This window comes from Hymenobacter psychrotolerans DSM 18569 (assembly GCF_900142395.1).
Lineage (GTDB): Bacteria > Bacteroidota > Bacteroidia > Cytophagales > Hymenobacteraceae > Hymenobacter > Hymenobacter psychrotolerans.
The window spans coordinates 115,344-173,014 of record NZ_FRAS01000004.1; the positions used below are offsets into that span (position 1 = coordinate 115,344).

Consider the following 57,671-nt stretch of genomic DNA (forward strand, 5'->3'; position numbering starts at 1 on the left):
GAGAGCTATCTGCCGGCCTCGGAGGTGCGCTACGGCATCCTGCCCAATAAGCTGGGTGAGGAAATCGGCTTCCGTACCGGCGACAAAATCGTGAAAATCAACGGCCGGCCCTTCACCGAGTTCAACGACGTGTACGACCCCGAGGTGATGATGGGCTCTAACTCCTATTACACTGTGGAGCGCCAGGGCCAGTTGGTAGATGTGCCGGTGCCGGCCAACTTCATCGACCGGCTTTCGGAGCAGGGACAGCAGCGGTTTGTGTTGCCGCGCAACCCGTTTGCCGTGAAATCGGTGAATGCCGGCAGCCCCGCCGAAAAAGGCGGCCTGCTGCCCGACGACCGGATTGTGCAGCTCAACGCAAAGAAGGTAGAGTTCTTCCCGGAGTTTCAGAATGAGTTGCTGGCCAATGCCGGCAAACCCGTGAAACTGGTGGTGGAGCGCGGCGGCGAGCTGAAAACGCTGGCCATTACCGTGGACGATGACGGCAAGCTGGGCTTCTTCCCCAAGTCGTTGCTGCGCGAGTCGGTGCGCCATTATTCCTTCGCGCAGTCCATTCCGGTTGGCACGAGCAAGGCCTTCGGCGTCATCACCAACCAGATTACGGCTTTCGGCAAGATATTCAAAGGCGAGGCTTCCTTCCGCAAATCAGTAGGCGGCCCGCTGGAAATAGCCCAGCAATACGGCCCTACCTGGGACTGGGTGTGGTTCTGGACCATGACCGGCTTGCTCTCGATGGTGCTGGCCTTCATGAACCTGCTGCCCATTCCGGCTCTAGATGGTGGCCACGTGGTATTCCTGCTCTACGAAATGATAGCCGGCCGCAAACCCTCCGACAAATTCCTGGAGAATGCGCAGAAAGTGGGCATGATGCTGCTGCTTTCCTTGATGGCGTTTGTGATAATCATCAACCCGCTGCTTAAGAAGCTCGGGATATAAGCTTAGCATTACAAAGCGCGGCTGCGGCCTGCCCTGGAGCAGGATGCAGCCGCGCTTATTGTTTTTTCGGAACTTGCCGTTCGAATCCCCTCTTTCTCCCTTACCATGAGTACTCTCCTGGATGAGCAAAAAGCGCAACTGTTTCAGCACACGGAACAGCTGCTTCACCAGCAAGGCTTTACTATCAGCAACCAGGACCAGACGCGGCCCTGGGGTGGTTTTTTCGTGATTGACGAAACCCAGGCGCAGGCTTTTGCCGATGCGTATTTCGACAATATGTCGGTGGACGAGCTGCGCATTTCGGGGAAGCTGAGTCCGAAAATTCTGCTGGTAGCCCCCGAAAAGCGTCTTTCCTGGCAGTACCATCACCGCCGCGCCGAAATCTGGCGCGTGGTGCAGGGGCCGGTGGGCGTCGTGACCAGCCCTACTGATGAGGAAGCAGAAGTGAAAACCTATCAGCCCGGCGAGCTGATTACGCTGCAGCAGGGTGAGCGGCACCGCCTCGTGGGCCTTGGTGGCTGGGGCGTGCTGGCCGAAATCTGGCAGCATACGGACGCCGCCAACCCATCCGATGAAGACGACATTGTGCGCGTGCAGGACGACTTCGGCCGGTAGTCTACACAGCTAAGACTTGGTACAGGCACAAAAAAGCCCTGACCGCAAAGTCAGGGCTTTTTTGTGAGAGTTAGTCAGCTACGCCAATGCCTTGCGCAGTGCCTCTAGCAAGGTAGCAACACCAGCCTCTTCGCCAGCGGTGCCCAGGTGCACGCGCAAGGTGCGGCGGTTGTAATCGTGCAGGGCCTGCAGGTCGCCGGCGGCCTGGGCGTTCTGGAACGTGCCGAATGTGTAGGGACGGCCGGGCAGCGGCAGGTCCTGCGCATGGTCGGTGGTGAGCTGCAGGAACAGGCCGGTGTCGGGGCCGCCCTTGTGGTACTGGCCGGTGGAATGCAGGAAGCGCGGACCGTAGCCGGAGGCCGTGGCAATGTGCTTCTGCTGCTGCACCAAGGCCCGGAGCTCATCTAGTTCCTGGTTGACAGCCGGCGTTTCCTGCAGATAAGCCTGAATGCAGAGGAAGTCGCCGGCTTTGGCCTGCCCGAAGAAATTACGCAGCACCTCCGTCGCATCGGCGCCCGAAACGCTGGTATAGTAGTCGAGGCCGTTTTCCTGCAGCACGGGGCTGCTGGTTTGGGGCAGCGCACCTTTCTCTACCACCACCTTCATCAACTGGTCGGTGGCGGTTTTGGCGGCCTGTACGTTGGGCTGGTCGAACGGATTAATTTCGAGCACAGCACTGGCCACGGCCGTGGCTACTTCCCAGCGGAAAAACTCCTGGCCCAGGTCCAGCGCATCGCGCAGCAGAATCGTGACAACGGGGTGCCCGGCGGCCTGCAGGGCGGCTACTTTCGCGCGGTTATCGGCATCGGGCTGGCTTTCGTAGCCTACATACACGAACACCCGGTCCTGGCCGTACACCTGCGGGCTGTTCAGCGGGTCGCCGGCCAGCGGCAGGATGCCTTTGCCTTCTTTGCCGGTGCTTTCGGCCACCAGCTGCTCCAGCCACAGGCCAAAGTCGCTGAGGCCGGCAGGTACCACCAGCGTCAGCTTGTCGCGGCCCTGCTGGGCCAGCACACCCAGCGCCACGCCCAGCTCCAGGCCAGGATTCTGCGCTACTTCGCCTTCGGAGCCGGTGGCGCGCATCATGCCAATGGCGCGCTCCAGCAAGGTTTTGATGTCGATGCCGTACAGCGCGGCCGGTACTAGGCCAAAGTAGGAGAGGGCCGAGAAGCGGCCGCCCACTTCGGCAAAGTTCAGGAAGATGCGGCGGTAACCTTCGGCCGTGGCCTGCGTCACGAACTTGGAGCCCGGGTCAGTAATAGCCACGAAGTTCTCACCGGCCTTGTCGCCTTTCAGCTCTTTCAGGCGGGCGTAGAAATAGTCACCGAAGGCCAGTGGCTCGGCCGTAGTGCCCGATTTGCTGGCTACGACAAACAGCGTTTCGGCCAGCGGTACCGATGCCTCTACCTCGCGCACAGTGGCCGGGTTGGTGGTATCCAGCACCGAAAGCGGCAAGCCATCCGCGGCTTTCTCAAAGGCCTGTTTAAACACAATCGGGGTCATGGTGCTGCCGCCCATCCCCATTACCACTACGTGCTGAAAGCCGGCGGCCTTCACTTCGCGGGCAAATTCCTCGATTTCAGGAACACGCGGCAGCATGGTTTCGGCCACGCGGAGCCAGCCCATGAAGCTGCGTAGGCTCTGCTGAGCGGTTGCGTCCTGCACCCACAGGTCGGCTTGCTTCTGCCAGAAGCCGGCGGTGAAGTTTTTGGCGTTGAATTCCTGTAGCTTGGCGTCAACGGCGGACTGGTAGGAGACCAGCTGCATGGTCATGTCCGGAATGGAGGTAGTTGCTTCAGAAGCCATAGAATACTGGTGAAAAGGTGTGTCAGGAAACGGGCGCCCGGAGCACTGGCCACAGCACGGGGCCGAGGCCAGTACGCAAAAAGGCGCGCGGCAAAGGTAAAGAAGCAGACTACTTTTGTGGCAGGCCCGGTGGAAGGGCCCGGTTTGGGGTTCGGGAATCTTCTGCGCACACGCGGCCTTATAGCTGCTGACCAGTATGAAGGCCTAAGCGCGGCACTGCTGCGTAACGGCACGATTATCGTTTCGGCCTGGACTTCTCTTACGCATTGCTTTATGTTTCGCAAGACGCTTCTGCTTTCCTTTCTGCTGCTGGCCTCGCTCGTAGCGTGGGCGCACGCCTACCACGCCAGCATCATGGATGTGCGCTACAACCCGGCCAAACAGCAGCTGGAAGTAGCCCTGAAAGTATTTACCGACGACTTCGAGAAGGCGCTGTCTGAGGGCCAGCCCACGGCCATCAGCCTCGACCAGTCGCCGAAGCCGCTCGTGACGCAGCTGACCACGGCCCTGCTGCGCCGCTCCCTGGTGTTCAGCACCAAGCCTGGCGAAACGCTGCCGCTGCAGTTTTTGGGCATGCAGAAGGAGCGCGACGCCCATTGGCTGTACTGCACCCTGAAAGTGGCGCGGCCCCTTACCGGCTTCTCGCTGCGCAACTCGCTGCTCTCCGACATCTTCTCCGACCAGATGAATATCGTGAACGTGGAGGCTGGCGGCAAAAAGCAAAGCCAGCTCTTCCGCGACGGAGAAGAAACTCAGAAACTGAGCTGGTAAATTGACGGGCGACCCAATGCAAAAGCGCCTGCTACTTGTGGTAGCAGGCGCTTTTTGGTGAACTAGCCCCGGCTGGCAGCTTATTTCCAGTCGGCCCCGCCGGCGTCTTTCTTCTCGTCGTCGGGCTTGATGAGGCGGAACTCTACGCGGCGGTTGGTTTTGGCGTCTTCCGGCGTTACTTCCTCCTTCAGCGGCTTGGTAGAGCCATAGCCGAAGCTCTCAATGCGGTTGGGCTTGAGCTTGCCCTTGGTTTCAATGTACTTGCGGATAGCCTCGGCCCGGTCCTGCGAAAGCCGCTCGTTGAAGTCCGGGTCGCCCTTGGAATCGGTGTGGCCCGTGATGCTGAGCCGGAACGTCGGGTGGTCGACCATGAACAGCGCAATCCGGTCCAGAATAGGCTGCATGGAGGTCCGGATGTGCGACTTGTCCTGGTCGAACTCGATATTCTGGAAAATGAGCGGCAGGCCGTAGTCGATGGAGTTGGTCATGAGCTTCATCACCGTGTCGCCCTTCAGCTCAAACTTCTTTTCCACGCTGAAGAAGTCCGGGCTCTGAATGATCATGACGTAGTGCGAGCCGTCAATCAAGTCAAAGTCGAACGAGCCGTCGGGGCGCAGGTACTTGGCCGCCACCTCGATGCCGTTGTCGGTATCCACGATGGTGACGATGCCCCCCAGCGGCTTCTGGCTCACGGAGTCCACGAGTGTGCCTTCTACGTGCGTGGTGGCCAGGGGCTGGGCTTCCATGGGCAGCGGGAACGAGTAGAGGTCCAGGTTTTTCATGTCCTTTTCCTCGGAGCGCGCATAATACAGGTCCTTCGATTCGGCATCGATGGTGAAATAGTACTCCGAGCCCTTGCCATTCACCAGCGGCCCGATGTTCTTGGGCTCCTGCCAGCGGCCCTGCACGCGGTAGGTTTTGTAGATGTCGAAGTCGCCGTAGTTGAGCAGCTGCCCGCGTGAGCTGAAATACAGTACGTTGTAGAGCGGGTGGAAAAAGGGGCTCACCTCACTTTCGCGCGTGTTCACCACCGGGCCCATGTTTTCGGCCTTGGCCCACTGCCCGTTTTTGCCGCGGTAGGTGTACCAGATATCCGACAGGCCGAAGCCGCCGAGCCGGTCAGAAGCGAAGTACAGCGTGTCCTCGTTGCGCGAAAGAGTCGGCTGCGAGTCCCAGGCCGAGGAATTTACCTGCGTACCCAGGCTCTTGGGCACCGACCACTGGCCGTCCTGAAACGTGGACGTGAACAGGTCGCAGTTGCCGTGGCAGCTGGGGCACTCGCAGCGGGCGAAATAGATGGTTTTGCCGTCGCGGGTGAAGCAGGCCGAGCCTTCGTTATAGGGCGAGTTGATGGGCTTGGGCAGCGGCTCGGCGTCGGTCCACAGGTCGCCGTCCTTGCGCGACACGTACAGGTCTTCGTCTACTACCTGCTTGATGCCGCCGCGCACTTTGCGCTTCGACGAGAACAGCAGCATGCTGGCATCGGGGTTCAACGTGGGACCATAATCCTCAGCCTGGGAATTGATGGCGTCGCCCATAGTGGTCAACACACCCTTCGGCGGCCGGAACGCCACAATATTTTTGCGGTACTCCACCAGCTCGTAATACACCTTGAGCGGCACGTAGAGGTCGGCGGTTTTTTGCTCCAGAGAGTCGTAGTAGAGCTGAATTTTCCTGACGTCCTGGCGGTGGTGCTTCAGGGCAAGGCGGTAGTAGGCCTTGGCGCGCTCCTCGTTGCCGGCCTTCTCCCAGAGCTGCGCCAGCCGCCACAGCATCGGCGTGTTCTTGTAGAAATTCTCGATGCCGAACTTGCCCACGTAGGCATCCAGCAAGGCCCGGGCCTGGTTCCAGTTCCTGCGCTTCTCGGCCTTCTGAATGGCTTTCAACTCCTTCTTATTCTGATAGAATGCCACCCGGTTGATATTCGGGAACGTAGGCGTGGCGTCGGGGCGCAGGCGCAGCTGGCGCACGGAGCGGGTAGTAAGCTTGCGCTGGCGCAGCGGCGCGCCGGGCTTTTGCTGGGCCCGCAGAACCAGTGGAAGCAGGACCAGTAGGAGCAGGAATAATGAACGTAACGAGGAAAGCATAGCGCACTAGAACACCGAAGCCGGCCGGGGCGGCACGGGACGTCAAAAATAGGAATTTTCAGGTATCCGCGGCTATATGGAGGCGGCCTGCCGGAGTGGCCGGCTGCTGTGCCTCCCTGACCGATACCCGCGGCCGAAGGTTGCAACGGAGCGAGGTGGCACGGCGCTTGTCAAACCCCTATCTTCGGAAGTGCGCCCGGTTCGGGCCGGGCTGTTGGCCGCGAGTCTGTCATTCTGGCACCGACTTCCGCTTTTTCGCCCTGCTCCTCGTATATGCCTTCTATCCCTGCTGCCTTTTCTGCGCCCTTCCTGCTGATGACCGACGATTCTGCCGAAGTAGTATCCATTGTAGCCACCGACCCCGACCAGCCCCTCGACCCAAACGATGCGCCCGAGACGCTGCCGCTGCTGCCAGTGCGCAACACGGTGCTGTTTCCGGGAGTGGTGCTGCCCGTCACGGTGACGCGCAAGAAAAGCATCCGGCTGGTGCGCAAAGCCTACCGCGGCAACAAGATTGTGGGCGTGGTGGCGCAGAAAAACAACCAGCACGACGACCCCTCCCTCGCCGACCTCTACCAGGTAGGCACGATGGCCAAGATTCTGAAGCTGCTGGTGCTGCCCGACGGCAACACCACCATCATCATTCAGGGCCAGTCGCGCTTCCAGATTGAAGAGGCGCTGCAGCATACGCCCTACCTCACGGCCCGCGTGAGCTATGCCCCGGAGGTGTTTCCCAACAAAAACTCCAAGGAAACCAAAGCCCTGGTGGCCTCGCTGAAAGATGCGGCCGTCAGAATGCTCAAGCTGAACCCCGAAATTCCGCAGGAAGCCCAGGTAGCCCTCGACAACATCGAGTCGCCCTCGTTCCTGACGCATTTCCTCAGCTCCAACATCAATGTGGAAGTAGGACAGAAGCAGAAGCTGCTCGAAATCAACGATGGGGTAGAGCGCGGCACCATGCTGCTGGAGCTGATGCTGAAGGAGATTCAGCACCTCGAAATTAAGCACGAAATCCACAACAAGGTCCACACCGACATCGACCAGCAGCAGCGCGACTATTTCCTGCGTCAGCAGATAAAAGTGCTGCAGGACGAGCTGGGCGGCGGCGACAGTCCGGACCAGGACATCGACAAGTTCCGGCAGCGGGCCAAGCAGAAGCAGTGGCCGGAGGCCGTGGCGCAGCACTTTGCCAAAGAGCTGGACAAGCTGAGCCGCGTGAACCCGCAGGCTGCCGAGTACCCGCTCAGCGTGAATTACGTGGAGTTTCTGCTGGATTTGCCGTGGGCCGAGTACACCAAGGACAACTTCAACCTGAAGCGCACCAAGAAAATCCTGGACGCCGACCACTACGGCATGGAAAAGGTAAAGGAGCGCATCATCGAGTACCTGGCCGTGCTCAAGCTGAAGCAGGACCTGAAAGCTCCGATTCTGTGCCTCTACGGGCCTCCCGGCGTGGGTAAAACCAGCCTGGGCCGCTCCATTGCGAAGGCGCTGGGCCGCAAATACGTGCGCATGAGCCTGGGCGGCGTGCGCGACGAAGCCGAAATCCGGGGGCACCGCAAAACCTACGTGGGCGCCATGCCGGGCCGCATCATCGCCCAGATCAAGAAAGCCGGCGCCTCCAACCCGGTCATCGTGCTCGACGAAATCGACAAGCTGGCTTCTGATTTCCGCGGCGACCCATCGTCGGCGCTGCTGGAGGTGCTGGACCCCGAGCAGAACTCCACCTTCACCGACAACTACCTGGAGGTAGAGTACGACCTGAGCAAGGTGCTGTTCATTGCCACCGCCAACTCGCTTGATACCATTCAGCCCGCCCTGCGCGACCGGATGGAAATCATTGACCTGACGGGCTACACGCTGGAAGAGAAAACCCAGATTGCCAAAAAGCACCTCTGGCCCAAGCTCCTCACCGACCACGGCCTGAGCCTCAAGGACGTGACCATCACGACGCCGGCCCTGCAGCGCGTGATTGACGACTACACCCGGGAAAGCGGCGTGCGCAGCCTGGAGCGCAAGCTCGGGGGCGTGGTGCGCAACATTGCCAAGAGCAAGGCGATGAAGGAGGAATACCCCGCCGCGCTGGAGCCCAAGGACATCACGCGCATCCTCGGGGCCGCCATTTTCGACCGGGACCAGTACCAGGACAACGAAACCGCCGGCGTAGTAACGGGCCTGGCCTGGACCAGCGTGGGCGGCGATATTCTGTTCATCGAAAGCCTGCTGAGCCGTGGCCGGGGCAAGCTCACGCTGTCGGGCCAGCTCGGCGACGTGATGAAGGAATCGGCCATTACGGCCCTGAGCTACCTGCGCAGCCGCGCCGACGAGCTGGACATCGACTACCGCCTCTTCGATCAGTACGACCTGCACATTCACTTCCCCGAAGGTGCCGTGCCCAAGGATGGCCCCAGCGCCGGCATTGCCATCTTCACCAGCATTGCGTCGGTGTTTACGCAGCGCAAAATCCGCAGCCACCTGGCCATGACCGGCGAAATCACGCTACGGGGCAAGGTGCTGCCGGTGGGCGGCATCAAGGAGAAGATTCTGGCCGCCAAGCGAGCCGGGGTGAAGGATGTGATTCTGTGCCAGAAAAACCGCAAGGACATCGAGGAAATCCAGCCAGAGTACATCAAGGACCTCACCATTCACTATGCCGACCGGGTAGATGACGTGCTGCGCGTGGCCCTGCTCGATGAGAAAGTGGCGCACCCCATGAAGCTGGTGGTGCGCGATGAAGCGCCCCTGGCCCCCGTGCCCAGCGTGGAAGTGCAGTAGGGCCTGCCACCGGTGGCAGCTGGCTCAGGTAGCGCCCGCGCCCATCCGCCACCGGTGGCGGACGGGTTTGGGCGAGCTGGGAGCCATCCGCCACCGGTGGCGGGTAGGTTCAGGAGCTCCCGCAGTGTATGGGCACCTGTGCCGGGCCCGTTCAGGCGCGCCGGGAAGCACCCGGCACCGGTGCCGGGTGGGTACGCGCGCAGCGAGCTGCCTGCACAATAAAACGCAGTTTCCGGCGTCTTATGCCCGCAACTACCTGCCAAACGCTGTATCTTAGTCCCCTATGCTTCGACTGTTACACTGCCGTACTATTGCCGCCGTATCTATTGCTCTGGGCTTAGGGGCTGCCCCGTCGGCTGTAGCCCAGATTGGCGGGCAGCAGGCGTTTTCGTTTCTGAATCTGCCGCCGGGCGCGAAAGTGGCCGGGCTGGGTGGTGTCAACGTCTCGGCCCGCAACTCCGACCCGACCATGATGCTCAGCAACCCCGCGCTGCTGAACGCCGACATGGAGGGCCGCCTCGCCCTCACCTTCGTCGATTATCTGGCCGACATCAAGCAGAGCACGGCCGCTTACGCCTTTAAGCCCAAGCAGGAAGACGCCAAAAACCGCCTCGGCATCTCGCTCACCTATCTCAACTATGGCGAGTTCGACCAGTACGACGCGGCCCAGAACCTGCTAGGTAAGTTCTCGGTGAATGAATACGCGGCCGGCCTCACCTATACCTACGTGCAGGGCCCGTTTACGCTGGGCGGCACCGGCCGGCTGGCGGTATCGGGCATCAGCGGCAACCATTCGGTGGGGCTGCTGGCCGATGTGGGCGCTTTGTTCAAGCACCCCGAGCAGGACTTTACGATTGGCCTGGCCGTGAAAAACGCGGGCTACCAGCTAAAGCCCTATGCCGGCGCCAGCCGGGAACCCATGCCGCTGGACGTGCAGATCGGGGCGACCATCAAGCCGGAGCACATGCCGTTGCGCTTCTCCATCACGGCCCACCATCTGCAGCAGCTCGACATCGTGTACCTCGACCCCAACCAGCGCGGCCAGCTCGATGAGAACGGGGACCCCATTGTGAAGAAAAAGACCCTCGGCGACAAGATTGCGCGGCATTTTGCGGTGGGCGGCGAGCTGCTGCTGGGCCAGAACCTGAGCGTGAACGTCGGCTACAACCACCTGCAGCGCCGCGAGCTGCGCCTGGAAAACACCGCCGGCGGCGCGGGTATTTCCTTCGGGGTCATGCTACGCATCAGCCAGTTTCAGCTTGATTACACGCACGCCGGTATGCATGCCAGCGGCGGCGCCAACTACTTCACCGTGGCGCGCAACCTCAACACGCTCTTTGTAAAAAAGCAGTAGCCGGCCCTCACGCGCCTGGCCTCTGCGAAAGCCGCCGTACCCATGCAGCCGAGCGGTGCTGCATGGCCTTTTGCTGCCTAACCTTTGTGGGGCCGCCGCAGTACCTTGGCTATCTTTATTTCCCTTGCCTCATGCTCGATTCCAAGACGTTTCTCACCCCGGCCCAGATTGTGGCCGAACTCGATAAGTACATCATCGGCCAGCACGACGCCAAGCGCCACGTGGCCATTGCGCTGCGCAACCGCTGGCGCCGCCTGCACGCCCCGCTGGAGATGCAGCGCGAAATTGTGCCCAACAACATCCTGATGATTGGCTCGACGGGCGTGGGCAAAACCGAAATTGCCCGCCGCCTCGCCGCCATTGCCGATGCCCCCTTCACCAAAGTAGAGGCCTCCAAATTCACGGAAGTAGGCTACGTGGGCCGCGACGTGGAAAGCATGGTGCGCGACTTGGTGGAGCAGTCCGTGAACCAGGTGAAGCAGCGCCGCAAGGAAGAGGTGAAAACCCAGGCCGCGCAGGCCGTAGAGGATCTGATCCTGGACGCCCTGATTCCGCCCGTGAGTGGTGGCGCCGGCCTGAAGTCCACGGCCGGCTTCAGCTCCAGCCCCGACAGCAGCGTCATGCCCGAGTCGGACTACGAGCTGAACGAACGCACGCGCGACAAATTCCGGGAGAAAATCCGCAGCGGCGAGCTGGACGAGCGCAAAATTGAGATTAAGGTGCAGCAGGGCTCCCCCGGCATTGGGCTGGTCGGTGGCGCGCCCGGCATGGACGAAGCCTCCATGGCCGGCCTGCAGGATATGCTGGGCTCGATGATGCCCAAGAAGACCCGCAAGCGCAAAGTCACCATTGCCGAGGCCCGCAAAATCCTGCTCGACGAAGAGGCCGCCAAGCTCATCGACATGGATGAGGTAAAGGATGAGGCCATCCGCAACGCCGAAAACGCCGGTATCATCTTCATCGACGAAATTGACAAGGTGGCCAGCCGCAGCGGCAAAGGCGGCGGTGGCCCCGATGTGAGCCGCGAAGGTGTGCAGCGCGACCTGCTGCCCATCGTGGAGGGTTCGGCGGTGAGCACCAAGTACGGCATCATCAACACCGACCACATTCTGTTCATTGCGGCCGGGGCCTTCCACGTCGCCAAACCCTCCGACCTGATTCCGGAGCTGCAGGGCCGCTTCCCGATTCGGGTAGAGCTGCAGAGCCTCACCAAGGACGACTTCTTCCGCATCCTGAAGGACCCCAAAAACGCCCTCACCAAGCAGTACGAAGCCCTGCTGCAGGCCGAGGACGTGGCCCTCAGCTTCGATGATACGGCGCTGGAACGGCTGGCCGAAATTGCGTTTGAGGTGAATTCGGAGGTGGAGAACATCGGGGCACGCCGCCTGCACACGGTCATGAGCCGCCTGCTGAACGATATTCTGTTCGATGTGCCCGACCTGATTGGCCCCAATGCGCAGATTCTCATTACGCGCGAGCTGGTGGATGAGCGGCTGCAGGGCATGATTCGCAACCCGGATTTGAGCCAGTACATTCTGTAGCTTATAAAGCCTGGGCAAGACAGAGTCATCTGTCCTCGATAACGCAAAAAGAAGCGGCGCAGGCCGCTTCTTTTTGCGTTATACCGTATCCATTCGGGAAGTATCTCCCCCAATTCTCTCTTCTGCTTATGCATTACTACATCATCACCGGAGCCAGCCGCGGACTGGGAAAAGCGCTGGCTGAAGGCCTGCTGCGTCAGCCCGGCACCAGCGTGCTGGGTGTGTCGCGCCATGCTACCATCGAGCACGAGCGGTACCAGCACCAGCCCCTCGACCTGTCAGATATGCTGGCCGTGCAAAACAACCTGTTCAAGGTATTTCCTGCCCGGCCCGACGCTGCCAGCATCACGCTCATCAACAATGCCGGTGTGCTGGGCGAAATCGGCTACGTTGGCGCCCTGCCGAATGAGCATTTCGAGTTCGTCTTCGATGTGAATGTTATTGCTCCGGCCATGCTTATGAACACCTTCCTGAGTGCCTACGGCAGCCAGACAGGTATTCCACGCACTGTTCTCAACATCAGCAGCGGAGCTGCCCAGCGCCCCGTTGATGGGTGGGCTGCCTACTGTGCTTCCAAAGCGGCCCTCAATGCGCTGTCGGCTACAACTCAAAAAGAGCAGGAGCTTCGTGGCTCCGGTATCCGAATCCGCAGCCTCGCGCCCGGTGTGCTGGATACAGCCATGCAGGAACACATTCGCACCGCCGCCGCTCAGGATTTCAGCGACATTGAGCGGTTTGCCAGCCTCAAGCAGCATGGCCAGCTAGTAGAGCCGGAGCACGCCGCCAATAAGATTATTGCGTGGCTGCAGCAGCCAGCGCCGGCAGGAGAGGATGTTGTGTTGCGGGTAACCGACTTGGAATAAAAAAGAAACCCCGGCCAATTTGGCCAGGGTTTCTTTTTTACCGGGAGAGAATATTAGGGTTGAACCCGAACACGCACCGGGAGTGGAACGATGGTAGAGCCATCCTCCAGTGTCAAGCGGAAGTAAAACTGAATATCCGTTGGCGTAGCGGTAGCACTTGGTACCGGCAAAGTGCCAGGGCCACCAGTGGTAGCTGGAGGACCAGCGGGACCAAAGTTAGCAGGAGTGCCTTGGGAATTGCGGTAAGCTAGGTAGTCAGCCAGCGTTGTGGTGAACGTGATGCTGTTAGAACCATTGCCTACAATTGGCGTCACAGTACGCGTGCCATTCACAATGCGTGAATTCAGAGCGGTAATAGCAGCCGTACTATTGAGGTTGGTCAGGGTGATGGTTGCGAAAGGACCGGTGGCCACTTTCGAAATCTCCCGGATTGCACCAGCACTGGCAGGAATCTCCATTGTAATGGTGATGTTGCCACCGCCAGCCACAGAGGTGTTAACTACCGGATACCGCTCAAATGCATCAGCATTCGTTACCGTTACGGGGATAGCAGCAATGCTATCCTCTACCGGACCTAGGTTGTCGCCATAGTCCTTCTCGCATGAGAAAGCTCCGAATGAGAGCAAAGCCAGTGCGTAGATTTTGAAAATATTTCTTTTCATGAGAAGCAAAAGTTGAAGGGGGGGAATCAGGAATGCAACAGACTAATCGATATCCCACCAAACGCGCACATTCGTACCGGGTACCGGATTTGGTGCATTGTTGGCGTTACCCGATAGCTCGGAAGCGGGGTAAACGAAACGCACAGGAATAGCTGACGGATCGTCGCCTTGTGCATTTTGAGCTAGTGCCAGACGGGGGAAACTAGTACGACGGTAGTCGTTGTAGGCTTCGTAGCCGTTTCCAACCCACGCAATCCACTTTTGCGTTATGATTTTGTTTAGCTTCTGCTGCGTGCTACCTGTCAGGTTGGCTACTGAAGGATTAGCTGCGAAGTAAGCTGTTACTGCGGCGTCTGCTACACCAGCTTTAGTCATCGAAGCACGGATGGCCTGCTGATACAGCGTCTGAGGATCACCAGCGGTACCTAGAGTCAGAGCCGACTCAGCCCGGATAAACAGAGTTTGGAAGTTGGTCAGCAGACGTACGGGCGCCTCACCAGAAGTGCCAGTCAGGTACACGCCATACTTGGAACGGTTACCAGCCGTACGGCTCGGAGCGGCAATGTTATTGCCGTTTTGGAAACCCGTGAACGTCAGGAAAGCCGGAGTTGGCACACCATTCACCAAGGGGCCAGGCAGCGTCGTCAGCGTACCAGTAGTATTGACGGTAGCAGTTGGCGTAGGGGTAGTGGTGAAGAAGAAAGGCAGACGTGGGTCGTTCTTAGTACGCATGCTATCCAGCAGACGCTGGCTCAGCATTTGGTCATCTAAGCGGTTTACGTTGTTGAAGCTATAGATGGGGTTCTGGTTACCAACGTTAGTACCGAAAGCTACTTGGAAGTCATCAGAGTTGCTGGAAATATAGCTCGCCGAATTAGCCAACACTTGGTCAATGATGGTTTTTGCCAGAGCCGGCTCACGACGGCTGACAGTGTTAGCCAGCTTGAGCAACAAAGTGTTGCCCATTTTCTTCCATTTAGTCAGGTCACCGGCGTAAACTGGGTCATTAGCAGCCGTTGGAGCCAAGGCGCTGGTTTTGTCGAGGTCAGCTAAGCCTTCCTTCACCAGATCGAACAGGCTCTGAATGCCTTGTGCCTCGTTGCCTTTGTAGATGTCCTCCTGCTTGTCGAAGCGAGGCTGGAGGTTGTCCAAGCCAAGTAGTGCCTGTGAGTAAGGAATGTCACCCCATAGGTCCGTGACCATGGCGAAGTTGTACGCCTTCAGTAGCTTACCAATACCAGCAAAAGCCGGGCTGTTGGTCTGGTTAGCTATGCGGATCATTTCCTGAGCATTCTCCAAGGCACCGGCATACTGCTCGAACTGCCACTGGTTGTCGAGGCCACCCCGGATGTTGTACACATCATAGGCTAATGCTTGGTTTGCAGTACCAGCAATGTGCTGTACCAGCAACGAGGTGATACGGTTGATTTCGTTGCTGTTGGAGAAAGCAGTCGTGACTACCGTGCTAGTGAACAGTACTGATGCAGGTACTGACGTAGGGTTGTTCGGGCTGTCGTTGACGTCGAGAAAGTTATCCGTGCTGCAACCAGAACTGCTCATAGCAACTGCTGCTGCGAGCGAGAGGCCTAAAAACTTATTGTATTTCATTTCAAAGAAGGAAAGCAAGAATTACAGACTGAAGCGAATGTTAACACCGTAGTTACGGGCATTAGGCGCGCTTTGCAGCTCCAGACCCCGAATGTTGCCAGCACCCTGAGTGTTTACTTCTGGGTCGAAAGGAGCATTGGGAGCATAGTAGTAAAGGTTACGGCCTGACAAGGAGATACTCGCTTGGCCGAAGGGGGTGCGCTCCAGCCACTTTGTCGGCAGCGTGTAGCCCACTGAGAGTTCGCGCAGACGGTAAGCAGTAGCGTCATACACGTTCAGGTCGCTTTGCAGGCCGAAGGATGCCCAATAGCTCTGTGCGTCTACCTGAACATCATTCGGACGGAATGTGGGTTGGCCATCTGAGCCTACGCCTGTCTGAATAACACCCGGAATCACCCGTGGAGCCTGCCGGTCTTTACCGGTTTCTTCCAACGAGCCGTTGCCCTTGAAAGTGCCCGTCGTGAACGAAATAACATCGCCACCTACCACAGCATCAACGAGTACCGAAGCGGAGAAGCCTTTGTAGCTAAACGTGTTGGTGATACCACCCTGCCAGTCGCGGTTCGGATCAGCAATAACTTGGTTGGTCAGTTCCGGCGCAAACAAGCCAGTTGCACCATTAATGATGTACTGACCGTAATACGGGCTGTTTACGTCCGTTACAGTGGGCTTCTTGTTGCCGCGGATTACGCCATACGCTCTGTCCACTACATAGGAAGGAATCGTGCCTGTGAAGGCGTTGCCATTGATGGCAGATTCCGTCACCCCTTCCGAAATGGATTTCACTACGTTGCGGATACGGGTGTAGTTAGCCGAAATATCCCAACGGAAGTCGTTGGTCATTACGGGCGTAATATTCACCAACGCTTCTACCCCTGTGTTTTCCATGCGGGCGATGTTGGTCAGACGGCTTAGGAAGCCGCTTGAGGGTGCCGTGGAAACTGGGATGATCTGGCTTTCGCTGATGGTCTTGAACACGGTCACGTCTAAGTTGACACGACGCTGGAAGAACGATAGTTCAGTACCTGCCTCGTAAGAAAGCGTGAATTCAGGCTTCAGGATATTGCCACCACCTAGGGTATTGCTGATGTCAAAACCAGCATAGGAGCCGAAGGGGAAGTTAAGGTTAGCTACGTTGTTGCCCTGAGATCCTACTGAGTATGTGGTCAGCAGGGAGTAGGGGTTAGCGTCCCGGCCTACCCGGGCAATGTTGCCACGGATTTTACCTTCTGTCAGGATACCGTCAGGTAGCTTGAAGGCGTCGGTGAATACGAAGCTAAGCGTAGCCGATGGGTAAAGGAAAGTGTTGTTCTCCTTCGGCAGAGTTGACGACTGGTCAGCGCGTGCAGTAAGTTCGAGGAACAGATACTTGTTGTAGTCCAGTGTCAGCTGACCGTAGTAGCCCAACAGACGACGCTCAGTTTTCTGCTCGTAAGTACCGTTTGAGAAGACCGTAGCGTTGGAAATGTTGTAGAAGTTAGGCAGTACAAGGTTGTCGCCTTGCGCACCTACCTCCTGATACCGGCGCTGGTTGATGTTCTGGCCCAACAGCAGGTTAGCTCCGATGCCTTCTGCAAACAGGTTTTCCTTTTTCAGCGTTACCAGCAGGTCACCGTTAAGTTCGCCACGGAAGGTAGTTTGCTCGATAACCTGGCCTGAAGGGGCGCGCTGAGCACCAATGTCGTATACCTGCTTACGACGGTCAGTGTAGGTGTCATAACCAGCCCGGTACGTTACGTTCAACCATGGCGTGATGTCATAGGCCAAGCTGGCAACGTTAATGAAGCGGTTGACATTGGACGTCGTGTAGTTACGGCGTAGGCTCCATAGCGGGCTTTCACCACCTGCGATGAATACGTTGCGACCCGCAGCATCGATGTAGGGCAAGCCTTGCAGGTTGTAGCTACGAGGAACCAAGTTCAGACGTCCGAACGGAGAACCACCATTGCCCTGCTGTGGCCCTAGTTGGTTGGTCTGAATAAAGTTTACAGACCCGGTGGCACGCAACTTGTTGAGAAGCTTGGTGCCGCCTCCGAGCTGAATGCTGGTACGCTTCAGCTCGGAATTCTCTGTTACCCCCTCTTGGTCGGTGTTATTGATATTCAGCGACAGGTTCTGGTCGGCGTTGCCACCTGCAATGTTCACGCCATTTTGCAGAATGCGCCCCGTCCGGAAGAAGTCGTTGATGTTGTCTTCGTAGGCACGATAATCCTGAACGGTTCCGTTAAGGTTAGTCAGGCCGTTGTAAATCGTAGGAGCGGTGCCGAAACGCGGGCCCCAAGAGTTGGTGCTGCCCGTATTAATATCGCCGCCAGTCAGCACGTTAGCACCGCTTGTGCCTTGTCCATAGTCGTTTTGCAACTTAGGCAGGCCATATACTTTCTGCTGCGAGAAACCGGATGTCACCGTTACTTCCAGCTTCTTATTAACCGACTGACCAGCCTTGGTCGTGATAACAATAGCACCGGAAGAGGCACGCGAACCGTACAAAGCAGCAGCAGCTGGCCCTTTCAGGATGTTGATGCTGGCAATGTTCTCCGGGTCAATATCCAGCGCGCGGTTTGGGTTCTGAGAGCCGGTAAGCGTGTTGGCAGTACGGTCCAGGTCATTGCTGATCGGAATACCGTCAACTACGAACAGAGGTTGGTTGTTGCCCTGCAGCGAAGTAATACCGCGCAGGTTAATGTTGGTAGAAGCACCAGCAAGACCGCTCGAGGCAGTGATGTTTACACCCGCAACCTTACCCTGCAGAGCGCTCAGAACGTTAGGCTCTGATTTCTGCGAGAGTTGGTCTGCTTTGATTTGCTGCGTAGCGTAACCGAGCGAACGAGTATCACGCTCAATACCGAGTGCTGTTACTACTACTTCGCTGAGTTGCTTGGAGTCACCAGCCAGACCAATGTTGATCTGGTCTTCGGTTCCAACAGCACGCTCCACGGTAGTATAACCGATAGAGCTGAAAACCAGCGTACTGTTAGGAAGTACGTTGTTCAGAGTGTAAGTACCGTCCGAGTTAGTGGAAATACCGTTAGTAGTTCCTTTCACCAGTACCGTCACACCCGGCAGTCCCTCGCCGTTCTGACGATCTGTGACCCGCCCGGAAATATTCCGGCTTTGGGCTGACACCTCCTGCAAAGCGGAGGCCATGAGCAAAGTGCCCACGAGTATAGTTTTGTGCATGAAAAAGGGAATGAAAAAATGTGGGAAAATTCAGGTGAAATCCATCTCGCAAGTCAAATAATCACACCCAACAGGCGAGTTTGATGTTGCGAAAGCCGAATCTACAACCTGATTTGAGAATCCTCAAAAAAAACGTCTGAATAGTGATTGTAAATAATGCAAGCACGTCATTAAAAAAAGCTGATGTTTTTTAATACTGGCTGGGCTGCAACCGAAATTTTGTGACTTAAGACTGTCCCTGCTACTGGCAACAATACAAAAGCCCCGGCCAGAAGCCGGGGCTTTATAGATGCTCAGATTGTAAGATTCTGTTTACGGATTAACCCGGGTTTTTTCAAATAAGTCGGGTAGGGGGCTCGGAACGCTGGTGTTGGTGTTAGTTTCGCTTTGCGGATACAGGAAGCGCTGCGGTAGTCTGGGAGCTGTAGTGCTTTTCAGCTCCAGGCCCAGGGCATTGTTTGTGCGGCGTGCATCCGTGTAGGGCTCAATCTGGCCAATGAAGGTCACGTACCGCTCGTTCAGCACCTCGCGGAGCATATTGTCGCTTGTGCCGCCACCGGGAATATCAGCAAGGGTATACGCATCGTATTTGCCACCGGGGAATCGTTGGCGCAACGCTTGCCGATGCGCATTCAGCGCGGCTAGGGCACTAGTAAGGTTGTTCTGACGCGCGTATACTTCGGCCAGAATCAGCTGGTTTTCAGAATACGTCAGCAGGGGGAAGTCTTCGGCCGGGTCGGTCAGGCCCGAGATGAACGGCAGCGTATACTCATCGGGATTAGACGAGGCAGACGGACCGAAGAAGTAATTGAAACGCTCAGTTTCGTCGGTTTTGGCATTGTTGCGGTTGCCGGGCAGCGTAGGACGCGCAGGGTCAAGCTGCCGAGCTGCCCGCGAGCCATAGGCAGCCAAGTCGCCACCCCGCTCACTCTGGAACTGGTAGTAGAAGTTTTCGGCACCATCTACCTCGCGGTGAGGCATCAGCCAGTCGTTGGCTGGAGTGCTAATGCCCTGCAACGCCATCAGCCGGGCCGAATCGAACTTCTGTACGTGCAGGTAGTAGCGGGCCCGTAGCGTATAGGCAGCCTGTCTCCATTTTGTGGGGTTGCCGCTGTAGAAAATGTCGCGGTTGCCGGCGCCGCCGCCCTGCGTGAGACGAGCAATGCCGGATTTCAACTGCAGCTGCAAGTCGGCGTAAACCTGGTCTTGAGGGTCGTATACGGGATTAGGGAAGTTCAACCGGTCACCAGCCTGGCGGAACGGAATATCGCCGAACAGGCTGGTTGTGGTGCCCATGGTGTGCGCTTCCAGAATCTGGAAAATACCCGACAGCAGCGGGTTGTTTTCTTCCAGTGCCCGGGCCGCAGCAATCCGGCTCTGAGTCAACACATCCAAATAGATAGTAGACCACAGGTTGGAAAAGTCAGAGGTGGTGACAATGTAGCGGTTGACAGAAAGGTACTGCCGGTCGATGCCGGTGAACTGGTTGCTCCACATGGAAGCAATGCGTGCCGGCTCACCTTCGTGTACAAGGGCATCACCAAGCTGTACTCCCTGCAGCATGTTCAGCGCATCAACTGTGGCAGGGGAGTTAGGGCTGATGTCCAGGTCTTTCACAAAGTCCTGGCAGGCTCCCATTGTCAGGCCCAAAGCTGCCAACGGAAGGGTAATACGCTTAAATATGTTTTTCATTGAAACGGAAGCGAGAGATTAGTAGGTGAGCTTCAGACCGATCAGGAAAGACCGGGTACCTGGGTTGTTGAAATATTCCAGGCCACGGCCTGGGCTCTGGCCAGTAAGGTTCGTTTCCGGGTCTACGCCTTTGAACTCTTTCGTCCATAGCACCAGGTTACGACCAGTCAGCGTTACTTCCAGGTTGCTGAGCTTGGTGAAGTTGCGGAAGCCTTCGGTGTTCAGGTTGTAGCCCAGCGTGAGTTCCCGCAGGCGCATCCAGGTAGCGTCCTGAATATTCTGCTCTGCGGCCCCGTTGAAGCCACCGCCGATAGTGGTGTACCACGCTTCGTTTAGCGCTACCGGGCCCGCTCCAAAGTCACCGAGACGGCCACGGAACGTGTAGGTGCCATCGGCATTAGCGGTTACCGTAGACGCAATAGTATAGACAGTATTAGGGTCACCGTTTATTACCAGTGTTCTAGTGTTGGCCGCCTCATCCGGTTGCAAAGTCGTTTCTACAGCAGTGTGTTTCGATACGCCAAAGGAGCGTAGAACACCCTCGGTACCAGCCCAGATGTCGCCGCCCTGCTGCCGGTCAACCAGTGCGTATAGGCGCAGGCCTTTCCAGCTGAGCGTGGTGTTCAGACCCATTTTCCAGTCTGGGTTAGGGTCGCCGATGGCACCTTGCTCACGTGCTACCGTAGGGAAACCGTTGATATCAAGGGCCAGATTGCCGGCCTCGTCGCGGTTCCAGCGGGTGCCCCAAATAGTGCTGAAAGGACGGTCTTTGGCAACAACTGCCAGCGTATTAACGAAGCCGTTCAGCCCGATGAACTCAGCACCGGCTACATCCAGCACCATGTTTCGGTTGCGAGTCCAGTTGCCGCCCACGTTCCAGGTGAAGTCACCTAGCTTAAGAATGTCGGCGTTCAGGTCAAGCTCAATACCCCGGTTGCGAATCTTGGCGGCGTTAGCCCACTCGTTGCTGTAGCCCGAAGAAGGCGACGTAGGACGCAGGATAATAACGTCGGTGTTGAGGTTGCGGTAGTAGGTCGCACCGAGCGAAATACGGTCCTGCAGGAAACGCAGGTCAGCGCCAACTTCCACTTCCTCTTTCTGCTCGGGGCGCAGCTGCGAGTTGCCGCGCAGCGAGGACCGGTTGAACGAGCCGTTGAAGGCGCTGGCCAACGCCGAAACACCGAACCCGTCGCCGCTGCCGGACACGCCGTACACGTCCCGGACTACATAGATAGGTGGCTCCAGACCAACACGGCCGTAGGCAGCGCGGATCTTACCGAAGCTCAGAATCTTGTTTTCGGAGAGAATAGGCAGCTTCGTGAACTGCCACGCCAGATCCACCGAAGGGTAGAAGAAGCGGTTTTTCGTGTCCCGGCCAAACGTAGAGGAGTTTTCCAGACGGCCCGAGGCGTTCAGGAACAGCTGCTCATTGTATACCAGGTTGACGGTAGCATACCCCGCCGAGTTACGGCGCTTAGACTCGTAGTCGAAGGCCTGGGTGTTTTCGGAGGTAGCGTTGCCGAAGAAGCTTTGGTCCCGCACGTCCAGTAGGAAACGGCCGTACGTAGCGCCATAGTTGTATTCAATCCGCTGGTTCAGGTTCATGCCTACCAGCAGCGTGCCGCTGAGTTTTTCACTGAACGAGTGGCTGGCCCGGGCGAATACGTCGCCGTTCAGCTGGTTTTCCGAGTATGCTTCTTCTGTGGCAGAGCCGAGGCCCGCATTTTCAGCTGAGTTGATGGGGAACAGGTCCCGGCGCTCTTCCGCGTAGAAGTCGGCTCCGAAACGGGCCGTAATGCTCAGCCAGGGGAGTGGATCGAGCCCCAGTTCCGTGGAGCCGATGAAGCGGTCTACGCTGTTAGGCGCTTTCTGCTCGTTCATCGTCCAGAGCGCATTGTTATACAACGGGTTCTGGCTTTGTCCGATTTCGTTCCGGTAAGAACGCTGCCGGTTTACGCCCACCTCGCCAGTCGGGCTGAAGTACGTACCGATGTAACCCGACTGGTCGAAGTCAGGAGAAGTACGCAGCAGGCCCAGGTACAGGCCGCTGGTATTGGAACCCTGCTGAATACGGTTCGACGTGACGCGGCTGTACGTAGAATTACCCGCCAGGCGTACCACTTTATTGAACCGGCGCTCCGCATTCACGCGGGCCGTAGAGCGGCGGTAATCGGAGTTGTTACGGATGATACCTTTCTGGTTGAGGTCAGAAAGGCTTACATACACGTTGCTTTCCCGGTTGCCAGCGCTCAGGCTGAGGTTGTTTTCCAGGAAGCTGCCCGTATGGAAAATGTCATCAAAGTTCTTCTGCAGGAAGGTCTCGCGGCTGTTTTTGCGCAGAACCGGCTGGTAGCGAGTACCGTTTTTAGCTACAAAATAGCCTTGGTTGTTGCTGAACACGTCTGCTTCGCCACTGCGCGTAGAAATCTTGTCGCCCCAGCTATTGGCATTGTCTGACAGTCCCTGCGCTGCTGCGCCGCGCGAACCACGCCCGTAGGTGTCCTGCAGATCGTGCTTGTACGAGATACGGTCTATCGAATACGTAACGCCATACGTTACGCTCAGCTTACCAGCCTCGGTGCTGCCGCGTTTCGTCGTGATTACGATTACCCCGTTGGAGGCGCGTGAGCCCCAGAGTGCCGCTGCCGCAGCGCCCTTCAGAATCTGCACCGACGCAATGTCGTTGGGGTTGATGTCATTCAGGCGCGACTGTTGGGCTACCCCGGCCGTGTACGTGCCTTGTGAGCCTACCCCGGCCGACGTGTTGAACATGGGCACCCCGTCAATTACAATCAGCGGCTGCGTTTCACCGTTGATGGTGTTCTGCCCGCGAATCTGAATATAGGAGCCAGCACCAGGGTCACCGTTGGAGCGGGTAATGGAAATACCAGATGCTTTACCCGACAAGCCGTTGATGACGCTGGTTTCGCCGGACTGCGCCACAGCGGCGCCGGTTACGCGCGAAGTGGCAGTGCCCAGCTCATCCTTGTTCTCTTTGATACCCAGTGCCGATACAACTACTTCGCTCAATTGCTTGGCGTCTGTTTCCAGTGCCACGTTAATCACGCTGCCGCTGATGGGGCGCTCTACCGTGGAATAGCCCACAAAGCTAAACGAGAGGATTGTAGCCGAAGCAGGTACGTCCAGCGTGAAGGCACCGTCAGCATTCGTCGACGTGCCAATTGTAGTCCCCTTTGCCAGCACCGTTACGCCAGGAAGTCCCTGGCCATTAGCCCGGTCCGTAATCTTGCCGGAAATGGTTCTGTTCTGCGCGTCAGCCTGTTGCACTACAGCTGTAAGCGCCAGAGGGACCAGCAGTAAAAGTTTATTCATGTGGTGGAAAAATAGGTGAGTAGAAAAAACCGGGCGGAAAATACTCAAATTGCATGAAGGCGGAAACTTAAAGTGCTCAGCTTGGCAAAAAGAGTTAGCACCCAGATTCCGAAACCTCTATATTAGGAAGAGCCTATTGCTATTTAGTTATGTGTTTTATTAGTATATTGTAATGGGTTTATATTGAAAATTTGTTAGCGAGAAGGACTCTTTCAGAGTTTTTTCGCTACGTTTGGCGCTAACGTTTTCCGTTCACTCAAATTCACTCACCAAACACAGCTACATGAGAAAGATTCTCCTGAGTGCGCTTTTGGCTTCGCCTATCCTGATGCAGCAGGTGGCGGCGCAAAATCGCGAGATTACAGGACGAGTTACCGACTCGTCCAATGGACAAGGACTGCCCGGAGTTACGGTGCTGGTGAAAGGCACATCAGTAGGGGCATCCACCAACGCTGACGGGTCATTCTCGCTAAGCGCGCCGGCATCGGCTTCCACACTGGTATTCAGCTTTATTGGCTATCGGACTATAGAGCAGCCAATCGGCAGCTCTAACTCAATCAACGTAGCACTGGCCGTTGACTCCAAGCAGCTGAGCGAAGTAGTAGTAACTGCACTGGGTCAGGAGCGTACGCGCAACTCGCTTCCCTTTGCTGCCACGCAGGTAGAAGGAGAGCAGATTACGGTTGCCCGTAACCCTAACTTCATCAATGGTCTGTCGGGTAAAGTAGCAGGTCTGAACGTTCGCCAGAGCAACACGCTGGGCGGTTCGAGCAACGTAGTTATCCGGGGTACCAAATCCATCACCGGCAACAACCAAGCGCTGTTCGTTGTGGATGGCGTGCCGATCAGCAATGCCAACACCAACACCACCGGCCAGCAGACTGGCGGCGGTGGCTATGACTATGGCAACGCTGCAGCCGACGTTAACCCGGACGACATTGCGTCTATGACGGTACTGAAAGGTGCCGCGGCTACCGCCCTCTATGGCGAGCGTGCATCTAACGGGGTAATCCTGATTACGACCAAAAAAGGCCGCAAAGGACTGGGTGTTACCATCAACGCTGGTATCACCGGTGGCCGTATTGACAAGAGCACCTTCATCAAGTATCAGAAGGAGTATGGTGCTGGCTACGGCCCGTATTTCGATGAGGCTGACATCAACGGCGACGGTGTTCCGGACAACCTGGTGCAGCTGAGCGCTGACGCTTCGGTTGGCCCGCGCTTCGATCCTAACCTGCAGGTGTATCAGTGGAATGCTTTCGTTCCTGGTACCTCCAACTTCGGCAAAGCAACTCCCTGGGTAGCTGCTGCTAACGACCCCTCAGACTTCTTCGAGACGGCCGTAACGCTGAACAACAGCATCAACGTGGACGGTGGCAACGACAATGGCTACTTCAAACTGGGCTACAACAGTGTCCGTGATAAGGGGGTGCTGCCAAACAGCCAGGTTAACAAGAACATTGTCAACTTCGCAGGCTCACTGAACCTGACCCCGCGCCTGACGGCCAGTGCTTCGGTAAACTTCTCGCAAGTGTCCGGCAAAGGCCGTTATGGTACTGGCTACAGCGGTGCTACCAGCGAAAACCTGATGACCAACTTCCGCCAGTGGTGGCAGACCAACGTGGACATCAAGCAGCAGGAAGAAGCTTACAACTACCAGAACCAGAACGCCAGCTGGAACCTGAAAAGCCCAACCTCATCTGCTGCTCAATACTGGAACAACCCCTACTTCTCCCGCGCCAAGAGCTACGAAACGGACTCACGTTACCGCACGTTCGGCAACGTAGCCGCTACTTACAAGGTGACGGATTGGTTCAACGTGTTGGGCCGCGTGACGCTTGATACATACGACGAACTGCAGGAAGAGCGGTATGCGTTCAGCTCTGTAGGTGTGCCCAGCTATGGCCGTTACAACCGTAACGCCCGTGAGGCCAACTTCGACCTGATTGGTAACTTCTCCGCCAACATCAGCAGCGACCTGAACTTTAAGGGTTTGATCGGTGCTAACCTGCGTCGTGAAAGCTCCACTTCGGTACGTGCCGTTACGAACGGTGGCCTTGTGATTCCGGAACTGTACACCCTGTCTAACAGTGTGTCAGCCATAAATCCGCCGGTAGAATCGGAACTTCGTCGCGCAGTCGATGGTTTGTTCGCCAGTGCTACATTCGGCTACAAAGACATGGTGTTCCTGGACCTGACTGCTAGAAGAGATAAGTCTTCGACGCTGCCGGAAAACAACAACGCATTCTTCTATCCTTCGGCAGCATTGGGCTTTGTCTTCTCCGAGATGGTGAAGGAAACTGCTCCGTGGTTGTCGTACGGTAAAATTCGCGGTAACTACGCCGAAGTAGGACAAGGTGCTCCTATCTATAGCGTGTCTGACGCGTTTGACAAGCCCACGGCTTTTGGCTCAGTGGCTCTGTTCTCCGTTCCGAACACTAAAAACAACCTGGACCTGAAGCCCGAGCGTACCAAGAGTGGTGAGCTAGGCCTCGAAATGGCTTTCCTGCAGACCCGCCTTGGTTTCGAGGCTACAGTCTATCAGTCGAACTCCATTGACCAGATCATTCCGGTAAACGTTTCTACTGCCTCTGGCTATAGCTTCCGCTATGTGAACTCCGGTAACGTACGTAACCGAGGCCTCGAACTCTCGGGTTTCGTGTCTCCGGTTAGAAACGACAACGTAACCTGGACAATCAACGCTAACTGGACGAAAAACAAAAACCAGGTAATGTCTCTCTTCGAGGGCACGGATAACTTGGTAATTGCTTCTTACCAGGGTGGTGTTACGTCCAACGCTACAGTTGGTAAGCCCTTCGGCAGCATCCGCGGTTCAAACTTCGTGTATCTGAATGGTCAGAAAGTAGTTGGCGAAGACGGCTACTACGTACGGAGCGCTACTGCTAACGAGGAAATTGCTAACCCCAACCCCGACTGGACGGCTGGTATCTCCAACACCGTTTCATACAAAGGGTTGTCGCTGTACTTCCTGGTTGATATCCGTCAGGGTGGCCAAGTATTCTCGCTTGACCGCTCCTACGGTCTGGACACAGGTCTGAGCCCCGAAACTGCTGGTCTGAATGATTTGGGTAACCCTTCCCGTAACACAATTGCTGACGGCGGGGGTATCATCTTCCCAGGCGTGCAGGCTGATGGTTCGCCGAACACGGTACGTGCCGAAAACAGCGGTTTGTACCTGAACGACGACGGTGAGTATGAAGTAAGCGGCTCCACCGCTTATGGCACCACGTTCAACCCGGCTGCTGCTTTCGTATATGACGCCAGCTTTGTAAAGCTGCGCGAAGTATCGCTGACTTATTCGTTCCCCAAGTCGTTGGTGTCCAAAGTTGGTGGCGTTAAAGGAGTAGATTTCTCCATCGTAGGCCGTAACCTCTGGATCATTAACAAAGAACTGCCTTACGCTGACCCAGAGGATGCTGTAAGCTCCGGCAACTTTGGCCAAGGCTATTCTACGGGTTCTTATCCCGCTGTCCGCACCCTGGGTGCCAACCTCCGCCTTAGCTTCTAATTACACATGAAAAACCTGCTTATTGCCGGTGCGTCGGCCCTGCTGCTGACAACCTCCTGCGTAGATTCGCTGGATGACGACTATAACGTTGATCCTAAAAGCCCTACTACTGCACTTGCGTCAGGCTTCATCGCCAACGCTGAGCGCAACTTGGTTCGTACTGTTGTCAGCACGAACGTAAACATCAACCCCTTCCGCTTCTACGTGCAGTATTGGGCTGCTACCGACTATCCAACGGAAAGCCGGTACGACCTCAATACCCGTAACATTCCTACCAACTTCTGGAACCCGCTGTACCGCGACGTTATTCGGGATTTGCGCGAAGCAAAGTCGACGATCAACGCGGACATCAACCTGACTGCGGCCGCGAAAGCCAACCAACTGGCAGTTGCGGAGGTTCTGGAAATCTACACCTGGAGTGTTCTGGTGGAGACCTTCGGTAACATCCCGTACAGCCAGGCACTGGACTTCGCTAATTCGCGTCCTAAGTATGATGACCAGGCGGCCATCTACTCAGACCTGATTACCCGTCTGGATGTAGCCCTGGCACAATTTGTGCCTGCTACCGCTACCGGTTTGGGCGGCAATGACCTGATCAACGGTGGTAACACTGCCCTGTGGATCAAGTTCGCCAACGCCATGAAGCTGCGTATGGCTCTCACCATTGCTGATGTAGATCCTGCGAAAGCGAAAACTTTGGCTGAATCTACGGCAGGCAAGCTGCCGGCTTCCAACGCCGACGTGATTGACTTGGCTTTCAATGGCACGTTCCCGAACACCAACCCTCTGTACGAGGATCTAGTAAGAAGCGACCGGACGGACTTCGTTGGTACAAGCTTCTTCGTTGATCGTCTGAAAGGAACGGCTGGTCCGGTAATGGGCGCCGTTGTTGATCCGCGTCTCAACGATTACTTCAACCCCGTTACATCGACGACCCTGCCTGCAGGAACCTTCGCTGGTGGCAACTACGGTGCTACCAACAGCAAGACTACCAACTCGCAGCCCGGTGCCAAGCTGCGCGTGCAGACCTTGCCCGGTGTGCTGATGTCCTATGCTCAGGTTGAGTTCATGATTGCCGAAGCTGTGGCTCGTGGCTATGGCAGCTTCACGGGCAGCGTTGCTTCTCACTACGATGCAGCCATTACGGCTTCTATCCTGGAGTGGGGTGGTACTACTGCTGAGGCAACGGCTTATCTGGCTCAGCCAGGAGTAGCTTATGCAACGGCCGCTGGCGACTACAAGCAGAAAATCGGCTACCAGAAGTGGATTGCACTTTACAACCAGCCGACGGAAGCTTGGAAAGAATGGAGAAGACTCGACTCTCCAACCTTGGTTGCTCCTTCTTCTGCTAGATCTGCTATTCCAGTGCGTCTGCTTTACCCTGTGGTTGAGCAGAACATCAACGGAGCTAACTACAGCGAAGCTGCCGCCGCCATTGGTGGTGACGTAGTAACTACGAAACTGTTCTGGGATAAATTCTAACATCCTGGTTCCATAAAAAAGAGGCTGTCGAAGAATCGACAGCCTCTTTTTTTGTGCCTTACTCAAGCAAGCAGAGCGAGCAGCTTACTAATTCTGCATCAAATAGCCTTTGATATACTCATCCAGGTCTCCATCCAGCACATTCTGCACGTCAGTGCGCTCAATACCGGTGCGAAGGTCCTTGATGAGCTTGTAGGGATGCAGCACGTAGTTGCGGATCTGCGAGCCGAAGTCGATGCGCTTCTTCCCGGCTTCCACTACGTCACGGGCCGCGTTGCGCTTGTCCATCTCAATCTGGTAGAGGCGCGACTTGAGCATGCGTAGCGCGTGCTCTTTGTTCATGAGCTGGCTCCGCTCGATCTGAACGGCAATGACGATGCCAGATGGAGCGTGCGTGAGCCGGACCGCCGTTTCGACCTTGTTGACGTTCTGCCCGCCGGCACCACCTGCCCGAAATGTGTCCCAGCTGATATCAGCCGGGTTGATTTCGATTTTGATGGTGTCATCGATGACCGGGTAAGCAAACACAGAAGCAAACGAAGTATGACGCCGGCCACTGCTGTCGAACGGCGACATGCGCACCAGCCGATGCACCCCGATTTCACTTTTCAGGTAGCCATACGCAAACTGGCCGTCTATTTCCAGCGAAGCCGATTTGATGCCGGCGCCCTCGCCGGGCTGGTAGCTGACCTGCCGCACGCTGAAGCCGTGCTTTTCGCCCCACATGATGTACATGCGCATGAGCATTTCGGCCCAGTCCTGGCTTTCGGTGCCACCCGCGCCGGGGTTTATTTCAACGATGGCGGAAAGCTGGTCTTCCTCGGCAGAAAGCATGCGCTTGAACTCAAGCTGCTCCACCGCCTGCTGCGCTGCCTCAAACTCCTGCTGCATCTCCGCTTCGGTGGCTTCGCCTTCGCGGTAGAAGTCGAAAAGGACCTCTACGTTGCTCACAGCCTGTTCTACGGACTCGTAGTCGTCGGTCCAGACCTTCACGGTCTTGATTTCACGGAGTACAGCTTCTGCTTTTTTGGAGTCGTCCCAGAAGCCGGGAGCCGTAGTTTGCGCTTCGGTTTCTACTACCTGGGCTTTGCGGCTATCGTAGTCAAAGATACCTCCTCAGGGCCTCTGCGCGGCCCTTCAATTCCTTCACCTGGTCGTGGGTCATTAGGAAAGGTTAATGGGTGAGTGTTGAAAATGAAACAACCAAAGGTCGGGAAAAGAAAGCAGCCGGCCCTGTACAGGGCCGGCTGCTTTCTTTTCTGATTACCGAGGGCTTATACGGCAATCATCCAGTTGTGGGTGTCCGGCGCCTGACCGGTACGGATGGCGTGCAGGGCGGCACTTACGCGCAGCGAGAAGGCATCCTCGCCGGGCTGGGGCAGTTCGTGGTCCTGGCCCTGGTAGCCGATAACTGAAATGGGCGCAATAGTGGCGGCCGTACCAACCCCGAAAGCTTCCTGCAGGCGGCCTTCGGCCAGTGCCTGCATTACTTCTACGGCCGATACTTTGCGCTCTTCCACGCTCATGCCCCAGTCGCGGGCCAGTTGCAGCACACTGCGGCGCGTGATGCCATCGAGAATGGAGCTGCTGAGCGCTGGCGTTACCAACCGGCCGTCTATAATAAAGATGGCGTTCATTGTGCCCGATTCCTCTACGTAGCGGTGCTCCGAAGCATCGGTCCAGATGAGTTGGTTGTAGCCTTCCTGCTGCGCCAGCTTGGTGGGGTACATAGCCGCGCCATAGTTGCCCGCGTTCTTGGCGTAGCCGGCGCCGCCTTCTACGGAGCGTACATACTTCTCTTCGAAGCGCACCCGCAGCGGCTTGCTGTAGTACAGACCCACCGGGCAGGTGAAAATGAGCAGCCGATACTCGTTGGAAGGCCGCACACCGATGAAGCCATCAGTGGCGAACATCAGCGGCCGGATATACAGCGCGCTGCCCGGCGTGTTGGGCACCCAGTCCGCATCAAGACGGATGAGCTGGGTGAGCCCCTGCATAAACAGCTCTTCCGGAACCTGCGGCATGCACATACGCTCGGCCGAGGCATTGAGGCGGTGCAGGTTGTCGTAGGGGCGGAACAGTGTGATTTCGCCTTCCGCGTTTTTGTAGGCCTTCATGCCTTCAAAAATGGCCTGCCCGTAGTGAAGCGCCGAATTGGCCGGGCTCACCGATATATCACCGTAAGGCAGAAGCTGGGCATCCTGCCACTCGCCGTCGCGGTAGTCTACCACGAACATATGGTCGGAGAATATCTTACCGAACTCGATATGTTCGGGGTCCAGCTGTTGCAGGCGCGAAGCCGAAGTACGCTGGGTCCGGATGGTTAAGGTGTCGAGCATAGAAACGGGAAAAAAGGGGAGATGGGAATTGGGAGGGGTAAGCGGAGCGAGTTACTTCAATGAGAACGGCGTAGGCCAGTTCAGGGACACAGGAAAGCAGACCGAAACCTACATGCGTGGTTGCCAGGATACTTCTTCTGCCCCGAGGTCGTGGCCCATTTGCCGGCTTAGCACAAACAGGTAATCCGAGAGACGGTTTAAATACATGACGACTAGGTCAGCCACGAATGAGTCTTCGCGGAGCGCAATGACCAGCCGCTCGGCGCGGCGGCACACGCAGCGCGCCACGTGCGCAAACGACACCGACTGGTGCCCGCCGGGCAGAATAAACACGCGCAGCTCGGGCAGAACGGCGTTCATACTATCCATTTCGGTTTCCAGCAGTGTCACGTCGGCTTCGTGCAGGTCCGGAATCTTCATCTTCGACTTTTCCGGATCTGAGGCCAATGTGGCGCCAATCGTGAACAGGCGGTCCTGAATTTCCTTGAGCAGGTCGCGGCGGGGCGCATTCACGTCCTGGTCGCGCAGGAGGCCGATGTAGGAGTTCAACTCATCCACGGTGCCATAGCAGTCGATGCGTAGGCTGGACTTGGGGACGCGCGTACCTCCAATCAGGGAAGTAAGGCCTTTGTCGCCGGTTTTGGTATATATTTTCATAGAAAGCAAAGCAGACAACAGGCCGGAAACAGAACGTCATCTGCGCCGCCGGGCGGACAGTCGCCGCTTGGTTGTCGTGGCGAAGGTACCACATCAAGCAAAACAGAGACGCCGGGCCAAGTGCCGCAGATGACGCGTAGGAAGCAGACAGCAAAGCTGCCGAAATTACTTGGTGGCCTGCTCGTGGTGCGTGGCTATGTCAGTGTTTTCGAGGTCCGACTCCACGAGGCCGTCACGCAGGCGCACAATGCGGTGCGCGTAGCGGGCAATGTCCTCTTCGTGCGTCACCATGATGATGGTGTTGCCTTTCACGTAGAGCGCCTCAAACAGGTCCATGATTTCGTGGCTGGTCTTGGTGTCGAGGTTACCCGTTGGTTCGTCGGCCAGAATGATGCTGGGGTCGTTGACGAGGGCCCGGGCAATGGCGACGCGCTGGCGCTGCCCGCCCGACAGCTCGTTGGGCCGGTGCTTGGCCCGGGTTTCGAGTCCCACGCTGCGGAGTGCCTGCATGGCCTTTTCCTCGCGGTCAGACTTGCTGTAGCCCGCGTAAATGAGGGGCAGGGCCACATTATCGAGAGAGGTGGCCCGGGGAAGCAGGTTGAAGGTCTGAAAAACGAAGCCGATTTCCTTGTTGCGCACATCGGCCAGCTGGTTGTCGGTCATGCGGCTCACGTCCTTGCCGTTGAGGACGTAGCGGCCACCGGTGGGCGTGTCGAGGCACCCGACGATGTTCATGAGCGTAGACTTGCCGGAGCCCGACGGGCCCATGAAGGCTACATACTCGCCGCGCTGGATGGTGATTGTAACCGAGCGGAGCGCATGGATTTCCTCGGTGCCCATCCGATACATCTTTGAGATGTCGTGGGTGTCGATAACGGGGTTCAGCATAGCCGGGCCGGGTTAGTTCCAGGGGGCGGCCGCCGCAGCCTGAGCGGCACGGCGGGCGTCGTACAGTGTACGAAAGGTAGTGTATTCGGCTGGGGAAAGCAACGGGCGCAATTTGTCCAGCGACGCCGTGGCATACTCACTCAACCCGGCTGGTATGGCGGCCAGCGCGTAAGCTTTCAACAACGGAACAGACGCCGGGCTGACCTCCAAGGCTGCTTGCAGCACGCCATACGCGCCCAGATAATCCTGCTGCCGCGCATAGAAGTCGGCGGCGGCCAGCATGCCGGGCTCCAGGAACGGAGCTTCCTGCCGAAGGCGGCGGTAGAGCTGCTCGGCTTGCTTGGATTGTCGCAGGTTATCGGCCAGCGCGGCCCGGAAATACAGGCGGTAGGGCTGGTCGGCGGGAGCAAAGTAGCCCGATTCGGTTAGCTGGCGCAGCTCAGCGGTGTTTTTCTCCCGCAACAGCAGGTTGCCGCGCTCGATGTTCCAGGCGGAAGCTTCGTCCTGGCGCTGGGTAGCCTTGGGGGCCAGACGCGCCAGCAGTTGCTTTGCCGCACTGAGCTGGCCGCTCCGTATGCTGTGCGACACTTGGGCCAGGCCAGCCACTTGGCGGGCCACAGTGTTCCTGATAATTTCGGCGGCGGCTGATAGCTCCTGAGCCGGCAGCTCATGGCCACGCAACGTCAGGAACTGGGCTTTGTCGGCGTCGGGAGCGGCGGCGTACTGCTGCGGATATTCCAGCGCCAATACCCGCTGGAGCGCCCGGACCGGGCGTTGCACTGCCGTATCCGGATCTGCCAATAAGGCGGCTACCGCAGCGCGGGCCGAGTCGGTCTGCTGATTCAGGGCCAGCGCGTAGGCTCGGTTCAGGCGGGCTTCCGGGTAGCCGGGGCCAGTACGAGCTGCCGTGCCGAAATTAGTAGCGGCCGCACCGGGAGCGTGCAGTTCCAGCAGCCACAAGGCGGCCATATTCTGGTAGTAAGCAGCGCTGGCGGTGTTGCCAGCCATCAGCGGAGCCAGCGTAGTGCGAGCCGCCATTGAGGAGCCGCCATAGTGCTGTGTAAGGGCCCGCAAAAAGGTGAGCTGCTCGAAATAAGCCTCATTGCTGGGCCGCTGTACCAGCTTGGTAAGAGCCGGCAAGTAGGTAGTGTCGTGGGTGGCAGCGCGCTGCAGCGCCGCGTGGTAGAGGCGCGCAAACTCCGGCACGGTCAGGTTAGCGGCAGTATCAGGGGCGGGCAGCTTCGGCTGGGCTGTGTTGAGGGCAGGAGCCTGCTGGGCCAGTAGCAGCACATTGCTCTGCCAGGCCGCATCCTGGTTATCCGGCGAATCCTGAATCAACTGCTGGGCCGCAGCAACCTGCCCGTTCTGCAGCAGAAAAGCCAGCCGGTTGGTTTGCAGTACGGCATTGCCCGGATCGGCGGCTTCGGCTCGGTTGAGGTACCAGTTCACCGAGTCGGAGAGGGTGGAGCGGGAGTAGAGATGGGCGAGGTCGTTGTTGAGGCGGGCGCTGGTCGGGGTGCTTTTCAGGCCTTCCCGCAATGCAGCCAGCCGGTCGAAAAAGTCGGTCGGTTCGTTGTAGAGCGAGGCCAGGCGCAGGGAAATCTTTTCGGAAGGCCGCCGGCTCAGCGCCCGCCGCAGGATATTGATTTCGTTCTGGCGCTGCAGCCGGAAACGGTACAGCGCCGCGCGGCCCAGGCTGGCTTTGTGGTTGTGCTCGTCGAGAATGTCGCTTTCGGCGTAGTAGCGCTCGGCCAGCAGGGCCAGGCCTTCCCGCTCAGGCTCCAGCTCGCTTTGCAGGCGGGTCAGGTCGCCGAGGTTGTTGTAGTAGCCGGCCTGCACCTGGTATACGGTCTGGATGTTGTGGCGCAGCTCCACCGCTATTATCACCCCGATTCCTATCACGTACACGATGAAAAACGGCAGGCGACGCGGCGCATACACCACCCGATATACCCGCAGCCGCTGCCGGATGAGGGGCGCGAAATTGAGCAGGATGTACAGCAGATACGCCAGCCCGCCGGCAAACAGCGCCCAAGCCGTGAAGTGGCGGGCCGCCAGCAGCAGCGGGTCGTTGGCGGTGGCAAAGGCATAGCCGACAAAGGCCGCTGCCAGCAGCACCAGCACCAGATACAGGTAAGCAGCACCCGGCTTGTAAGGCAGCCAGTCGCCGTAGGAAGCTTCGCGCCGCTGCAGCCCCAGCCACCCAATGGCCACGGCAGGCAGCAGCAGCACCAGCGGGTCGAGGTGCAGGCCGGGCAGTAGCAGCAGGTCACCGTCGTTCCACAGGTACAGGCCCAGCGTGCCCAGATACAGCAGGCTCGCCAGCACAAACGGCAGCAGCCCGAACCGGCTGCCCGGGTTTTCAGCCTGCGTATTGAACCACAGCAGTCCGTTGATATTCTCCACGGCCACCCATAGCACCAGCAGCGCCGTGATAACTGCGCCCCCGTTAGTAGTGAAGCTGGCCAGATGCAGCGCCGTGGCTTCCAGCGGCAGTTCTGAGCGGTACAGCAATAGCGCGCTCAGGCCCGCTACCAGCACCAGAAAAACCGCTAGCCGGGTGCCCAGCGGCGTGTTTTCCCGGAAGGCGTGGAAGCCATAAGCCGGCAGTACCAGTACCACCAGCATCAGAATCAGGAAGTACTGCTCCTGCGAGTTGAAAATGCCCAGCAAATCGGCATTCAGCGACATAAGCAGGAAAATCAGCCCGGCCATGCCCGCTACAAAACCTATGCGCGGCAGCGTGCTGACCACCGCCAGGAAGTAGACCAGCGCCCCGGCCAGCAGCAGCAACAGCGCGTAAGCTGCCTCCGGCCGCACGTAGGGCCCAACTAGGTCGTGGGTTTGGGTGAGCAGGTAGCCATTTACGCGTACCGGCAGGGCCGCCAGCCCCACCCGCACCTGCGTCAGGATAGTCGGGACGGGCTTGAGCTGTGCCACCGCCTGCACGGGCAGGGCTGCGTCGTCGCCGGTGAAATAGTGGTAGACGGCCAGCAGCACGGCCAGTGCCGTGAGCAGGAAAAGGCCCAGCCACAGCGGGCTGCGCCACAGGGTGGGGCGGGGGGCAGGAAGAGAAGCAGGCACTTGCGGCTATTCCAGTACTTTCGGTACGCGGAAATAATCGGAGTCTTTGCGCGGGGCATTGCGCAGGCCGTCCTGGTGGCTCACCGTGTTCTGCGGCTCATCGGAGCGCAGCACGTTGATTTCGTGCGACAGATGCACCAGCGGCTCTACGTCCGTCGTGTCGAGCTGGCGCAGCTGGTCTACCCAGTCCAGAATTTTATTCAGCTCGCCGAGCATCTGCTGCTCTTTGGATTCGTCGAGTTCGAGGCGGGAAAGATGGGCCAGTTGGCGAAGGGTGGCTATGTCGGTGCTCACAGAGGACGTAGAAAAGGTATGTAAGTTAGGAGTTGGAGGCGGCCAGCTCGGATTCTTTTTCCGTAGCGGCGGCCGTAGGAGGCGTAGCGGCCGGAACCGGCCGGCGCCAGGAGCTGCGTTCCGGAATGCCCTTGGCCTCGGGCCGGAAGCCGCTGGCAATAATGTCGTAGACGCGCTGGCGCAGCGCCGGGGCATCGGCGGCCGTAAGGCCGGTGGTCAGAATTGGTTCGTGCAGGGTGATGGCCAGCGGCGAGTAGCGCACCCGCAAGCCGTCAACATCGGGCATGAAGCGGTGGTTCAGCGGCATGGTGATGGGCACGATGGGCACGCCCGTGGCTATGGCCAGCTGGAAGGCCCCATCCTTAAACTCGCCCATTTCTTCGCCGGGCTTCTTGGAAATCGAGCCCTCCGGGAAGATAACAACCGAGCGGCCGGCTTCCAGCGTGCGGCGTGCCTGCACCATGGCCCGGCCCCGGCTGATGGCGTTTTCCCGGTCGACGGTAATATAGGCCCGCCCGAAAATCGGGCCCCAGACCGGCACCCGGGCCAGGGAGCTTTTGCCCATGATATTGAGCCAGCCCGGAATGGTACGAAACAGCAGCGGAATGTCGATGTAGGAGCTGTGGTTGGCCACGTACAGGCAGGGCTGGCCGGCGGGCAGCGGGTTTTTCTTCACCGTTTCCACGGGCATGCCCCACATGAAAATGAACAGCTTGCTCCAGTAGCGGTTCAGGGCATGCAGGTAGCGGTGCCACTGTGGCTTCTTGCTCAGAGCCAGTTGCAGCGGGTACGTCACCACGAAAGGCATGACGAACCAGAACGTGGCCCACGTGGTGTAAAGCCGATGACCGATGTAGCGCAGAAGGTACCGCATGGGTACAAAGGTAAAAATTCAAAAGGGGAAGTGGCAGCAAAGACAGGCAGCCGCTCATCGAAAGGCCGTTTGCAGGCTCCGCAACCTCGCCGTGCCGCCCGGAGGCGGCTGCTTATTTCAAGCGGGCCGCCAGCACTTTTTCCGCTTTCAGCAGGCCCGCTACGCTCACGGCGTCCGTAATCCGGTTGTCCATCACCAGTTGCACGGCTTCGGCCAGAGGCAGCTTCCAGAGGCGCAGGTCCTCTGTTTCCTCAGGCTCTACGTCGCCGTGTTCCAGCTCTTCGGCCAGAAACACGAAGCCTTCTTCGTCGGTCACGGAATTTGAGGTGTGCAGGCGCGCAATGTTGGTCCAGCGGCGGGCCAGCAGGCCGGTTTCCTCGCGCAGTTCCCGTTGCGCCGATTCCAGAATGTCCAGCTCTACCGGCCCGCCGCCCATCGGAATTTCCCAGCTGTACTCACTGAGCGGGTAGCGGTACTGGCCCACCAGCCACGTATTGCCCTCCGCGTCCACGGGCACAATGCCCAGGGCCTTGTTTTTCATGGTCACGACGCCGTAGATGCCCCGCCCGCCGCCGGGGTTGAGCACTTGGTCTTCGCGCACACTAATCCAGGGGTTGTGGTATTTCACTTCGGTGCTGAGCACCTGCCAGGGGTTGTGGGTTTCGTCGAGCGTGGGGTCGGGGTAATGCATGCTACGGAACTGGGCGAAGCCGTGAAGGTAACTGCCGGAAAGCGTATGGCAGCGCCTCCGTCGGGCGAGTTGGCAAATTGGTCGGGAAAAAACGCCAGTTGACCAAATAAAGTGGCTCAAGCATCTGGTGGTGAGTAGTTTTGTTTCATCAATACAAGGTGTGAGGGCGTTTTGTGGAAAGGAAGGCCACTCTCACATCGTGCCGGATTGATGCCAGGAGTAGGGTGGATGATTACCTGGTACGGCCGGCGCAGTATAAAAAGACCGTTGCGGGATGTGACGGTCTTTTTGCGTTTTTACCGGTTTAGGCCCCCGGCCAAGATTCTGTATCAACCTGCCGCGTAGCTGCGCCGTACGACTAAACAGCCGACTGTTCACATTCCGGTCGGCTCTGTTTCTATGGCTAACCAATCGAAAAACCCGTCTGACCAGAACCAAAATCCCCAGCCCGGCGACCCGCTGTTCAACCTCAAACACGCCCAGGCCGAGTCGGAGCTTAGCTCGCAGACCGGTGGCCTTGGCCCCACCAGCAATGTGTACACCAGCACCGACGAGGACGGCGAGCTGGATGAAGGACCCCGCGACAAGCAGGGCCTGCGCCGGGGCGAAACCCCACCTACCGACGGCTCGGCTGCCGGCAGCCATAAATAGCTTCCGCTCACAACCAGAAGTATAGATTTCACCTGAAGAAAGCCTCTCCGGGCGCTACGGCTGCCGGGGAGGCTTTTTTGTGGGCAACAGCTACGGCGGTACCTTTGCCGCATGCTCTTAGCCTCCCATACCGGCCATCCGCTGGAAGCGGGCCTCGACGAAGCCGGCCGGGGCTGTCTGGCCGGACCCGTTTTCGCGGCGGCCGTGATTCTGCCGCCCGATTTTTCGCCGGCCTTCCTCAACGACTCCAAGCTGCTCAGTGCCCGCCGCCGCGACGCGCTCCGCACCCTCATCTGCCAGGAGGCCATAGGGTGGGCCGTGGCAGAAGCGTCGCCCGAAGAAATTGCCGCTATCAACATCGCGCAGGCCAGCTATCTGGCCATGCACCGGGCCGTGGCGGCGCTAAGCGTGCAGCCGCAGCATCTGGCCGTCGATGGCAACCGGTTTCGGCCTTACGAGGGCCTGGAGCACACCTGCCTGATCAAGGGGGATGCGCGCTACCGCCACATTGCGGCGGCCTCGGTGCTAGCCAAAACTTTTCGGGATGAGCGGATGAGCGAGCTGGCGGCCCTGTATCCGCAGTATGGCTGGGAGCAGAATGCCGGCTACCCCACCCCGCGCCACCGGGCCGCCATTCGGCAGCACGGCCCCACGGAGCACCACCGCATGGGCTTCCGGCTACTGTAGAAGCAAAAAAGAACGCCATGCAAAGCACAGCGTTCAGATAGTTGCGGCCGGTTGCGGCGCCTACTCTTTCAGCTTTAGCAGGTCCAGAAACAGGCTGAACCCGTCAACGGTAGTGCCGCCTTCCCCGAAACTGTCGAAGCTGAGCGGCTTGATGATGTAGCCGCTCACGGCCAGTTCCTGCGCTTTGAAGCGGTCAGACTCTAGGTCGGAGGTGGTCATGATGAACACATTCAGGTTCACGAACTCGGGGTCGGAGCGGAGCTTTTCGAGCAGCTCCAGCCCCTTCATGCGAGGCATATTGATGTCGAGCATCACGACGCTCGGTTGCTCAATCTTGGGCTGGCCGGCCTCGCCGCGCAGCATGTTAAGGGCTTCGCGGCCGTTGCGGGCAATGTGCAGCGGGACGTCGACGTTGTTCTTACGCAGTTCACGCTGCACGTTCATTATGTCCATTTGGTCGTCCTCAACCAAGAGAATACTGGGCATGTCAGGTGCGGTTTGAGTGGATAAAGGCGCTCTTGTAAAACAGGCCGAATACGTAAGGCTATACGGCTGCGCTTGAGTTTTGTGCCGAAATTGTGCTGCTGGCACGTTTATCAGAGGTCTGCCGGGTCTGGCGCGGCCAGGTAAACAGAAAGGTGGCGCCCTGGCCTTCTTCCGATTCTACCCGGATGCTACCGCCCTGGCGCTCAACTATCTTCTTCACAATAGCCAGGCCAACGCCCGTGCTTTCCAGCGTGTCGCGCTCCGTCAGGGTCTGGAATATCACAAAAATACGTTCTTGGTACTCTGGTGCAATGCCGGGGCCGTTGTCGGCTACGGAGAAAGTGTAGAAATCTTTATCCTCGGTGCAGCCGATGGTGAGTACCCCGGTGCTGGGGTGGTCGTGGTATTTGATGGCGTTGCTGATGAGGTTGGCAAACACCTGCTGAAGCTGCACCCGGTTGGTAACCAGCGTGGGCAGATAGAAGGGAAGTTCCACCTCAAAGCCTTCCGGCAGATTCAGTGAGTCCAGGATTTCGCGCAGCAGCTGGCGCACGAATACCGGCTCATCGGCCTGAGCGGCGCGGCCCACGCGGGCCAGATCCAGAATGCCGGTGATGAGGTGCTCCATCCGCTGCACCCGGGTGCGCATGAGCAGCAGAAATTCCCGGATGTGGGGCGGCGTTTCTTCGCCCATATCTTCTTCGATCCAGCGGGAGGCGCTTTCAATGCCACGCAACGGGGCTTTCAAATCGTGCGACACCACGTAGGCAAACTGGTCCAGCTCCTGGTTGCGGTGCTCGAGCTGCGCGATGTTGCCACTGATGGTGGTGGCCATCTGGTTCAGGGATACGGCCAGCTCGCTTAGTTCATCGTCGCCGGTTTCGCGCAGCTGGGTCTGGTAGTGGCCCGCCGCAATCCGGGCCGACATCGTAACCATGCTCTGGATGCGGCGCCCGATAAGCCGGATGACGTAAGAGGCCCACACCAGCCCCAGCAGAATGGCTACCAACGTAATAGCAATGGAAATCTGCCGCGTTTCCCGGATACTCTGTTGCAGCTTGACGGCCTGCTTGTCACGTAATTTCAGCTCTTCCCGGTCGAAGGCCTCAAACAGCACCCGGATCTGGTCCATGAGGTGCTTGCCCGCCAGGCTTTCGGCCAATTCACGGTGCTCCACGCCCTGTAGCCCTGCCTGGTCGGTGATGCGGCGGCGCGCCTCACGCTTTTCGCGCACCAGCAGGTGCGAGAAGTCGAGCCAGTCGCGGAACAGGGCCCGGCCCCTGACAATGCGGGCGTGTTGCGCGGAGCCGGGCTCAAGCGTGGTAAGCAGGTGCTCGAAATGGCTGAGCAGGTACCGCTCACTCTGGTGATAGGGCTCCAGTACTTCCTCCTTGCCGATGAGCATGTAGCCCCGGAAGCCGGTTTCCATGTCCACGATGTTGCGCATGAGCGTGGCGGCCTCGGCGGAAGTGCGCTGCGAGAGCTGCACGCGCCGGGCGTTGCGCAGCACCTTGCGCGACACCTGATAGTTGACGAACACCACGCCCACGAACAGCAGCAGAATAACCAGAAATCCGGCGTAGAGCTTCGTCGAAATTTTCAGCTTCATGGGCAGGGTGGCGGAGGGAGCAGGCGAAGAAGATTAGAGGCCGGTACGCAGCCGGTGTTCCATGGTTTGCAGCAGCACCGTGATGCGCTCCGCCAGCTGGTCGATGACGGGCATACCAGCCAGAGCCACATCGGTCTGGCCTTGCTTGTGCAGGTCCATCAGGCGGTTGGCTTCCTGGTGCACCTGCACATGCAGCCGGTCCAGCTCGTGCGACTCGGGCAGGTGCTTGTAGGGCCCCAGAGCCCGGTCCCGGATCCAGTGGCCGAAGTTGCACTGGTGTGGGTCGCGGATGGGCCCCTGGCTGATGCCGCTGCCATACAGATACGAGCGCAGCTTGGATTTAAATAGCAAGTGTTTCACCAGGCCGGACTCGAAGTCCTGCTTTAGTTCGTCGGTCATAAGGAGCAGAAAGAAGCTGGCAAGCAGTTGCGCCGCTGGCCGGAAGGCCGTGGTACGTCGCAAAAAGGAAGCTGCCCGCCAGCGGCAAAGGTAACACATGCGGAGTGCCGGAGGGAAATGGCTAATTTCGCCGCGCTGCCTTTTCCGGCGGCTACCTTCACTTTCCCACTTCCCTTCCCATGAGCGAGACCCTCAAGACCGTTGTCCTGAACGATGTGCACCAGCAGCTGGGTGCCAAAATGGTGCCTTTCGCGGGCTACAACATGCCCGTGCGCTACTCGTCCGACCTGGAGGAGCACCACACCGTGCGCCGCGCCGTGGGCATCTTCGATGTGTCGCACATGGGCGAGTTCCGGGTGCGTGGTCCGCACGCGCTGGACCTGATTCAGCGCGTCACCAGCAATGACGCCAGCAAGCTGCAGGTCGGCAAAGCCCAGTACTCGTGCCTGCCCAACCAGGAAGGCGGCATCGTGGACGACCTGCTCGTGTACAAGATGGCCGAGGAGGACTATCTGCTGGTGGTGAATGCCTCCAACATCGACAAGGACTGGAACTGGATCAGCCAGCACAACACGCAGGGCGCCGAGCTGGAAAACGTGTCGGACGAAATCAGCTTGTTTGCGGTGCAGGGCCCCAAGGCCCAGGCGGCCCTGCAAGGCCTCACCGACACCGACCTGAGCAGCATTCCGTACTATTCCTTCGTGGAAGGCACCTTTGCCGACGCTCCTGGCGTCATTATTTCGGCTACGGGCTACACCGGCGCGGGCGGCTTCGAGCTGTACGTGCCCAATGCCTACGCCAAGCAGGTCTGGGACAAGGTGATGGAAGCCGGCCAGCCCTACGGCCTGAAACCCATCGGGCTGGGGGCCCGCGACACGCTGCGCCTGGAAATGGGCTTTTGCCTCTACGGCAACGACATCGACGACCAGACCTCGCCGCTGGAAGCCGGTCTGGGCTGGATTACCAAGTTCACGAAGGACTTCACCAACGCCGAAAACCTCAAGAAGCAGAAGGAAGCCGGTGTGGCGCGCAAGCTGGTGGGCTTCCTGATGGACGGCCCCGGCATTCCGCGCGGCCACTACGAGCTGGTGAACGAAGCCGGCGAGAAAATCGGGGACGTGACGAGCGGCACTCAGTCGCCGAGCCTGAGCAAGGGCATCGGGCTGGGCTACGTGAAAGCCGAGCTGAGCGCGCCGGGCAGCAAGATTTTCGTGCTGGTACGCGGCAAGCAGCTGCCCGCCACCGTCGTGAAGCTGCCCTTCGTGAAAGGCACCGAGGAGGCGTAAGCATCAGGTACACGATTTCCGGAACGTCATGCTGAGCTGGTCGAAGCATCTCGACAGGCTCAGCATGACGTTCTTTTTCATTCAGTATCCCGATACCTTTTCATGCCCACTCTTGATATCTGCTTCTCGCCGGAGCTACTGCCTCTCTACGACCTGACCGGGCGCGTGGCCGTGGTAGTTGACATTCTGCGGGCTACTTCTTCCATCGTGACGGCGCTGGCGCAGGGCGTGGCGCACCTGGTGCCTGTGAGCGAGGTAACCGAGTGCCAGGCGCTGGCCGCCGACGGCTACCTCACGGCCGCTGAGCGCGACGGCCGGCAGGCCGAGGGCGTAGACCTAGGCAACTCGCCCTTCGGCTACCTCGATGGGGCCGTGGCCGTGCGGGGCCGCGCCGTGGCTATTACTACCACCAACGGCACCCGCGCCCTGCACCTGTCCCAGGCGGCCGATGTGGTAGTGGTGGGGGCGTTCCTGAACCTGGCGGCGGTAGCGGAGTTTGTGCGCCGCCAGAACAAGGATGTGGTGATAGTGTGTGCCGGCTGGAAAGGCAAATTCTGCCTCGAAGACACGCTCTACGGCGGCGCCCTGGCCGCCCGCCTAGCCGATGCCTTCAACGTAACCGGCTCCGATGCCACGCTGGCCGCCCTCGACCTGTGGCAGGCCGCCGAACCCGATGTGGCTGCCTACCTGCTCAAGTCGTCGCACGTGCGCCGCCTCAACAGCCTGGAGTCGCACAAGGACATGGAGTTCTGCGTGCGGCCCGACGTGTACGACGTGGTGCCCGTGTACCGCAACGGCCGGATTGTTGATGAGGTGATGAGGTGACAGGTAAAAAGAACGTCATTCCGAGCATGTGGCGCATTAAGCCAGTGTGCGCAGCCGCAGCCGAGGAATCTTGCTAGTGTGGTAATGACTACCACCACAACCTCAGCACGCGAGATTCCTCGGCTTCGCTCGGAATGACGTTCTTTTTACCTGTCACCTGTCACCTGTCACCTGTCACCTGTCACCTGTCACCTCATCACCACCTCACCGCAGCTTCTCGTTGTTGCGGTGGCGGTCGGCGTCGCGCTGGGTTTTCTTGGTTAGGTTGCGTTGCAGGGCGTCGGTGAGGTTGATGCCGGTCTGGTTGGCCAGGCAGATGACCACGAACAGCACGTCGGCCAGTTCATCGGCCAGCACCTTGTCTTTGTCGGATTCCTTGAACGACTGCTCGCCGTACTGCCGGGCAATGATGCGGGCCACTTCGCCGACTTCCTCCGTGAGCATGGCCATGTTGGTCAGCTCGTTGAAATACCGGACCCCGGTGGTCTGAATCCACTGGTCAACGGTCTGCTGGGCTTCTTCGATAGTCATGGGAGAGTAACTGAGTAGGGGAGTAACTGAGTAAAGAGTAGCCGAGTGGTTGGGTAAGGGAGTAACTGCTGTTACGCAGCGGCAGTAGCGCGAACTTTGTAGTTCGCGTATCCGCGCCGTTCAAACGATTCCAGCGGCGCGGGGGCGCGAACTACAAAGTTCGCGCTACTGCCCCCAACGCTCTGCGAAAGCCGGAATAGGCCTACTCAGTTACTCCATTGCTCAGTTACTCTCAGGCGAATCCAGCACGATGGTAACGGGGCCGTCGTTGAGCAGCTCCACCTGCATATCGGCCCCGAACTCGCCGGTAGGTACGGGCTGGCCCAGCAGCTGCTCCAGCTGCCGCACAAACTTCTCGTAGAGTGGCACGGCAATGGGCGGCGGCGCGGCCCCGATGTAGCTGGGGCGGTTGCCTTTGCGGGCATCGGCCAGCAGCGTAAACTGGCTCACTACCAGCACCTGGCCCTGTACGTCCTGCACCGAGCGGTTCATCTTGCCGTCCTCATCGGAGAAGATGCGCAGCTGCGTGAGCTTACGGGCCATCCAGTCGAGGGAGGCGGGTGTGTCGGTGGGGGAGAAGCCGGCCAGCACCAGCAGCCCCGGCCCAATCTGGCCCGCTACGCGGCCTTCGATGGTAATGCTGGCGTGCCGGACACGCTGAATAACAGTACGCATAGAGGAGAATCAGCAAAGGAATACCCGGCCGATGACGCCCCCGCCACCGTGCCTCACAAGCAAAACTAGCATCTTGCGGCCTCTCTCATTACTTTATCTGGTGCTGTTTCCGTTTCGTGCTTCCGCATTCTGGGTGTTGCTGCTGGCGTTGCTGGCTGTAGTGGCCGTGCGCCTGCACGGCCTGGCCCACGTGGCCCTGCCAGACTACGACTCGGTGCGGAACTGGCAAATCGTGCGGGAAGTGGCGCACGGCGACCTGCGCAACCTGTTTCATCACGGCAGCCCCGGCTTCTCGCTGGTGTATGCGCCCGTGGCTTGGCTCACGGCCGACTACCGCGTGTTCCAGCACCTGAACGCGCTGGTAGCGGTGGCGGCGCTGCTGTGGCTGGTGCAGCTGGTGCGGCAGGAGCTGCGGCTGGCGGGTTGGGAAGCGGCGCTGCTGCTGGTGTTTGCGGGCACGTCCGTGTTTCTCACCTTCTCGGGCCGCGACTTTACGCCCGGTTCCTGGAGCCTGCTGCTGTTCGTGGGGCTGCTGCGGGCGCACTATCAGCGGCTGCGGCAGCCTGGTCCGGCGGCGTTGCTGCGCGTGGCGGTATGGCTGGCGGCCGGGCTCAGCATCAACTACAAGTTCCTGCTCACCCTCCCGATTCTGCTGTTGCTGGAGCTCCTGCACGGCGGGCGGCTGCTGTGGCAGCCGCACAATCTGGGCCGGGTGGTGGCCGTGCTGCTCACGCCCTACGTGCTGCTGGGCGGGCTGGGCGCAGTAGGTGGCGTGCCCTGGTACCGCTGGGAAGCCGTGTACTACAACCTCGTGTTTCCGGGAGCCAGCAATGCCGCCAGCCGCGCCGGCCACCTCCGCTTCGATGGGCTCTACTACCTGCGCTTTCTGTGGGATTTTGAGTCGCCGGTGCTGCTGCCGGTGCTGGCAGCGGGCCTAGCGGTGCTGGCGTGGCGCTACGGACGCCGGCGGCAGCTGCCTTCCCTGGCGTTGCCCTGGTATCTGGCGGTATGGGCCGGCTGCTACCTGGCCGGCATGTCGTTGCTGCTGAAAGCGCCGCGTGGGCTGCTGCTGGCGTATCCGCTGCTGTATGTGCTGGCGTTTCTGCTGCTGCGGCAGCTATTCGGCACAAGCAAAGCCACTGGCCGGGCGTTGCTGGCTGTAGTCGTGGGCTTTGCCGGCCTGCTGAATCTGTACCGGGTACACCGCGAAATCTATGCCTACGCACCTACCCGCTACGGCCAGGTGGCGGCGTGGCTGCACCAGCACGAAGCGCGGCCGGTGCGGGTACTCAGCACCGTCAGCCTGGGCCTGGCTCCTTTCCTGCGGGATGCAGACACGGTAGCCGTAGCCATGAGCGACGCGCACCTCCGCGAGCTTCGCCAGGGCCGGTACCGGTACGTGCTGCTCGATGCGGCGTGGCAGGTAGCCGGGGCGCCGCCCTTCTCTTCGCTGGCCGGGCAGACGCCGGTAGCGGCCTGGCCCGAGCCGCTGCTGGTTTCGCCGCTGCTGTTTCTGGAGCATTCCGAGTACACCGGCCTGGGCTACGCGCCAACTCTGGCCCGCCAGCGCGCCGCCCGCCTCGACTCCCTGCAGCTTCGCCTCTACCGTTTGCCCGGAGGTATTCGGCCATAAAAAAGCAGCGCGGCTACCCAGGTGGGAGCCGCGCTGCCGCTGACTAGTGAGCGTGCCGAACTTAAGGGTTTACCTTGGTCGGCAGGTCATTTACGTTGAGCAGAGGGATATTGGCGCCGTACGTCTCGTTGATGACCCGCAGGAAGGTATTAGCCAGCAACGCGTTGCCGCGGGGCGTGAGCGTGTAGCCATCAAGCGAGTAGAAGTTGCCGCGCACCAGCTCCGACGTGTACGGCACGCCGTTCACGTTAATCTGGTCGGCCACCTGCTGGAACAGCGCAGTATTCACGTCGATAAGCGGCTGCTTGAACGTGTTCTGGTTGAGCGTGCGCAACTCGTCCCGGTACAGCGTCATGGCGCCATTGATACGCGAAAACTCGATGTAGTCCAGCACGTCGCTGCCGCTGACGGGGTTTTGCTCGTCGCCGTAAGGCACAGTCTGCGGCGCACCCGTCGTTGACTCTAAACGGCCGATACGGCGCTGCCCGGCCGGCAAAATGTAGTCTTCACCGGATACCGGCTGTACTGCTCCGTTGAAAGCCCGCACGTACAGCGTATAGGCCGGACGATTGGTGCTGGTACGCAGCCGCTCCTGCAGGTTGAGGCCATTGTTGAGACGCAGCACCGGCAGCGTAGTCAGAGCCGGAGGCAGCGCAATAATGCCCTGGCGGCCGTTGGCGGTGAGCTGCGTAAGCAGCTGACGGGCGTTTTGGGCCATGGTGCTGCCCGAAGGCAGCGGGCCGCAGCTGCCGCCGCTCACCACGTACGGCAACACGTCATCAAGCCCGGCGAAGAACGTGAAAAACGTAGCGTTGGGGCTGGCGGCCGTTACTACCTGCAGGTAGGAGCTGTTGTTGGCGGCCGGCAGAATCCGCTCGAAATACGGGTTGAAAAGTCCTACGCGGGTCAGGTTGGCCGCATTGCCTAGTCCCGGGGTGGCAATCTGGGTCAGGCGCAGGCCCGGTACGCCCAGGTTCTGCGGCAGCGTGGTAGCAGCCCGCGGATACTGGTACACCGTATCGGCTCCGTTGCAGCCTGCCGCATTGATGAAGCGGCCCAGCGTAGAAGCGGCCGGTACCCGGCGGGTAGTTGGCAGCCCGTTTTCCTGCAGGCTTACCAGCGTCAGGTAGCCCGTGCCGTTGCCTTCTTCCAGCAGCGGCAATGAAAACTCAGCATCCGGATTCACCAGCGCAAACTGGTTGGCTAGCATGTTGGCGTAGGAGTAGGTCTGGCTTTGGCGCGTCAGGCCGCCGTCGGCGTAACCAGCCGTGTAGGAGTCGCCAACGGCGAGGTAGCGCGTCAGGTTGAGGTTGCCGCTGCTGGGCGCGGGCTCGTTCTGGTCGGGCGAGCAGCCGGCCAGCGTCAGCAGAACCGTAGCAACCGCCGGAAGTGCCGTGCGGCTAAGGGAAGAGGAGAAAATGCGCACTGTTGGTCAGGCGTTAAATGAAACGGGAAACGGGCCGCAGCCCCTGCTACTGCTGGGTGGCGCGCGAAGCGCGGCCGCCGAATGAATACGAAACCCCCACTGCCGCCGTGTGCACGGCCGTGCGGTAAGTACCATCAATGCTGCTGATGGCTTCGCGCGCAATGTTCACGCGGGCCCGCCGCTCACCGCCCCGCGAGTAGCTGTAGCCCATATCCAGCAGCAGGTTGGGCTTAATGGCCAGGCTCAGGCCCAGCGAGCCGCCAATCAGGTTGGCATCGGGCAGGTCAGCCGTAATGTATTCATCGCGCACCGGCGTTTCGTCGTAGCTGAGGCCGGCCCGCAGCGTCAGGGTGGGCGTTGCGGTATACTCAGCGCCAACCCGGAACGCCATAGCGTCTTCGTAGCGCCGGCCCGACGTAACGCGGCTGGCGTTGTCCAGCTCGAAGTTGAGCGAATCGTAGCGGCTCCAGCTGGTCAGGTTGAAGTCGAACGTCACCAGCAGGTTCTTGGTCATGCGGTCAGCCAGGCCCACCGACAGGGTAGAAGGCAGCTCGATATCCGTCCGGAAGCCAGCCGAAGTCGGGAAACGGCCCGCATCAATGGCCGGCACGCCGGAATACGTGGCTTTTCCGTTGTCCATCTTCAGCGTAACCGGCGTGCGGAAGCTGATGCCGAACGACAGGTTGTCGGCGGTGCGGCCATACAGGCCGATGTTGGCGCCGTAGCCGTTGCCGCTGCCTTCAAACAGCGCCTGCGTCGAACGGTTGTCGTACTGGCCCAGGGCGCGGGACTGGCGCAGGTCGCCGTAGGCGTAAATGAAGCCGGCCCCTACGCTGAAGTTGTCGTTGATCTGGTACGCCACAGTGGGCTGCACGTACACCGTGGCCAGGCGGGCTTCCTGCACCACGCTCCGGCCTTCCCAGTCGCCGGGCCACACCGTCTTGTAGCCGAAAGGCTGATTGATGCTCAGGCCGACGCTCACTTTGGGCGCTACGCGCGAGGCGGCGTAGAAGTAGCCGCTGGGTTGCGGCTGCAGTTCCTGGCGTGTCTGGCGGCGCGAGTCGGTGCCTACAAACGACGACATGCGGGCCGTGCCCATGCCGCCCACGCTTACATGCAGCAGCGAGTCGAGCAGGCCGATGGCGCCGGGGTTGTAATACATTACGGCAATGTCGCGGGTGTAGGCCGTGCTGGCCCCGCCCAGGCCCAGCAGCCGGGCGCTCTGCGGCCCCGACTGGAAACCACCCGCCGCGGCAGACATCGAAAGAAACAACAAACCAGAAGAAAGGTAGCGACGCGTCATGCAGACTAGGTTTCGGACAATAGGCCGCAAAGGTAGCGCAATGGCGTGATTAAGTGGTTAAGTAATTGAGGGATTAAGAGCCTATCCGAAAAGCCGGAGCGTGGGAATAGCCTGACTACCGGCCCGGGAAAGCCGCTCACAAGCAGAGCACCCCGGTTGCTGCACCGAAGTGTTGTGCCAAAGCGCGGCATAGTATTGGGTTGCTTCAGCGCTTCACGCCCAAGCTGTCGAGGGTACGCTGGTAGCGGCGGGCGTTGCGCTTGTGGTCGGCGTAGGTTTCGGCGAAATCGGAGAAGCCGCTGAAGTCGGGGCGGGCGCAGAAAAACAGGTAGCGGTGCGCCGCCGGCTGCAGCACGGCATTCAGGCTCTGGCGGTTGGCAGAGGTGATGGGGCCGGGCGGCAGGCCTTTGTTCTTATAGGTGTTGTAGGGCGAGTCCACGAGCTTGTCGCGGTTGAGCACGCGCTTCACCCCGAAGTTGCCAATGGCCCAGAGCAGCGTAGGGTCGGCCTGCAGGCGCATGCCGCGCCGCAGCCGGTTCAGATACACGCCCGCAATGATGGGCTTGTCCTCCTTTTTGGCGGTTTCGCGCTGCACAATGCTGGCCAGCACGTGTACTTCCGTAGGCGAAAGGCCCAGCGAATCGGCACGCTGCCGACGTAGCGGCGTCCAGAACCGGCGGTGCGTGGCCGCCGCCGAATCCAGAAACGTGCGGGCCGACGTGTTCCAGAAGAGGCGGTAGGAGCCGGGCAGAAACAGGGTCAGAATGGTGGTGGTGTCAAGCTGGTAGCGGCGCTGCAGAAACGCGTTGTCCTGCAGCAGCCGGCGCAGCTCCAGCGAATCGGCTTCCAGCTGCCGGCTGATCTGGCGCGTAAGCTGGGGCTTGTATTTGAAGGCATCGAGCGTGAAAGCCACCGTATCCTGCCGGCCCGTCAGCAGCATATCCAGCAGCTTGGCATTGCTGAGGCCGACTTCCAGGCGGTAGCGGCCGGGCTTCACCTGCCGGGTGTAGTTGCGCCGGGCCGCCAGCCACTCAAACGTAGTTGGGTCAAGCAACAGCTCCTGCCGCCGCAGCGAGTCGCGCACCGCCTCATAGGAAGCGCCCGTTCGGATATAAAGGTAAGCCGGCCCGTATGGCGACTGAGCAACGTTGGGCTGCCACAGCACGCGCCATGCGCCGTACAGCGCCGCGCCGCCCACCAGCAGCAACACCAGCAGGAGCCAGAGCGCCACCCGGCGACGAACGGAAGAACGAGAGGAAACAGTCAAACGGACAGAATAAGCAGGTTAGGCAATGCCGTAAAGATAACGGCTGCCCGGGGAGGGCAGCCGTCGGCGTGAGGTGTAAGAAACCGTAGCAGTAGAGCTGGCGGCCTGAACTGATAATTAGCCACCGTTCACCAGCGCATTGATGGCGTCGGCGGCCTCGCGCAGGCGCTGGCGGCGCGCAATTTCCACGGGAGGCGCCGCCCTGACTTCGCAATCGGGAATGGAGCACCGCTCACAGGTCTCATTTACACGCTTCTGAATGATGGCCGGATCATCGAGAAACTGAATTTTCTGCCGCAGGTTATCGTCGCAGAGCAGGCCCACGGTTACGCTCACGGCTGGCTCACCGGGGGCGCCCGCCCGTGCCAACGACAAACACAAATACTCGTCCTCGTTGGGGTAGCGCGAGCGTTGGGCCCCGATGCTGAAGGCTGGCGTTTCGAGCTGTGCCTTGTGCCGGGCCTCCTGAATCAGCCAGATGGCAATCCAGCGGCGGCAGTAGTGCTCGTGCAGCTCGTTGCCGTGCGGGTTGTGCAGCCGCGAAAGGTGCAGCTCCTTGCTCAGCAGGTAAGCCGACTCCGCATCGGGCTGGTCGAAGCGCAGGAAAAACAGGCTCTGAATACCGAAATAGCGCGGCAGCAGGTTGGTGATGCGCTGCATAAACATCTCCGGCGACACATCATACTTGGTCAGCATGGCCTGCAGACGGGCTGGTTGCCAGGTCATCTGCCCGAAAAAGTCCTGCAGGTCGCGCACCAGGCTTTCCTCCTCCATCAGCAGCGCGCCGGCAAAATAGGAAGCCTTGAAGTTGTTGAGCACCTCATCGAAGGAATGCACCGGGAAAGTAGCATTCACGTAGGGGCGCTCTTTCAGGCCGAGGTAGTTGAAGGCAACTTCGCGGCCCAGCACGAAGGCTTCCTGCGCTTTGCTCAGGCCCGGCCGCAGCAGCAGCGTGCGGGTTTTGGGCTGAAACACGGACCGCAGCCGGCCCAGTGAGGCGTATTCGGCCAGCTTCTGCCGGTCGAGCGTGTAGCCGTATTTTTCCGCCAGCACCCGCTCCAGCTGCCGGGTGTCGAAGGGGGCCTGCGTGTTGAGGTTCTGCTCGCCGCAGAAAGTGCGCACGTCCTGCTCCAGTTCCTCAAAATAGTTGTCGTGCATCTCCTGGTAGGAGCGCAGCGCCGCCAAAAAGAAGCTTTCCTGGCGCATTTCGTAGTTGCGCGCTATTTCGAAGATGGTACTGATGAAGGCGTTCATCTTGGCCGGCGCATCCGCAATCAGCTCCACAATGCGCAGTGGGTCCAGCCCGAACATCTCCAGCGGAAACTCCTTCAGCAAATCCGACTGCAGCAGCTCCGAAATCGGCTCCAGCCGCCGGCTCAGCGTCAGGGAAGTGAGCTGGTCGTAGCTGACACCCAAGACCTTGCTCAGGCTCAGAATTTTATCGGCCTTCGGGTATTTTTTGCCCTTCTCAATCTCATTCAGGTACGATATCGAAACGTCGCAGGCGCGGGCCAGCTCGGCGGGAGTGAAGCCGCGTTCCTGGCGCAGCTCCCGCAGTTTCAACCCAAAAATCAACCGGACAACCTGGCTGTGACTTAGCATAAGCAATAGGACGTGCAGCGGACTGCGCGCATGAGAAAGTACGGAGAGGACGGACGGGCAGGAAAACAGGCGTCTAGCGTATGCAGCTGCCTTGCGCTTTCTGTCATTTACCCAAGACAGAAGTGCGCAAAGCAACGCAAAATCAAAGGCTTATAAAAATTAGCGAATTTTCGCTTGTTTAGTAAAATTCGCTGAACTATGTTTGGTACATCTTCCAGGAAGACTTGTTTTCTGCCACCTTAACCTTCCCCATACTATGTCGCCTTTCACTGATACCGAGCCGGCAGTGGCCGCACCCCGGTTTTTGACGCCGGAGCGCGTGAAAATCACGGGCACTTACTCGCCGGAGTTTGCGGAAATCCTGACGCCGTCGGCGCTGGCTTTCGTGGCCGAGCTGCACCGCCGCTTCGACCAGACCCGCCGGGCCTTGTTGCAGCGCCGCGAGGAGCGGCAGCGGGAGTTCGAGGCCGGCAAGCTGCCCGACTTCCTGCCCGAAACCCGCCTGATCCGGGAAAAGCCGTGGACGGTGGCGCCCATTCCGGAGGATCTGCAGGACCGCCGCGTGGAAATTACGGGCCCCGTGGAGCGCAAAATGATTATCAACGCGCTGAACTCGGGGGCCAAGGTGTTCATGGCCGACCTGGAAGACTCCAACTCGCCGACCTGGGCCAACGTGGTGGAAGGCCAGCGCAACCTGCGCGACGCCGTACGCCGCACCATTTCGCTGAGCACACCGGCCAAAGAATACAAGCTGAACGAAAAGACGGCCGTGCTGATGGTGCGCCCCCGCGGCTGGCACCTGCTGGAAAAGCACATGCTGGTAGATGGCGAGCCGGTCAGCGCGTCGCTGTTTGATTTCGGGCTGTACTATTTCCACAACACCCACGAGCTGTGCGCCCGCGGCACCGCGCCGTATTTCTACCTGCCCAAAATCGAGAGCCACCTGGAAGCGCGGCTCTGGAACGACGTATTCGGGTTTGCGCAATGGTCGTTGAAGATGCAGAAGTGCACCATCAAGGCCACGGTGCTGATTGAGACGCTGCCGGCCGCTTTCGAGTTGAACGAAATCCTGTACGAGCTGCGCGAGCACAGCGCCGGCCTCAACTGCGGCCGCTGGGACTACATTTTCAGCTACATCAAGCGGCTGGGCCTCAAGCCCGGGTTCCGGCTGCCCAACCGCGCCGAGGTGACCATGGCCGTGCCGTTTATGGCTGCCTACTCGCAGCTGGTCATCCAGACCTGCCACCGCCGCGGCGTGCACGCCATGGGGGGTATGGCCGCCCAGATTCCCATCAAAAACGACCCGGAAGCCAACGAAGCCGCGCTGGAAAAAGTCCGGCTGGATAAGGTGCGGGAGGCCAAAAACGGCCACGACGGCACCTGGGTAGCGCATCCGGGTTTGGTGCCGGTGGCATTGGCCGTGTTCGATGAGCTGATGCCCGAACCCAACCAGATAGCCAACAAGCGTGAAGACTTGGTCGTGACGGCCGAAGACCTGGTGCGCGCGCCCAAGGGCCACATCACCGAAGAGGGCCTGAAACTGAATATCGACGTAGCGGTGCAGTATCTGGAGTCGTGGCTGGGCGGCAACGGCTGCGTACCGATTTACAACCTGATGGAGGACGCCGCCACCGCCGAAATCAGCCGGGCGCAGGTGTGGCAGTGGCTGCACACGCCCGGCACCACCCTGGCCGATGGCCGCCCCGTGACCGTGGAGCTGTACCGCAGCCTCGTGCCCGGTCAGCTGGAAAAAATAAAGGCGCTAGTGGGGCAGGAACGCTACGCCGCCGGCCGCTACCTCGAAGCCGTCCGCCTCTTCGATCAACTTGTGACCAGCCCCACTTTCGTTGAGTTCCTGACCGTGCCGGCCTACGAGCAGCTAGCTTAACTGCTGCGTCTGGAAGTGGTGCTCCTGGCTCCGCGCTACGGCATCCGGAACCGTGCCGTGGGGGCCCGCCGGAAGATCTGCTTCTGCCAGCGGGCTGGAGCGCCACTTCAACGCACTGTTTTCTTCTCCCTCCTGATTTCAACGCCGCCCTTGGGCCGGGCTGGCAGCGCTTGGCCTGTAGCGCCGGCTCGCCTGTTTTTTTCTCCCTTTTCCTTCTCCAACCAGCGGCCTGTTTCAGGTCTGCATAACTTTCTATTGCCATGAACAAGCAGGAACGCATTGCTGCCGTTAAGCACGACTGGACTACGAACCCACGCTGGAAAGGAATTAAGCGACCTTATTCGGCCGAGGATGTAGTGAAACTGCAGGGTTCGGTACAGATTGAGTACTCGCTGGCCCGGCAGGGGGCCGAGCGGCTGTGGAACCTGCTGCACACCGAGGAGTATGTGGCCGGCCTCGGGGCTCTCACCGGCAACCAGGCCGTGCAGGAAGTGCAGGCCGGCCTGAACGCCATTTACCTGAGCGGCTGGCAGGTGGCCGCCGATGCCAACGGCGCCGGCCAGATGTATCCCGACCAGAGCCTGTACCCCGCCGACAGCGTGCCGGCCGTGGTGAAGCGCATCAACAATGCCCTGCTTCGCGCCGACCAGATTCAGAGTGTGTCGGGCGAGGGGAACGTGCACTGGCTGGTGCCGATTGTGGCCGATGCGGAGGCTGGGTTCGGGGGCAACCTGAATGCGTTTGAGCTGATGAAGCAAATGATTGAAGCCGGGGCCGCGGGCGTGCATTTCGAGGATCAGCTGTCGTCGGCGAAGAAGTGCGGGCACTTGGGCGGCAAGGTGCTGGTGCCCACGCAGGAGGCCATCAACAAGCTGGTAGCGGCCCGCCTGGCCGCCGACGTGCAGGGCGTGCCCACGCTGGTGGTGGCCCGCACCGATGCCGATGCTGCCGACCTGCTCACGGCCGATGTGGACCCGCGCGACCAGCCCTTCATTCTGCAGGAAGCCGAGCGTACGTCCGAAGGGTTTTTCCGGGTGCGCTGCGGCGTGGAGGCCGGTATTGCCCGGGGCCTGGCCTACGCGCCCTACGCCGACCTCATCTGGATGGAAACCTCGCACCCCGACCTGGAGCAGGCCCGCCAGTTCGCCGATGCCATTCACGCGAAATTCCCGGGCAAGCTGCTGGCGTATAACTGTTCGCCTTCCTTCAACTGGGCCGCGAAGCTGAGCAAGGAGCAGATGCAGACGTACCGCGAGGAGCTGGCCGCCATGGGCTACAAGTTTCAGTTTATCACGCTGGCCGGCTTTCATGCGCTCAATACCAGCATGTTCGAGCTGGCGCTGGCTTACCGCGACCGGGGCATGGCCGGCTACTCGGAGCTGCAGGAGCGGGAGTTTGCGCTGCAGCAGCACGGTTTCAAGGCCGTGAAGCACCAGAGCTTTGTGGGCACCGGCTACTTCGATGCCGTGCAGAACGTGGTGACCAGCAACCTGACCAGCACCGCCGCCCTCGTCGGCAGTACTGAGGAAGCCCAATTCTAGACCACAGATTCATTCGGATTTTTCGGATTGGTCGGATTTCGCGTCGGTGTGGAAACCATTCGCGTCGGTCTGAAAGTCGTTTGCGCCGGTCCGGAAGCCGTTCGCGCCAGTGTGGAAGTCATTCGCGTTGGTCTGGAAACCGTTCCGCACAGCTCGGTAGGCGTTTCGAACGCCCGGGTATTTGCTCGGTTTTGAGGAGCAGTACAACAGAAAAGGCGCTTCGATTGAAGCGCCTTTTCTGTTGTACTGCAGTATTTCACTCAGACTTCTTGGTTTAGAAGGGTTGCGCGATGAACTGGTAATCGAGGCCGTGGCGCTCGGCGGCTTCCTGCAGAATGGTTTTCTGCCAGGGCCGCAGCACCTGCTCGGCGCCCAGCTCGATGATGTCGGCGACGAGGCGGTTGGAAAGCACCAGGTTGGCAACGTAGATATTGACGTCGTCGGTGATGTGGGTTTTGAGCTGGAGCAACAGCTGCTCGCGGGCATCGGCGCGGGCAGCTTTGTCGCCGCTGAGGCGGCGGCGGAACGGGAAGCGGCGCTGCTCGCCGGCCTGAGCCGGCTCGGGCACGGCCACAAACTTGTCGGGCGAAAGGGCCGAAAGCTGCTCCAGATACGGCGGGCGCTTGAGGTCGGGGTGCAGGCCGCGGGCGGCTTTCCAGTCGTTGAGGTTGCGGGGCGTGTCGCGCACCAGCTCCGAGAGCCGGTCGTTGGCGAACACCATATAGGGCGGCCGGTCGAGCTGGCGGGCCACCTGGTCGCGGAGCATATACAGGTCGCGGAACAGGGGGAGCTCCTGCGGCAGGATGCGGTATTTGCCGGCAATGCGCAGGTAGGGCCGCTCGTCGCGGGTGTAGCGGACTTCCTCCAGGGCGGCGTTTTCCTCGTCGGCCCAGTGCTGGCGGCCCAGGGCTACCAGCTTGTCGCGCAGCCGGTCGGTCAGCTCGAACAGGTAGAGCACGTCGTTGGCGGCATACAGCTTCTGAGCCTCCGTGAGCGGGCGCTTCAGCCAGTTCGATTTCTGCTCGCCTTTGTCTACTTCCAGGCCCAGCTCGGCCTGAATGAGGCGGCCCAGCGAAATATTGTTGTCGGACTCAGCCAGCAGCGTGTACTGCACGCTGGTATCGATGATGTTGCGCACGTGTACGCCGTACACTTCATCGAGCAGCAGAATATCGGACTTGCAGCTGTGAAACACTTTGGCTACCGCCGGCTCGCGCAGGATGGCCCAGAGCGGCTCCAGGTCCTGGGCCGGGTTGGTGAGCGGCAGTGGGTCGATGAGGTACACCGTTTGCCCGTCGAACACCTGAATCAGAGCGAGGTTGCGGCCGTAGCGGTGGCGCATGTCGTCAAACTCCAGATCAATGGCAATGCGCGGGGCAGCGGCGAGCGTGTGGGCGGCTTGCTGCACTTCGGCAGCCGTAGTTAAGTAGTGAATGGCAGACATTCGGGGGCGGAAAAGGGGCGGCTGGTACTGGATGAGGCCGGAGAGGTGGCCACGCCAACCCGGGTAAAGGTAGGCAGACCGGGCGGGCTAACCCAATGCGCGGCCTGCCAAAACAGTAGGCGTGCCGAGCATCGGGCCGGCCAATATAGCCAGACTACGTAGCCCGGCAATGGGCTGGCTTGCCTCAGGGCGGTTGGCCCCAGCCCGAAAAACAGACATCAGGGTTTAATCCTCGTCGTCTTCGTCGTCGCGGGTGAAGTCCAGGGTGCGGGCCATCTGCAGCGCCTCCTCAATGGTGTCGTCCATCATGGGCTGGGAGTCGGCATCGAGGGTGCGCTCGAACAGGTTGAGCAGCATTTCGCCTTCCTCGTTCACGTAGAGGTTGGTGTAGAGACGCTCAAACGCCTTGGCTTCCTTGTGCATGGCCGTGTCTATTTCGGCAATGGAGCGGGCGGCCAGGGCGCGGTTCAGGGCTTCGGCCAGCTTGCGGCTGTCGTCCTGGTCGCCGAGGTCGGCCAGCAGCTGCAGGATGCTCATGGCCGTGCCCAGCCGCACCCGCTCGAATCGGAAAGACAGGTCGTGGGGGGCGGCGCGCCGGAAGTCGGCGTAAGCGGCCAGGGTGGCGGGCGTCAGGAAACGGGCGGGGTCGGCTACGCGCTGGAAAGCCTCGCGCAGCAATTCTTCGTAGGCAGACATAAACTAAACAGGCGGCGAGCGGGTAGCTACACAAAAGCTACCGGCCGGCAGTGAACGGAAATCCGGTGGGAAGCAGTAATTTTCTGAAACCCTGGGCGGCAAAGGTACGATTGGAACGTACGCACCCGGGTGCAGCCCGCCGGGAGTTTCCGGGCGTGGCTGTTTCGCCGGCTCTGTTCTCTGCTAAAACACCCTTATTGACATGACGCACAAAAAGAAATGGTTGTTGTTTGCCCCGGCCGGGCTGATTGTAGTAGGCTTCGGCACTTGCCTGGTGCAGTGGGCAGCCAGCAAAAAGGAGCAGGGCGCCCCCACCGGTGAGTGGGTGGCGGCCGGTACGGTGGCCCTGGGCGTGTTCAATGCCGGCCTGAGCCTGCTGGGGCGCGGCATTGTGGAGAACGTGCTGTACGAAGTGCGGGAGAAAGAGGCAGAACAGGATTTCGACTACAGCAACGTAGCACGCTTTTAGGCCGTTTGGCTTCACGAAAAAGCCCGTCAGTGCAGACTGAGGGGCTTTTTGCATTCTGGTTGTTGCAGCAGTGGCGGCCGGCCCGCGCCGCCGGTATCCTGCTTACTTTCGCACTCTGACTTTACTGGTTGTCTGATGAGAAACACGTACCGCACGCTTCGGCTGGTATTTTATGGGATAACAGGCCTGCTG

The 57,671-nt window shown here is 59.4% G+C and carries 44 protein-coding genes (2 of these 44 cut by a window edge); 18 read left to right on the forward strand and 26 right to left on the reverse strand.

Annotated elements, in window-relative coordinates:
• On the forward strand, positions 1-936 hold the 3' portion of the coding sequence (gene rseP / locus BUE15_RS06055; RefSeq protein WP_073282144.1) for an RIP metalloprotease RseP. It extends 411 nt beyond the left edge of the window; 936 of the gene's 1,347 nt are visible here — the last part of the coding sequence; the start codon falls outside the window, past its left edge; the stop codon is at positions 934-936.
• 105 nt (positions 937-1,041) lie between these two features.
• Positions 1,042-1,551, forward strand: coding sequence for a cupin domain-containing protein (locus BUE15_RS06060; protein WP_084548859.1), 510 nt, complete (start codon positions 1,042-1,044; stop codon positions 1,549-1,551).
• A gap of 78 nt (positions 1,552-1,629) precedes the next feature.
• Here BUE15_RS06060 and BUE15_RS06065 read toward each other — a convergent pair whose 3' ends face one another.
• Entirely contained in the window at positions 1,630-3,357 is a 1,728-nt protein-coding gene (locus BUE15_RS06065; RefSeq protein WP_073282146.1) for a hypothetical protein, read from the reverse strand.
• 273 nt (positions 3,358-3,630) lie between these two features.
• On the opposite strand from BUE15_RS06065, the gene BUE15_RS06070 reads away from it, so the two are divergent.
• Positions 3,631-4,128, forward strand: a complete 498-nt coding sequence (locus BUE15_RS06070) for a DUF6702 family protein (protein WP_073282148.1) — start codon at positions 3,631-3,633, stop codon at positions 4,126-4,128.
• An 80-nt stretch (positions 4,129-4,208) separates the two neighbouring features.
• On the opposite strand, the gene BUE15_RS06075 is transcribed toward BUE15_RS06070, so the two are convergent.
• Positions 4,209-6,215 (reverse strand): OmpA family protein, encoded by a 2,007-nt coding sequence (locus BUE15_RS06075; protein WP_084548860.1) that lies wholly within the window; start codon positions 6,213-6,215, stop codon positions 4,209-4,211.
• 315 nt (positions 6,216-6,530) lie between these two features.
• Between BUE15_RS06075 and lon the strand changes: the two genes are divergently transcribed.
• The 4 genes from lon (at position 6,531) to BUE15_RS06095 (ending at position 12,748) form a co-directional block, all read left to right on the forward strand.
• Entirely contained in the window at positions 6,531-8,990 is a 2,460-nt protein-coding gene (gene lon, locus BUE15_RS06080) for an endopeptidase La (protein WP_084548861.1), read from the forward strand.
• Between the two features lie 283 nt (positions 8,991-9,273).
• A complete protein-coding gene (gene porQ / locus BUE15_RS06085; RefSeq protein ID WP_073282151.1) occupies positions 9,274-10,344 on the forward strand; it encodes a type IX secretion system protein PorQ in 1,071 nt (356 codons plus the stop codon).
• Positions 10,345-10,475: 131 nt separating this feature from the next.
• Positions 10,476-11,885, forward strand: coding sequence for an ATP-dependent protease ATPase subunit HslU (gene hslU / locus BUE15_RS06090; RefSeq protein ID WP_073282153.1), 1,410 nt, complete (start codon positions 10,476-10,478; stop codon positions 11,883-11,885).
• A 128-nt stretch (positions 11,886-12,013) separates the two neighbouring features.
• Positions 12,014-12,748 carry an SDR family NAD(P)-dependent oxidoreductase gene (locus BUE15_RS06095; RefSeq protein WP_073282155.1) on the forward strand — a complete coding sequence of 245 codons (735 nt, stop codon included), beginning with the start codon at positions 12,014-12,016 and terminating at the stop codon, positions 12,746-12,748.
• 53 nt (positions 12,749-12,801) lie between these two features.
• Here the strand turns inward: BUE15_RS06095 and BUE15_RS06100 are convergent, their stop codons facing one another.
• The 5 genes from BUE15_RS06100 to BUE15_RS06120 all read right to left on the reverse strand — a co-directional run bounded on the left by BUE15_RS06100 (position 12,802) and on the right by BUE15_RS06120 (position 23,223).
• Positions 12,802-13,410 (reverse strand): hypothetical protein, encoded by a 609-nt coding sequence (locus BUE15_RS06100; RefSeq protein WP_073282156.1) that lies wholly within the window; start codon positions 13,408-13,410, stop codon positions 12,802-12,804.
• A 42-nt stretch (positions 13,411-13,452) separates the two neighbouring features.
• Complete coding sequence (locus BUE15_RS06105) at positions 13,453-15,018, reverse strand: SusD/RagB family nutrient-binding outer membrane lipoprotein (protein ID WP_073282157.1); 1,566 nt, start codon at positions 15,016-15,018, stop codon at positions 13,453-13,455.
• A 21-nt stretch (positions 15,019-15,039) separates the two neighbouring features.
• Positions 15,040-18,165, reverse strand: a complete 3,126-nt coding sequence (locus tag BUE15_RS06110; protein ID WP_244535890.1) for a SusC/RagA family TonB-linked outer membrane protein — start codon at positions 18,163-18,165, stop codon at positions 15,040-15,042.
• A gap of 345 nt (positions 18,166-18,510) precedes the next feature.
• Positions 18,511-19,890 (reverse strand): SusD/RagB family nutrient-binding outer membrane lipoprotein, encoded by a 1,380-nt coding sequence (locus BUE15_RS06115; RefSeq protein WP_084548862.1) that lies wholly within the window; start codon positions 19,888-19,890, stop codon positions 18,511-18,513.
• Between the two features lie 18 nt (positions 19,891-19,908).
• On the reverse strand, positions 19,909-23,223 hold the full coding sequence (locus BUE15_RS06120) for a SusC/RagA family TonB-linked outer membrane protein (RefSeq protein WP_073282161.1): 3,315 nt from the start codon (positions 23,221-23,223) through the stop codon (positions 19,909-19,911).
• 283 nt (positions 23,224-23,506) lie between these two features.
• Here BUE15_RS06120 and BUE15_RS06125 point away from each other — a divergent pair, with 283 nt between their 5' ends.
• Positions 23,507-26,752 carry a SusC/RagA family TonB-linked outer membrane protein gene (locus tag BUE15_RS06125; protein WP_073282163.1) on the forward strand — a complete coding sequence of 1,082 codons (3,246 nt, stop codon included), beginning with the start codon at positions 23,507-23,509 and terminating at the stop codon, positions 26,750-26,752.
• Positions 26,753-26,758: 6 nt separating this feature from the next.
• A complete protein-coding gene (locus tag BUE15_RS06130; RefSeq protein WP_073282165.1) occupies positions 26,759-28,234 on the forward strand; it encodes a SusD/RagB family nutrient-binding outer membrane lipoprotein in 1,476 nt (491 codons plus the stop codon).
• A gap of 87 nt (positions 28,235-28,321) precedes the next feature.
• Here the strand turns inward: BUE15_RS06130 and prfB are convergent.
• From prfB to BUE15_RS06170, 8 genes are all read right to left on the reverse strand, one after another.
• Positions 28,322-29,399, reverse strand: a protein-coding gene (gene prfB / locus BUE15_RS06135; RefSeq protein ID WP_211617591.1) for a peptide chain release factor 2 whose coding sequence is annotated in 2 segments (ribosomal slippage) — positions 28,322-29,338 and positions 29,340-29,399 — 1,077 coding nt in all. Because the reading frame shifts where the segments join, the coding sequence is not laid out codon by codon here.
• A gap of 109 nt (positions 29,400-29,508) precedes the next feature.
• On the reverse strand, positions 29,509-30,573 hold the full coding sequence (locus BUE15_RS06140; protein ID WP_073282169.1) for a branched-chain amino acid aminotransferase: 1,065 nt from the start codon (positions 30,571-30,573) through the stop codon (positions 29,509-29,511).
• A gap of 108 nt (positions 30,574-30,681) precedes the next feature.
• Positions 30,682-31,230 carry a cob(I)yrinic acid a,c-diamide adenosyltransferase gene (locus BUE15_RS06145; protein ID WP_073282171.1) on the reverse strand — a complete coding sequence of 183 codons (549 nt, stop codon included), beginning with the start codon at positions 31,228-31,230 and terminating at the stop codon, positions 30,682-30,684.
• 165 nt (positions 31,231-31,395) lie between these two features.
• Complete coding sequence (locus BUE15_RS06150) at positions 31,396-32,118, reverse strand: ABC transporter ATP-binding protein (protein ID WP_170865201.1); 723 nt, start codon at positions 32,116-32,118, stop codon at positions 31,396-31,398.
• 12 nt (positions 32,119-32,130) lie between these two features.
• Entirely contained in the window at positions 32,131-35,202 is a 3,072-nt protein-coding gene (locus BUE15_RS06155) for a hypothetical protein (protein WP_073282173.1), read from the reverse strand.
• A 6-nt stretch (positions 35,203-35,208) separates the two neighbouring features.
• Positions 35,209-35,496, reverse strand: coding sequence for an Asp-tRNA(Asn)/Glu-tRNA(Gln) amidotransferase subunit GatC (gene gatC, locus BUE15_RS06160; protein WP_073282174.1), 288 nt, complete (start codon positions 35,494-35,496; stop codon positions 35,209-35,211).
• A 25-nt stretch (positions 35,497-35,521) separates the two neighbouring features.
• Positions 35,522-36,370, reverse strand: a complete 849-nt coding sequence (locus BUE15_RS06165; RefSeq protein WP_073282176.1) for a lysophospholipid acyltransferase family protein — start codon at positions 36,368-36,370, stop codon at positions 35,522-35,524.
• Between the two features lie 112 nt (positions 36,371-36,482).
• A complete protein-coding gene (locus BUE15_RS06170; RefSeq protein ID WP_073282178.1) occupies positions 36,483-37,061 on the reverse strand; it encodes an NUDIX domain-containing protein in 579 nt (192 codons plus the stop codon).
• Between the two features lie 399 nt (positions 37,062-37,460).
• Here BUE15_RS06170 and BUE15_RS06175 point away from each other — a divergent pair, with 399 nt between their 5' ends.
• Together BUE15_RS06175 and BUE15_RS06180 are read left to right on the forward strand one after the other, a co-directional pair.
• Positions 37,461-37,712, forward strand: coding sequence for a hypothetical protein (locus tag BUE15_RS06175; RefSeq protein WP_073282180.1), 252 nt, complete (start codon positions 37,461-37,463; stop codon positions 37,710-37,712).
• A 111-nt stretch (positions 37,713-37,823) separates the two neighbouring features.
• The gene (locus BUE15_RS06180) at positions 37,824-38,399 is read left to right on the forward strand and encodes a ribonuclease HII (RefSeq protein WP_073282182.1); all 576 of its coding nucleotides are present in this window, start codon (positions 37,824-37,826) and stop codon (positions 38,397-38,399) included.
• Positions 38,400-38,459: 60 nt separating this feature from the next.
• Here BUE15_RS06180 and BUE15_RS06185 read toward each other — a convergent pair whose 3' ends face one another.
• The 3 genes from BUE15_RS06185 to BUE15_RS06195 are packed head-to-tail and all read right to left on the reverse strand — an operon-like array spanning position 38,460 to position 40,893.
• Positions 38,460-38,885 carry a response regulator gene (locus BUE15_RS06185; protein ID WP_073282185.1) on the reverse strand — a complete coding sequence of 142 codons (426 nt, stop codon included), beginning with the start codon at positions 38,883-38,885 and terminating at the stop codon, positions 38,460-38,462.
• Between the two features lie 58 nt (positions 38,886-38,943).
• Entirely contained in the window at positions 38,944-40,494 is a 1,551-nt protein-coding gene (locus tag BUE15_RS06190; protein WP_073282190.1) for a sensor histidine kinase, read from the reverse strand.
• Between the two features lie 33 nt (positions 40,495-40,527).
• Positions 40,528-40,893 (reverse strand): CZB domain-containing protein, encoded by a 366-nt coding sequence (locus tag BUE15_RS06195; RefSeq protein WP_073282192.1) that lies wholly within the window; start codon positions 40,891-40,893, stop codon positions 40,528-40,530.
• A 179-nt stretch (positions 40,894-41,072) separates the two neighbouring features.
• Between BUE15_RS06195 and gcvT the strand changes: the two genes are divergently transcribed.
• Both gcvT and BUE15_RS06205 read left to right on the forward strand, forming a co-directional pair.
• Positions 41,073-42,179: a glycine cleavage system aminomethyltransferase GcvT gene (gene gcvT / locus BUE15_RS06200; RefSeq protein ID WP_073282194.1), complete on the forward strand. Its 1,107-nt coding sequence runs from the start codon at positions 41,073-41,075 to the stop codon at positions 42,177-42,179.
• A 102-nt stretch (positions 42,180-42,281) separates the two neighbouring features.
• Positions 42,282-43,004, forward strand: a complete 723-nt coding sequence (locus tag BUE15_RS06205; protein WP_073282196.1) for a 2-phosphosulfolactate phosphatase — start codon at positions 42,282-42,284, stop codon at positions 43,002-43,004.
• A 204-nt stretch (positions 43,005-43,208) separates the two neighbouring features.
• Here the strand turns inward: BUE15_RS06205 and BUE15_RS06210 are convergent, their stop codons facing one another.
• Together BUE15_RS06210 and dtd are read right to left on the reverse strand one after the other, a co-directional pair.
• Positions 43,209-43,535 carry a nucleotide pyrophosphohydrolase gene (locus tag BUE15_RS06210; protein ID WP_073282198.1) on the reverse strand — a complete coding sequence of 109 codons (327 nt, stop codon included), beginning with the start codon at positions 43,533-43,535 and terminating at the stop codon, positions 43,209-43,211.
• Between the two features lie 222 nt (positions 43,536-43,757).
• Positions 43,758-44,210 (reverse strand): D-aminoacyl-tRNA deacylase, encoded by a 453-nt coding sequence (gene dtd / locus BUE15_RS06215; RefSeq protein ID WP_073282199.1) that lies wholly within the window; start codon positions 44,208-44,210, stop codon positions 43,758-43,760.
• Positions 44,211-44,310: 100 nt separating this feature from the next.
• On the opposite strand from dtd, the gene BUE15_RS06220 reads away from it, so the two are divergent.
• The gene (locus tag BUE15_RS06220; RefSeq protein WP_073282201.1) at positions 44,311-45,843 is read left to right on the forward strand and encodes a hypothetical protein; all 1,533 of its coding nucleotides are present in this window, start codon (positions 44,311-44,313) and stop codon (positions 45,841-45,843) included.
• Positions 45,844-45,904: 61 nt separating this feature from the next.
• Here the strand turns inward: BUE15_RS06220 and BUE15_RS06225 are convergent, their stop codons facing one another.
• From BUE15_RS06225 to BUE15_RS06240, 4 genes are all read right to left on the reverse strand, one after another.
• Positions 45,905-47,269 (reverse strand): hypothetical protein, encoded by a 1,365-nt coding sequence (locus tag BUE15_RS06225; protein ID WP_073282203.1) that lies wholly within the window; start codon positions 47,267-47,269, stop codon positions 45,905-45,907.
• A 46-nt stretch (positions 47,270-47,315) separates the two neighbouring features.
• The gene (locus BUE15_RS06230) at positions 47,316-48,572 is read right to left on the reverse strand and encodes an OmpP1/FadL family transporter (protein WP_084548864.1); all 1,257 of its coding nucleotides are present in this window, start codon (positions 48,570-48,572) and stop codon (positions 47,316-47,318) included.
• Between the two features lie 205 nt (positions 48,573-48,777).
• Entirely contained in the window at positions 48,778-49,839 is a 1,062-nt protein-coding gene (mltG, locus tag BUE15_RS06235; protein ID WP_073282207.1) for an endolytic transglycosylase MltG, read from the reverse strand.
• Between the two features lie 117 nt (positions 49,840-49,956).
• Positions 49,957-51,441, reverse strand: coding sequence for a helix-turn-helix domain-containing protein (locus BUE15_RS06240; protein ID WP_073282209.1), 1,485 nt, complete (start codon positions 51,439-51,441; stop codon positions 49,957-49,959).
• A 256-nt stretch (positions 51,442-51,697) separates the two neighbouring features.
• Here BUE15_RS06240 and aceB point away from each other — a divergent pair, with 256 nt between their 5' ends.
• Entirely contained in the window at positions 51,698-53,329 is a 1,632-nt protein-coding gene (gene aceB, locus BUE15_RS06245; protein WP_084548865.1) for a malate synthase A, read from the forward strand.
• 260 nt (positions 53,330-53,589) lie between these two features.
• Positions 53,590-54,870 carry an isocitrate lyase gene (gene aceA, locus BUE15_RS06250; protein ID WP_073282211.1) on the forward strand — a complete coding sequence of 427 codons (1,281 nt, stop codon included), beginning with the start codon at positions 53,590-53,592 and terminating at the stop codon, positions 54,868-54,870.
• Positions 54,871-55,144: 274 nt separating this feature from the next.
• Here the strand turns inward: aceA and BUE15_RS06260 are convergent, their stop codons facing one another.
• Together BUE15_RS06260 and BUE15_RS06265 are read right to left on the reverse strand one after the other, a co-directional pair.
• The gene (locus BUE15_RS06260) at positions 55,145-56,314 is read right to left on the reverse strand and encodes a ribonuclease D (protein ID WP_073282215.1); all 1,170 of its coding nucleotides are present in this window, start codon (positions 56,312-56,314) and stop codon (positions 55,145-55,147) included.
• A gap of 225 nt (positions 56,315-56,539) precedes the next feature.
• The gene (locus BUE15_RS06265) at positions 56,540-57,010 is read right to left on the reverse strand and encodes a hypothetical protein (protein WP_073282217.1); all 471 of its coding nucleotides are present in this window, start codon (positions 57,008-57,010) and stop codon (positions 56,540-56,542) included.
• Positions 57,011-57,212: 202 nt separating this feature from the next.
• Between BUE15_RS06265 and BUE15_RS06270 the strand changes: the two genes are divergently transcribed.
• Both BUE15_RS06270 and BUE15_RS06275 read left to right on the forward strand, forming a co-directional pair.
• The gene (locus BUE15_RS06270) at positions 57,213-57,479 is read left to right on the forward strand and encodes a hypothetical protein (protein WP_073282218.1); all 267 of its coding nucleotides are present in this window, start codon (positions 57,213-57,215) and stop codon (positions 57,477-57,479) included.
• 135 nt (positions 57,480-57,614) lie between these two features.
• On the forward strand, positions 57,615-57,671 hold the 5' portion of the coding sequence (locus tag BUE15_RS06275; protein WP_073282220.1) for a M14 family metallopeptidase. 2,529 nt of this gene lie beyond the right edge of the window; 57 of the gene's 2,586 nt are visible here — the first part of the coding sequence; it begins with the start codon at positions 57,615-57,617; its stop codon lies off the right edge, out of view.

Excerpts from the sequence above, each read along its gene's own strand:
- BUE15_RS06060 (WP_084548859.1), top strand. The coding sequence starts at position 1,042 with ATGAGTACTCTCCTGGATGAGCAAAAAGCGCAACTGTTTCAGCACACG.
- BUE15_RS06065 (WP_073282146.1), bottom strand. The coding sequence starts at position 3,357 with ATGGCTTCTGAAGCAACTACCTCCATTCCGGACATGACCATGCAGCTG.
- BUE15_RS06070 (WP_073282148.1), top strand. The coding sequence starts at position 3,631 with ATGTTTCGCAAGACGCTTCTGCTTTCCTTTCTGCTGCTGGCCTCGCTC.
- BUE15_RS06075 (WP_084548860.1), bottom strand. The coding sequence starts at position 6,215 with ATGCTTTCCTCGTTACGTTCATTATTCCTGCTCCTACTGGTCCTGCTT.
- lon (WP_084548861.1), top strand. The coding sequence starts at position 6,531 with ATGACCGACGATTCTGCCGAAGTAGTATCCATTGTAGCCACCGACCCC.
- porQ (WP_073282151.1), top strand. The coding sequence starts at position 9,274 with ATGCTTCGACTGTTACACTGCCGTACTATTGCCGCCGTATCTATTGCT.
- hslU (WP_073282153.1), top strand. The coding sequence starts at position 10,476 with ATGCTCGATTCCAAGACGTTTCTCACCCCGGCCCAGATTGTGGCCGAA.
- BUE15_RS06095 (WP_073282155.1), top strand. The coding sequence starts at position 12,014 with ATGCATTACTACATCATCACCGGAGCCAGCCGCGGACTGGGAAAAGCG.
- BUE15_RS06100 (WP_073282156.1), bottom strand. The coding sequence starts at position 13,410 with ATGAAAAGAAATATTTTCAAAATCTACGCACTGGCTTTGCTCTCATTC.
- BUE15_RS06105 (WP_073282157.1), bottom strand. The coding sequence starts at position 15,018 with ATGAAATACAATAAGTTTTTAGGCCTCTCGCTCGCAGCAGCAGTTGCT.
- BUE15_RS06110 (WP_244535890.1), bottom strand. The coding sequence starts at position 18,165 with ATGGCCTCCGCTTTGCAGGAGGTGTCAGCCCAAAGCCGGAATATTTCC.
- BUE15_RS06115 (WP_084548862.1), bottom strand. The coding sequence starts at position 19,890 with ATGAAAAACATATTTAAGCGTATTACCCTTCCGTTGGCAGCTTTGGGC.
- BUE15_RS06120 (WP_073282161.1), bottom strand. The coding sequence starts at position 23,223 with ATGAATAAACTTTTACTGCTGGTCCCTCTGGCGCTTACAGCTGTAGTG.
- BUE15_RS06125 (WP_073282163.1), top strand. The coding sequence starts at position 23,507 with ATGAGAAAGATTCTCCTGAGTGCGCTTTTGGCTTCGCCTATCCTGATG.
- BUE15_RS06130 (WP_073282165.1), top strand. The coding sequence starts at position 26,759 with ATGAAAAACCTGCTTATTGCCGGTGCGTCGGCCCTGCTGCTGACAACC.
- BUE15_RS06140 (WP_073282169.1), bottom strand. The coding sequence starts at position 30,573 with ATGCTCGACACCTTAACCATCCGGACCCAGCGTACTTCGGCTTCGCGC.
- BUE15_RS06145 (WP_073282171.1), bottom strand. The coding sequence starts at position 31,230 with ATGAAAATATATACCAAAACCGGCGACAAAGGCCTTACTTCCCTGATT.
- BUE15_RS06150 (WP_170865201.1), bottom strand. The coding sequence starts at position 32,118 with ATGCTGAACCCCGTTATCGACACCCACGACATCTCAAAGATGTATCGG.
- BUE15_RS06165 (WP_073282176.1), bottom strand. The coding sequence starts at position 36,370 with ATGCGGTACCTTCTGCGCTACATCGGTCATCGGCTTTACACCACGTGG.
- BUE15_RS06170 (WP_073282178.1), bottom strand. The coding sequence starts at position 37,061 with ATGCATTACCCCGACCCCACGCTCGACGAAACCCACAACCCCTGGCAG.
- BUE15_RS06175 (WP_073282180.1), top strand. The coding sequence starts at position 37,461 with ATGGCTAACCAATCGAAAAACCCGTCTGACCAGAACCAAAATCCCCAG.
- BUE15_RS06180 (WP_073282182.1), top strand. The coding sequence starts at position 37,824 with ATGCTCTTAGCCTCCCATACCGGCCATCCGCTGGAAGCGGGCCTCGAC.
- BUE15_RS06185 (WP_073282185.1), bottom strand. The coding sequence starts at position 38,885 with ATGCCCAGTATTCTCTTGGTTGAGGACGACCAAATGGACATAATGAAC.
- BUE15_RS06190 (WP_073282190.1), bottom strand. The coding sequence starts at position 40,494 with ATGAAGCTGAAAATTTCGACGAAGCTCTACGCCGGATTTCTGGTTATT.
- BUE15_RS06195 (WP_073282192.1), bottom strand. The coding sequence starts at position 40,893 with ATGACCGACGAACTAAAGCAGGACTTCGAGTCCGGCCTGGTGAAACAC.
- gcvT (WP_073282194.1), top strand. The coding sequence starts at position 41,073 with ATGAGCGAGACCCTCAAGACCGTTGTCCTGAACGATGTGCACCAGCAG.
- BUE15_RS06205 (WP_073282196.1), top strand. The coding sequence starts at position 42,282 with ATGCCCACTCTTGATATCTGCTTCTCGCCGGAGCTACTGCCTCTCTAC.
- BUE15_RS06210 (WP_073282198.1), bottom strand. The coding sequence starts at position 43,535 with ATGACTATCGAAGAAGCCCAGCAGACCGTTGACCAGTGGATTCAGACC.
- dtd (WP_073282199.1), bottom strand. The coding sequence starts at position 44,210 with ATGCGTACTGTTATTCAGCGTGTCCGGCACGCCAGCATTACCATCGAA.
- BUE15_RS06230 (WP_084548864.1), bottom strand. The coding sequence starts at position 48,572 with ATGACGCGTCGCTACCTTTCTTCTGGTTTGTTGTTTCTTTCGATGTCT.
- BUE15_RS06240 (WP_073282209.1), bottom strand. The coding sequence starts at position 51,441 with ATGCTAAGTCACAGCCAGGTTGTCCGGTTGATTTTTGGGTTGAAACTG.
- aceB (WP_084548865.1), top strand. The coding sequence starts at position 51,698 with ATGTCGCCTTTCACTGATACCGAGCCGGCAGTGGCCGCACCCCGGTTT.
- aceA (WP_073282211.1), top strand. The coding sequence starts at position 53,590 with ATGAACAAGCAGGAACGCATTGCTGCCGTTAAGCACGACTGGACTACG.
- BUE15_RS06260 (WP_073282215.1), bottom strand. The coding sequence starts at position 56,314 with ATGTCTGCCATTCACTACTTAACTACGGCTGCCGAAGTGCAGCAAGCC.
- BUE15_RS06265 (WP_073282217.1), bottom strand. The coding sequence starts at position 57,010 with ATGTCTGCCTACGAAGAATTGCTGCGCGAGGCTTTCCAGCGCGTAGCC.
- BUE15_RS06270 (WP_073282218.1), top strand. The coding sequence starts at position 57,213 with ATGACGCACAAAAAGAAATGGTTGTTGTTTGCCCCGGCCGGGCTGATT.